The sequence below is a fragment of the Curtobacterium sp. MCSS17_011 genome (assembly GCF_003224275.1).
GTDB lineage: Bacteria > Actinomycetota > Actinomycetes > Actinomycetales > Microbacteriaceae > Curtobacterium.
In genome coordinates, this window is record NZ_QKLE01000017.1 from 1 (window position 1) to 54,908 (window position 54,908).

Genomic DNA, 54,908 nt, shown 5'->3' on the forward strand with positions numbered 1-54,908 from the left:
CGACGCGGTACCACCCACACGAACCATCCCCGGATCTTGAACCGACTAATCAGTCCAAGAACCGGGGACCAGTCCACAGCTGGCACCGGGCCTCCAGTCCGTCAGGTGGAGACGCGACGAGCGTCAGGTCGCCTCGGCGTCGAAGGGTGCCGGTTCACCGGCGGCCAGGGGCACGACGGGAGCCGTCGCGCGCACCTTGGACGCGGTGACCTGGGCCGTTTGCACCGCGGCGGCGCTGGAGCCGGAGTCGAGCAGGGCGTCGCGGATGATGCGGCGGGGGTCGTACTGGCGCGGGTCGAGCTTCTGCCACTCGATGTCGTCGAACTCTGGGCCCATCTCGTCGCGCATCCGCTCCTTCGCGGTGTCGGCGAACCGACGGACGGCCTTGACGAACTCGGCCAGCTTCTGGGCGTACATCGGCAGGCGCTGCGGCCCGAGCAAGAGGACGCCGATGACCCCGATGATCAGGATCTTGTCGAGCGGGATGTCCACGCGAGCGAGCCTAACGCGTGCTGCTGCGTTGCACCTCTAGAGTTGTCTCCCGAACGGAGTGTGCGTGTCAGAGAAAGAGTCGAACTGGAAGTTCGCCGAGGACATCGTCTCGGAGACCGAGGCGATCGCCCGTGCTCGTGAGCACTCCCTGGAACTCGGGGTCGAAGCGATCTCACCCGCGATCGGTGCACAGATCGGGGTCATCGCCGCGGCCTCGCGAGCCACGAGCATCATCGAGATCGGCACCGGCCTGGGGGTCTCCGGCCTCTACTTGCTCGCCGGCGCCCCGAACGCGACCCTGACCACGATCGACGTCGAGGTCGACCACCAGCAGTTCGCCCGCGACGCCTACATCAGCGCCGGCACCGCTCCCGCTCGGATCCGGCTCATCCCCGGTCGGGCGAACCAGGTGCTCCCCCGCATGAACGAGGCCTCGTACGACGTCGTGCTCGTGGACGCCGACCCGGAGCACGTCATCGAGTACGTCGAGCACGGGCTGCGGCTCGCCCGTCTGGGTGGCACCGTCCTGGTGCCGCACGCCCTCTGGCGCGGACGCGTGGCCGACCCGGTGAAGCGTGATCGCGCCACCACGGACTTCCGGCTGCTCCTGACCGAGGTGTCGACCTCGGGTGCGGTGCGCAGCGCGCTGTCGCCGGCCGGTGACGGACTGCTGCAGCTGACGAAGGTCACCAATTAGCGCTCGACCCGCCGGCGCTCACGCGGGTCAGTCCAGGTGCCGCAGGTACCGCTCCGGCGACTCGAGGAACGCCCGCTCGTTCCGCACCAGGTCGAGGTCGCGCCACTCGGTGCGCCGCAGACCCCACTCGCCCACCTCGTGGATCTCGGCCCCGGGGAACGCCGCGAGCACGGGTGAGTGGGTCGAGAGCACGACCTGACCAACGCCCGTCTCGACGATGGCCTGCAGGAGCCCGATGAGCGCCAGGCACCCCGAGAACGACAGGGCCGACTCCGGCTCGTCGAGGATCCAGAGCCCGGGCCACTGCGACCGGTGGATCACGAAGTCGAGGAACGACTCACCGTGGCTCCGCTCGTGGAACAGCGGCTCGGCTCCCCCGGGGTGCTGTTCGAGGTAGGTGAACACCCCGTGCATGGTCTCCGCGCGCAGGAAGAAGCCGGACCGCACCGCGCCGGGCTCCCGGTGCAGGGCGATGTGCTCCCAGAGCTGCGATTCGCTCGGGCGGGTGCTGTGCCCGGACTTCGTCGAGCCGCCCTCGGGCCCCATGCCGGAGGCGAGCGCCATCGCCTCGACCAGGGTGGACTTGCCAGCACCGTTCTCGCCGACCAGCACCGTCACCGGAGCGAGGTCGAGCCCGTCGTCGAGCAGCTGCCGCACGGGCGCGAGCGTCGCCGGCCAGACGTCGCGCGGCATCGGGTCGGGGGCGTACTCCTCGACCCGGCGGATCGGCAGTCTCGTCCTCGGCACGGCCCCATCCTGCCGGAGTCGACCGACAGCGCCGCGGATGCTCCGGCCGCAGGATCGTCGGCGGACAGTCGGAAGGCCCGGAGCGTACACGCTCCGGGCCTTCCGTTCTGGTGCTTCGACGTACTAGGCCGAGACGACCTCAGCGAGTGCGTCGTGGAGTTCCTTGGCCTCGGCATCGTTGACCGAGACGACCAGGCGGCCTCCACCTTCGAGCGGAACCCGCACGATGATGAGTCGACCCTCCTTAACAGCCTCCATCGGCCCGTCACCGGTCCTCGGCTTCATGGCTGCCATCAGATGTCCCCTTTCGTGCAGTAAATGCAGCCCCATTATCCCGTATGGAGGGGGCAACTGCGAAACCGCCCAGGTTGGGGGTGTCGGATGTGCCGCCCGGATGCTCCGCAGAACGCGGATCCACGGGCCTCCGGCGCCCCGCATCGATCACGGCGGGGTCCAGTCGTAGCCGTCGATCCACCACGTGAAGTACAGCCAGACCCACTGCAGCCCGACGAACGCGACGACGACCGCCACGCGGTACACCCGTGACCGCGGCAGCGCGACGATACCGAGCAGCGGCGCGATCGGCACGAGGATGCGCCACGTGCTCGACTGCGGGAAGAACACCGCGAGCAGGTACACGAGGTACGCCACGCCCCAGAGCCGCAGCTCGATGCCGATCCGGCGCGCGGCGGGCATGCACACGAACGCCACGAACCCGACGAGCACGACGACGAGCAGCACCGTGCCCGCCGGCTGCCCGAACCACCACCCGAACCCCTGCACCCACGGTGCGAACGGCACGAGTTCCTTCCACCCGATGTACGACGACCGCCAGGCGAGCTCGGTGTCTGTGTAGGCCTTCGGTACCCCGGTGACCGCCCACGCGATCGCCGGCCAGGCCAGACCGACCAGACCCGACACCGTGGCGACCACCGTGGGTGGCACGAGCCGGCGGAGGGTCAGCGGCTCCGACGAGCGCACCCACGCCGGGCGGATCGCCCACGCGACCACGAAGAGCACCACCAGGAACGCGAAGGCGAGCCCCGTCGGCCGGGTCATGCCGAGCAGGAGCACGACGGGCAGCATCGCCCACCATCGCCGGTCGACCATGAGCAGCAGCGCGACGAGCAGCAGGAACAGGCCCATCGACTCCGCGTAGGCCACCTGGAACATCGCCGACACCGGCGCGACGCAGAACAGCACCGTGGCGAACGTCGCCCGTGCGGGGTCGAGGAACCGGCCCATGAGCCGGCGGAACACCAGCGCGGCGCCGAGGCCGGCGAGCAACGACACCGAGACCGCGACGAACTCGAACGACGCTCCGGTGAGCAGCATGAGCGCTCGCACCAGGAACGGGTACGCGGGCATGAACGCCCACGCGTTCTCGGTCACGTGCCCCGCGGCGTCGACCGGCAGCGTCGACGGGTAGCCCCCGGTCGCGATCACGCGGTACCAGGCGCCGTCCCAGATCGACGCGAACGACAGGTACCCCGGGCTCTGCACGGTGAACGAGTTCGCCGCTTGCACACCCGCGAACGCGAGCATCATGGCACCGGTGACGAGCCGCGCCAGCACGTAGACGACCGTGATGCGCACCCACCACGGGACGACCCGGTACCGGGCCCGCCAGCGGTTCCGAGCAGGGGTCCTCCGGGTGGCCCCCGCCGTCGTCAGGCCGTCAGCCACCGACGCAGCCCGGCCTCGACCGCGGTGATCTGCGCGACCGGGACCTGCTCGTCGTCGTGGTGGGCGAAGACCGGCTCGCCGGGGCCGTAGTTGACCGCGGGGACCCCGAGCGCCGAGAAGCGTGCGACGTCAGTCCACCCGTACTTCGGACGGGGCTCCGGTCCGCCGACGGCCGCGACGAAGTCCTGCGCGAGCGGGGCGTTGAGCCCGGGGCGGGCACCGGCGGCGAGGTCGACGATCGTGACCTCGTACCCGTCGAACAACTCGCGGATGTGGGCGACCGCCTCATCGGCCGAACGGGACGGTGCGAACCGGTAGTTCACGTGCACCATCGCCTCGTCCGGGATGATGTTGCCGGCGATGCCACCGCTGATGCCGACCGCGTTCAGACCCTCGCGGTACTCGAGCCCGTCCACCGTGACGGTGCGGGGCTCGTACGCGGCCAGGGTGGCCAGGATCGGGGCGGTCTTGTGGATGGCGTTGTCGCCGATCCAGCTCCGGGCGCTGTGCGAGCGCTTGCCGAACGTGCGGATCTCGGCGCGGAGGTTGCCGTTGCACCCGCCCTCGATCTGCGCCCCGGACGGCTCACCCAGGATCGCGAAGTCGGCGGCGAGCAGCTCGGGCCGGGTCCGGGCCAGCCGACCGAGGCCGTTCAGGGCGTCGCTGACCTCTTCGTGGTCGTACCAGACCCACGTGACGTCGACCGAGGGGTCGACCAGGTCGTACGCGAGCTTGAGCTGCACCGCGCAGCCGGCCTTCATGTCGACGGTGCCACGGCCCCAGAGGATCTCGGTGCCGTCCTCGGCGGTCCGGAACTCGGTCGGCAGGTTGTCGTTGAGCGGGACGGTGTCGATGTGCCCGGCGATGACGACCCGGCGGTCGCGGCCCAGGTTCGTCCGCGCCACGATCGCATCACCGTCGCGGGTCACCTCGAGGTGCGGCAGCGGTGCGAGCACGGCCTCGATCGCGTCGGCGAGGGCCTGCTCGTTGCCGGACACCGACTCGATGTCGCAGATGGCACGGGTGATGTCGATGGACGAGGCGGTGAGGTCGAGGTGCTCCGGCATGCGGGCAGCCTACCGGCCGCCCCTCGCACCGCCCCGGCAGTCCGGACGGACGGTGCCCGCCGACCGGCGCTCGGTACCCTGGAGCCGTGACCGACACGACTGCCACCGACCGCCCGACCCACGCCTGGGGCCACGGCCTCGCGACGATCGCCGCCGACGGCACGACGCTCGACACCTGGTACCCGGAGACGCACCTCGGCGCGCTGCCCGCTGACGCCGTGTTCCCTGCCGAGCTGCAGGCGCACGTCGGTGACGACCCCCGCCGCGAGGTCCGGATCGAGGCCGTCACCACCGAGATCGCGATCGACGCGAGCCCGACGAGCACCCCGGACGCGTACCTCCGCCTGCACCTGCTGAGCCACCTGCACGTCCGCCCGAACGAGGTGTCCCTGGACGGCGTCTTCGGCCACCTGCCGATCGTCGCGTGGACGAACGCCGGCCCGGTGCACCCCGAGGCCCTGACGCGCCTGCGCCCGTCGCTGCAGCGCGCGGGCATCGCCGTGCACGCGATCGACAAGTTCCCACGCCTGCTCGACTACGTCGTGCCGGACCGCGTGCGGATCGGCGACGCGAACCGCGTCCGCCTCGGCGCACACCTGGCGCCGGGCACGACCGTCATGCACGAGGGCTTCGTGAACTTCAACGCCGGCACCCTCGGCGACGCCATGATCGAGGGCCGCGTCTCGCAGGGTGTCGTCGTCGGCCACGGCACCGACATCGGCGGCGGCGCCTCGATCATGGGCACCCTGTCCGGCGGTGGCACGCACCGTGTCTCGCTCGGCGAACGCGCGCTGCTCGGCGCGAACGCGGGCCTCGGCATCTCGCTCGGCGACGACTCAGTCATCGAGGCCGGTCTGTACGTCACCGCCGGCACGAAGGTGGTGCTGGTCGGCGCGGCCCCGAATCCCGACGGCACCCCGAAGACCGTCAAGGCCGCCGAGCTCTCCGGCACCCCGAACATCCTGTTCCGCCGCAACAGCGTCAGCGGCGCCGTCGAGGCACTGCAGCGCAAGGGCGAGGGCATCCAGCTGAACACCGCGCTGCACGCGTAGCACACCGCGGCCGACGCACCCGCCCGGAGGCCCGGTGCCGGTCCACGAGACCACCGGGCCTCCAGGCCGTTGCGTCCAGTGCCACGCCCCGCGAGCGGTCACGACACGCCGCCCGCGGGCGGCGAGAGCGCACGAACCGTCGGTTCGACACCCGCCGGAGGACAGTTCGCGACCACCCGGCGGAGGCGAGCGGCGCGTCCCGCCGCCTCACGCAGACCGACGCACGCATGGGAGGCCCGGCGCCGGTCCACGAGGTTGCCACCGGGCCTCCAGGCCGTTGCGTCCAGAGCCACGCCCCGCGAGCGGTCACGACACGCCGCCCGCGGGCGCCGAGGGCGCACGAACCGTCGGTTCGACACCCGCCGGACGACAGTTCGCAACCACCCGGCGGAGGCGAGCGGCGCGCCCCGCCTCCCCGCAATCGGGCGGAACACCAACCGGCGCACACGCACGAGCGCCCCGCGCCACGAACCGTGGGGCGGGGCGCTCGGAGTCGATCAGCGCTCAGGGACGTCGCGCTCGGGCGCACCCACGTAGAGCTGCTGCGGGCGACCGATCTTGTTGAGCGGGTCGTTGTTCAGCTCGCGCCACTGGGCGATCCAGCCCGGCAGGCGACCGATGGCGAACAGGACGGTGAACATCCGCGGCGGGAAGCCCATCGCCTTGTAGATGATGCCGGTGTAGAAGTCGACGTTCGGGTAGAGCTTGCGGCTGACGAAGTACTCGTCCTCGAGCGCGATCTGCTCGAGCTCCATCGCGATGTCGAGCAGGTCGTCCTGCACGCCGAGGGACTCGAGGACCTCGTGCGCGGACTCCTTGACGAGCTTGGCGCGCGGGTCGTAGTTCTTGTAGACGCGGTGCCCGAAGCCCATGAGCTTGACGCCCTGCTCCTTGTTCTTCACCCGCTCGACGAAGCGCGTGACGGGCTCGCCCGAGTCCTTGATCTGCTGGAGCATCTCGAGCACGGCCTCGTTCGCGCCGCCGTGCAGCGGGCCGTACAGGGCGTTGATGCCGGCCGAGATCGAGGCGAACATGTTCGCCTTCGTCGAACCGACCATGCGCACCGTCGAGGTGGAGGCGTTCTGCTCGTGGTCCTCGTGCAGGATGAGGAGCCGCTCGAGCGCCTTCGAGAGCACCGGGTTGGGTTGGTAGGTCTCGGCCATGGTGCCGAAGTTCAGCCGCAGGAAGTTGTCGACGAACGACAGCGAGTTGTCCGGGTACAGGAACGCCTGCCCGATGGCCTTCTTGTGGGCGTACGCAGCGATGACCGGGAGCTTGGCGAGGAGCCGGACGGTCTGCAGCTCGACCTTCTCGGGGTCGTCGACGTCCATGTCGTCCTCGTAGTACGTGGACAGGGCGCTCACGGCGCTCGAGAGCACGGACATCGGGTGCGCCGAGTGCGGCAGGGCGTCGAACAGGCGGCGGAGGTCTTCGTGCAGCAGGGTGTGCCGGCGGATGCGGGCGTCGAACTGCTCGAGCTCGGTGGGGGTCGGCAGCTCGCCGTAGATTAGGAGCCACGCGACCTCGAGGAAGGTGCAGTTCGCGGCGATCTGGTCGATCGGGTAGCCGCGGTATCGCAGGATCCCCTGGTCGCCGTCGATGTAGGTGATCGCGCTCTTCGTCGCGCCGGTGTTCACGAACCCGTAGTCGAGTGTGTTCATCCCGGTCTGCTTCTTGAAGGTCGAGATGTCGATCGCGGACGCGCCGTCGACGCTCTGCAGGATCGGGAACTCCGCCGTGCCACCCGGGAACGTCAACGTCGCGGTCGCGCCCTGCTGTTCGGCGGCGGGACTCACGGGGACGGGCGTGGTGGGCGGTGTGGCCGTCTTCTGAGCGTCATTGGCAGTGTCAGTCACGAGGACAGCCTAATCGCGGCACCTGTCGGTCGTGCACACATCCCAGGTGACGATTTGGTGGTTCCCACGGATTGCGGGTCCCACCGGAACCACTCGTGTCCGTGCTACGCGGTGCCGAGGCGACGGCTGCTCGCCAGTCGCTGCGACGCTGCGGCGATGCGTTCGTCGGTCGCTGTCAGGGCCACGCGGACGTGTTCGCCGCCGGCCGCGCCGTAGAACGTGCCCGGCGCGACGAGGATCCCGCGGTCGGCGAGCCAGGCCACGGTGTCGAGTGCTGGTTCGCCGCGGGTCGCCCAGAGGTAGAGCCCGGCTTCGCTGTGGTCGATCCGGAACCCGGCACCCTCGAGTGCCTGCCGGAGCATGTTCCGTCGCGCTCGGTACAGCGCTTTCTGCTGCTGCACGTGGACCTCGTCCTGCAGCGCCACGATCATCGCCTGCTGCACGGGCAGCGGCGGCATGAGCCCGGCGTGCTTCCGGACGGCCAGGACGTCGGCCAGGATCGCGGCGTCACCGGCGACGAAGGCCGCACGGTAGCCGGCGAGGTTCGACTGCTTCGACAGCGAGTACACGCTCAGCACGCCATCGAGCGAGTCACCGACCACCCGGGGGTCCAGGATCGTGGGCGTCGGGGTGGCGGCGTACTCCGGGTCCCAACCGAGCTCGGCGTAGCACTCGTCGCCGACGATGACGGCTCCGAGCTCGCGGGCGCGCACCACGGCGGCACGGAGTTCGTCGAGGGTCAGCACGCGGCCGTCCGGGTTGCCCGGGGAGTTCAGCCACACGAGCTTCGTGGTGGAGGGCCACGCCGCGGGGTCGTCCGAGGCGAGGGCATCCGCCCGGACCAGGGCAGCGCCGAGCTCGTACGTCGGGTACGCGGCGGCGGGGAACACCACGGTGTCACCGGGCCCGATGCCGAGCCAGAGCGCCAGACCCGCGATGAACTCCTTCGAGCCGATCGTCGGCAGCGCGTTCGCCTCGGTCAGGGTGATGCCGTGCCGGCGGCCGTACCAGTCGGCGATGGCCTGCCGCAGCGCCGGGGTGCCGGCGACCTGCGGGTAGGCGTGGGCGTCGGTCGCGGTGGCCAGGGCGGTGCGGACGACCTCGGGCGTGGGGTCGACGGGCGAGCCGACGCTGAGGTCGACGATCCCGCCCTCGTACCCCGCGGCACGCTGCTTGAACGGGACGAGCTGGTCCCAGGGGAAGTCGGGGAGGTCGAGCGCCACGAGGGGTCCGGTCAGCCGCGGACGGGCTCGGCCGCGACGACGGGGTGGTCCTTGTGGATCACGCCGACCTTCGCGGCGCCGCCGGGCGACCCGACCTCGTCGAAGAACTCGACGTTGGCCTTGTAGTAGTCGGCCCACTGGTCGGGCAGGTCGTCCTCGTAGTAGATGGCCTCGACGGGGCAGACCGGCTCACACGCACCGCAGTCGACGCACTCGTCGGGGTGGATGTAGAGCGAGCGGTCACCCTCGTAGATGCAGTCGACCGGGCATTCGTCGATGCAGGCGCGGTCCTTGACGTCGACACAGGGCTGGGCGATCACGTAGGTCACGGTTCGGGTGCTCCCTTCGACGAGCGGGTTCGATTCTACTCGCGGCCCGGGGCCGTCCGGGACCGCAGCCCCGACAGGTCCGGCCACGCGAGGACCAGGGCGGCGATCACCGCGGGGGCGAAGGTCCACACGTACCCGGCCGCGTTGGCGAGGACGAGCGGCGAGCTCTCCCCGCCGACCGACACGAGCACCTGCGTCGCGACGAGGATCCCGATGCCGACCGCGGCGACCATCGCCCGCGAGCGGTAGACGAGCCGCACGCCCACGGTCAGGCCGAGCACGATGAGGGTGGTGACGACGAGTCCGACCGGGAACGCGCCGATCGTCTGCTGGTGCGTGACCGTCCCGAGGCCTCCGGCGAGCAGCCCGAGCAGCAGCGAGACCACGACCGCCGCGGCCTTGCCCTGGCCGGACATCTCGGCGTAGGTCTGGGGCGCCGTCGGCTGCGGGGCCGCGTCGTGCCGGAACGCCTCGACCGCCGGGGCGTGCTGCCGGACGCCGTGCGGCATCACCCACGACAGAGCGCTCGGGTCGGCGGGGTCCACGGGGTCGACGGCGACCTGGGAGCGGTACTGCTCGACGGCCGCACGCACCTTGGCCCGCACCGGCAGGACGTCGACCGTGACGTCGGCCTGGCCGCTGGCGGGGTCGACGATCATCGAGAACGGGACCTCTTCGGCACGGGCCGCGTACTGCGCCGCGTGGTGCATCCGCACGTGGTCGGGGTGCCCGTAGCCGCCGTCGTCGGCGTAGCTGATCACGGCGTCGGCACCGGTGGAGCGGATCGCGGCTCGGACGTCGTCCACGACCTCGCCCAGGTCGGCCGCCGTCAGCGAGTCGGTCGGGGCGTCGTCGGCGGCGGTGGCACGGCCGTCCGGGCCCCACTGCATGCCGGAGTCGACGTAGCGACGCTCCGGCAGGTCGGTCGGCCGCGCACCGCGGCCGCCGAGCCACAGGTGCTGCGGCCCGCCCAGGGCGGCGAGGGCCGCGGCGATCTCGGTCTCCCGGTGCCGTGCCACCCGCGCGGGGTCGCCCGCCAGCGGCGCCAGTTGCTCCGTGAGCATCTCCCCGCGCTCACCCCGCGTCGCGGTGAGCACGGTCACCTCGGCACCGCGCTCGAGCAGGGTCGCGATGGTCCCACCCGACGAGAGCGTCTCGTCGTCGGGGTGGGCGTGCACGATCAGGACGCGCTCGGGGCGCGTGGCGGGGGCCTTCGACATCGTCCCCAAGGGTACGGGACTAGCGGGGCGTGACGATGTAGGTGGCCGTGACCCCGTCACCGCTGCCCCCGGCGTCCGAGAACGTCAGGACCACGCGGTACCCGTCGCTCCGGAACATGCCGAACGCGCTCGACGAGTCGGCACGCTTGGCCGACTCGGTGTACCCGGCGTCGGTGAGCTGCTGCACGGCGGCCTGGAAGTCGTCGACCGAGGCCGCCCGGACCTGCGCGACCCACCCGGAGCCGTTCGGTCCGGCTCCCCCGCCGAGCACGGTGCCGTCGACGAGCGGGACGTCGGCGGAGGGGAACCCGTCCGGCACCTTGCCGTCGGAGGTCACGTCCGCGCCCTTGAGCGCGGTGTCGAGCGCGCCGTCGATGCCGCCGGCGACCGAGGACATGCCGTCCTGGATCGCCTTGCCGTCGATGCCCGCGACCCCGTCGGCCACGTCCGACGCGACGGAGGACCCGAGGTCGGTGGCCTGCTGCACGGCCTGGGTCGAGCAACCGGTGAGTCCGGCCAGGGCGATGCCGGCAGCGACCGCGGCGATCAGCGGGGTACGGAGGGAGCGCATGGCGCGACCGTAACGGACGAGCCGGGAGGCCCGGCGCGAGTTGGCTGTGAACGTGCCGTCCCCGGGGCGGTCACGTGCGCGGCGGGGCCGCCCCGGGCCTGGTTCCCGACGAACGGGTCAGGCGACGTAGGCGCGCGTCGCCGCGACCAGGGCGTCGACGCCGACCGGGATCGCGGTCTCGGCCTGCGGCGCGTAGAACGGCGAGTGGTTGCTCGGGATCTCCTCGCCGCGGCGGAAGCGCTCCGGGTCGGTGATGCCCGTGAACCAGTACACGAGCGGCGCTCCGGCGGCGGTGGCGAGCTGGCCGACGTCCTCCGACGCCATGGCGAGCCCGATCTCCAGGTCGCGGGCTCCCGGCACCTCGGCGCGGATGGCCTCGAGCACGGTGGCGGCGGCCTCGGCGTCGTTCACGGTGACCTCGGCGCCCGGTGCACGCACGATCGTCGGCTCGGACAGGCCACCGGCCGTGCTCTCGGCCCGGACGATGCGCTCGATCGACGCGATGATGCGCTGGCGGGTCTCCTCGTTGCGGGCCCGGGTCGAGATCTCGATCACGGCTTCGTCGGGGATGATGTTCGCCCGTGTGCCGGCGTGGAAGCTGCCGACGGTGACGACCCCCGCGTCGCTCGGGGAGACCTCACGGGCGACGACGGTCTGCAGCCGCACGACGGCCGAGGCCGCGGTGACGACCGGGTCGAGCGAGGCCTGCGGTGCCGAACCGTGCGCCCCACGACCGTTGAAGGTCACCGTCAGCCGGTCGCTCGACGCCATCACGGGGCCGGTGCCGACGGCGACGATGCCGACCGGTGCGGGCGCGGAGTGCTGCCCGAGCACGACGTCCGGCTTCGGGAACCGCTCGACGAGGCCGTCCTCGACCATCGCGCGGGCACCGGAGATGACTTCTTCCGCAGGCTGGAAGACGGCGACGACCGTGCCGCGCCAGTCCCCCGTGCTCGCGACGAGGCGCTCGAGCGTGCCGAGCAGCCACGTGACGTGGATGTCGTGACCGCAGGCGTGCATGGTGGGGACGTCGCGGCCCTCGTCGTCGGTGCCGACGTGCTCGCTGGCGTAGGACAGGCCGGTCCGCTCCTGCACGGGCAGGCCGTCCATGTCGGCGCGGAGCCAGACCACGGGGCCCTCGCCGTTCGACACGACACCGACGACACCGGTGCCGCCGACGCCCGTCGTCACCTCGATCCCACCGATCTCGGCGAGCTTCGCATTGATGACACCGGCGGTGCGGTGCTCCTGGAAGCCGAGCTCCGGGTGGGCGTGCAGGTCCTGGTAGATCGAGAGCAGGTCGAGAGTCACGCTGACCACGGTACAACCGCGAACGGCCCGGCCACCTGCTGCAGGTGACCGGGCCGTCGGACGGAGGACGGGCCTCCGTGGGTGTCGCGTGTGCTGGCGCCTACGCGTCCTGGCGCTTCAGGCGGGCGTACGAGCGCTGGCGGGCCTGCGCGTCGAGCTCGACCTTGCGGATGCGGACGGCGTCGGGGGTGACCTCGACGCACTCGTCCTCGCGCGCGAACTCCAGGCACTCCTCGAGGGAGAGCTGGCGCGACGGCGTCATCGACTCGAAGGAGTCGGCGTTCGCCGAACGCATGTTCGTGAGCTTCTTCTCCTTCGTGATGTTGACGTCCATGTCGTCGGCGCGCGAGTTCTCGCCGATGACCATGCCCTCGTAGACCTCTTCGGTGGGGTTGACGAAGAACGTCATCCGCTCCTGCAGGTTCGTGATGGCGAACGGCGTGACGACACCCGAGCGGTCGGACACGATCGAGCCGTTGATGCGGGTCTGGATCGGGCCGGCCCACTCGTCGTAGCCGTGCGAGATCGCGTTGGCGATGCCGGTTCCGCGGGTCTCGGTCAGGAACGACGTGCGGAAGCCGATCAGGCCGCGCGACGGGACGATGAACTCCATGCGCACCCAGCCGGTGCCGTGGTTCGTCATGTTCTCCATACGGCCCTTGCGAGCGGCCATGAGCTGCGTGATCGCGCCGAGGTACTCCTCCGGCGTGTCGATCGTCATGTGCTCGTACGGTTCCAGCAGCTTGCCGTTGTCGTCACGCTTCGTGACCACCTGGGGCTTGCCGACGGTGAGCTCGAAGCCCTCACGACGCATCTGCTCGACGAGGATGGCCAGTGCGAGCTCGCCGCGACCCTGGACCTCCCACGCGTCCGGACGACCGATGTCGAGGACCTTGAGCGAGACGTTGCCGATGAGCTCGCGGTCGAGGCGTTCCTTGACCATGCGGGCGGTCAGCTTGTGGCCCTTGACCTTGCCGACGAGCGGGCTGGTGTTCGTGCCGATCGTCATCGAGATCGCCGGGTCGTCGACCGTGATGGTCGGCAGCGGACGGACGTCCTCGGGGTCGGACAGGGTCTCACCGATGGTGATCGTGTCGAAACCGGCGACGGCGACGATGTCACCGGGGCCGGCCGACTCGGCCGGGTAGCGCTCGAGCGCCTTGGTGATGAGGAGCTCGGTGATGCGGGCGTTGACGACGGTGCCGTCGTGCTTGACCCACGCGACCGTCTGGCCCTTCTTCATCGTGCCGTGGAAGATGCGCAGCAGCGCGAGGCGGCCGAGGAACGGCGACGCGTCGAGGTTGGTGACGTGGGCCTGCAGCGGGTGCTGGTCGTCGTACTTCGGCGCCGGCACGTGCTGCAGGATGGCCTCGAACAGGGGCTCGAGGTCGTCGTTGTCGGGCAGCGAGCCGTCGGCGGGCTTGTTGCGCGACGCGGCACCGGCACGGCCCGAGGCGTAGACCACGGGGACGTCGAGGATCGCGTCGAGGTCGAGGTCGTCGACCTCGTCCGACAGGTCGGAGGCCAGGCCGAGGAGCAGGTCCTGCGACTCGGAGACGACCTCGTCGATGCGGGAGTCGGGGCGGTCCGTCTTGTTGACGAGCAGGATCACCGGGAGCTTCGCGGCGAGCGCCTTGCGGAGCACGAAACGGGTCTGGGGCAGCGGGCCCTCGGACGCGTCGACGAGCAGGACGACACCGTCGACCATGGACAGGCCGCGCTCGACCTCGCCACCGAAGTCGGCGTGGCCGGGGGTGTCGATCACGTTGATGGTGATGGGACCGCCCGCGCCGAACTCACTGGCGTGCTTGCCGTTGTAGAGCACCGACGTGTTCTTCGCGAGGATCGTGATGCCCTTCTCGCGCTCGAGGTCGTTCGAGTCCATCATCCGGTCTTCGCCCTCGAAGTGGGCGTCGAACGAGTTGGTCTGCGTGAGCATCGCGTCGACGAGGGTGGTCTTGCCGTGGTCGACGTGTGCCACGATGGCGACGTTGCGCAGGTCGGACCGGGTGGCGAGCGCCATACAGGACATCCTTCAATTTCTGGGAGAGTGTCGGGCCAGTGTTTTCACAGCACCGCACCCGTGGGCAGAACGCCCGACACGCCAGTCTACCGGTAGTTCGCAAGCAACAGGAGTACAGCGCATGAGCCGTCGGCGAACGTGGGTCGAGATCACCATCGTGCTGCTGCTCTCGCTCGGCGCCAGCGCCCTCTACTCGATCCTGCAGATCATCGACGACCTGTCGCAGACGACCCCGCTCGGCGAGCAGTCGACGGCACTCAACACCTCGTCGACCACGGTGCAGTACGTCGACCTCGCCCGGCAGCTGCTGGGGATCGCGGTGGACCTGGCGCCGGTCGCGCTCGTCTGCTACCTCCTGTGGAGCACGTCGCGGCCGCACCTCGGCCGGCTCGGGATCGACCGCTTCCGGGCGAAGCCCGACCTGGGCGGCCCGGCGCTCATCGCGCTGTGCATCGGGATCCCGGGGCTCGCGCTGTACTTCGGTGGACGGGCGCTCGGCATCACGGTGGCCGTCGACCCCGCCGCGCTGAACTCGTACTGGTGGACGGTCCCGGTCCTGCTGCTGTCCGCGATCCGCTCCGGCCTGCAGGAAGAGGTGATCGTGATCGGGTACCTCTACGCCCGACTCGGTGACCTCGGCTGGGGCCGCTGGCAGATGATCCTGTCCACCGCCCTGCTGCGCGGCAGCTACCACCTGTACCAGGGGTTCGGGGCGTTCATCGGGAACGCGGTGATGGGCATCGTCTTCGGCTGGATCTACACCAGGTGGGGTCGGCTCCTGCCGCTCGTCATCACGCACGCGCTGCTCGACGCGGTGGTCTTCGTCGGGTACCCCTGGGTGGCGCAAGCGTTCCCGCAGTTGTTCTCCTGAGCCACGGAGCGCATCCACAGCCCCCGCACAGCGCGCCGAGGGGCATCCACCGCCGTGCCGCCCTACCGTGAGACCCATGAGCATCCCCGCGATCGGCGAGTCCGCCCCGTCGTTCACCCTGCCGGGGATGGTCGTGCGGGGCGGCGTCCGCACCGACGACGAGTACGACCTGTCCGCCGAGATCGGCCGGACCGTGGTGCTGGCCTTCTACCCGGGCGACGCGACGGCGGTCTGCACGGCCCAGCTCTGCAGCTACCAGGCCGAACTCGACGAGTTCACCGACCTCGGTGCGACGGTGTGGGGCATCAGTCCGCAGGCCCTGGACTCGCACGAGGGGTTCGCCCGCGGTTCCTCGCTCGCGTTCCCGCTGCTCAGCGACACCGCGGGCTCGGCGATCCGCGCCTACGGGGTGCAGGCACCGGGCATCGGCCTGCGGCGATCCGTGTTCGTGATCGGTCCCGACGGCGTGGTCCGGTGGCGGCACATCGGCCTGGTCGGCCTACGGTTCCCGAAGGCCGAGACCATCCGCGAACAGATCGAACTGCTCGTTTCGTAGTCCCCGGCGTGGGAGTCCGCTGAACGCGTCGAGATGGGGTATTGACACCCCAACTGGGGGCGACGACCATTGACGGCACGAGGGTCCGTCCAGGATCTGCCTCCCCGGGGAATCGGGTCGCCCTGAGATACGCGACGGTGTGTCACACCCGCTCTCCGGGCGTCTCCGGGGAGGCATCTCGTACCCTCGTCCGGTGCACACCACCATCGTCGCCCCCGGCCTGCGGGTCCTCGCCCTCGTCCTCTGGGTCGTGGCCGTCGTGCTCGTCCCGCTGGCCCTGCTCGGCGGCGGCACCCCCTGGCTCGTACCGATCCCGAGCATCGCCGTTGCGTTCGTCGCGTGGGCGGTGCTGTGGCGTCCCCGGATCGAGCTGACGCCGGAGCACCTGCGCATCGTGGACGTCCGGCGGACCAGCACCTACACCTGGTCCCGCATCAGCGAGGTGCGGACGAAGTACGGCATCGAGGTGGTCACCAGCGAGGGCGTCCGCCGCGTCTGGATCGCGACCCGCCCGACGGCGCGTCTCGTCGCGCACACCGGTGACCAGCCGGGAGGCCCGGATCGCCTGGACGTCGACGCTGCGGCCGCGCGGATGCTGGCCCACGTGCCCGCCCCGGCCGAGCAGGACGGCCCGCCCCCGTCCAGTGTGACGGCTGCGCCGATCACCCACCGCACGCACGGCTGGACGATCCTGGCGATGGTCGTCCTCGGGGTCGCGGCGTCGATCGCGGCGGCACGGTTCTAGCTGCCGGCAGTCCGGGCAGCGCCCGCGGACTTCGCCCCGGCGCAGAAGGACACCCCCGACGTCGTGCGACGTCGGGGGTGTCCTTCGTGTGCGGTGTCGTTGGTGGACGGGGTGGCGACTACTTCGTGTAGCCGACGTCCTGCCACTTGACCGAGTACTGCTGGAACTGCGCCGGACCGTAGTTCACCAGGTCCTTGCGCACGCCCCAGGCGTACGGCTCGGCGAACAGCGGGATGGTGCCGGCGACCGCGACGATCTTCTTGTCGATCGCCTGGGCGTCCTTGATGCGGGCATCCGGGTCGAGTTCGGCGTTCGCCTTGTCCCATGCGGCACCGAGGGAGTCGTCCGTCACGCCGGTGTAGTTCTGGCCGGCGTCGGCGGGGTAGTAGATCGACTTCAGCGACGAGATCGGGAACGGTGTGCCCTGCCATGCGAAGTACGTGGCGTCGAAGTCACGCGTCGTCGTGGTGATGTACTTCGTGAAGAAGTCATCGGTGGGCACGGTGTCGATGGTCACCTTGAAGCCGGCGAGCTTGGTCTGCTGCTGCACGAGCTGCGCGATGTTCGCCGAGTTCGGGTTGTCCGACGGGATCACGAAGCGGACGTCGAGTTCCTTGCCACCCTTGGTCGCGTAGCCGTCCGAGCCGATCTTCCAGCCAGCGTCCTCGAGCTTCGACTTCGCCTTGTCGGTGCTGTAGCCGTAGACGCTCGACACGTCGTCCTGGTAGCCCTGCTGACCGGGCAGGTACGTCAGGTTGTTGAGCACGTCACCCGGGCTCTTGACCGGCGACAGGATCGCCTGGGCGAGCACCTTGCGGTTGATCGCCTGCGCGAACGCCTGGCGCACGTCCTGGTCCTTGAAGACGTCCGAGGTGCCGTTCAGCGTGATCTGGCGCTGCGTGGTACCGAGCGAACGCTCGATCTTCGAGTCGGACCGCGAGTTCGCCGTCTTGAGGTTGTCGGCGCTGCCGTTCAGGTTGAAGGCGTCGAGCTCCTTGTTGCCGTACGCCTGGGCGACACCGTCACGGGACACCGTCTTGAAGACGATCGTGTCGAGCTTGCCCTCGTCGCCCCACCACTTCGGGTTCTTCGCGAACGTCAGCACGCCGCCGTTGGCGTCGAAGGACTTCACGATGTACGGGCCACCGGAGACGTAGGTCGTGCCGTCGGCGGCGTACGGACCCTTGGCCCAGGCCTTGTTGAAGTGCTCGGGGGTGTCGACAGCCCAGTACGGGTAGATGGAGCCCAAGACGCTCGCCCAGTCGGCGTTGGTCTTCGAGAACGTCATGATGACGTCACGCTCGTCGGAGCCCTGCTTGACCGAGTCCACGTCCTCCCACACGTTGGTGGCGAGGGGCGCGAAGGCCTTGTTCGTGCCGTTCAGCGCCTTCCAGTTCGCGATGACGTCCTTGGCGCTGATCGGGGTGCCGTCCGACCACACGGCCTTCGGGTTGATCTTGATCTCGACGGTCTGGGGCGAGTCCTTGGTCAGCTCGACGGACGTCGCGTAGTCCTTGTTCGCCTCCCACTCGCCGTTCTCCTTGAACTGGATGAAGCCCGGCAGGTAGGCACCCGAGATCGTCTGGTCGTCGACGGTTCCGGAGTCGAGGTTGTTGATCTGGAAGTTCGCCGGTGCGCTGTCGATCGGCAGGGTGATCGACCCGCCGTCCTTGACGTCGGCGCGGTCCGCGACGGTCCAACCGGTCGACTTCAGCGACGACTCGGCGACCGCGGAGCTGCTGTTGCCAGCCTGTCCGCCGCCGGAGCAGCCCGCCAGCACGACGGCAGCTGCCGCAGCGGTGGCGAGGACGGCGATGCCCTTGATCCTCTTTCGCATGGCGAGGATTCCCTTTCGTTGTGGTTCGCGCAGATCGCGCTGGACCGCGTACGGCCCCCGCCGTCGCGTCTGTTGGTTGAGAACCCTAGCCACATCCGAAGGCGGCACAAGGGTCTGTGCGATGAATCGAAACACGCTCGTAACGAATGTTGCATAGCGTCACTTCCGTTGTCCCACCCGGTCGCCCGAACGGCTAGCCTGTCGCCACCGACAACGCCGTCCGGTCGGACGGCCGCACCCAGAGGTCACGAACCACATGCTCGCCTTCATCGCAAAGCGGATCGTCAACTACATCGTCCTGACGATCGTGGCGACCACGCTCGGGTACATCCTCGCCAGCACGACGCTCAACCCGGCCGCCCGGTTCCTGGGGCGCAACCCGGCCGTGCCGCAGGGCACCATCGAGGCGTCGCTCCGCAAGCTCGGCGCCGATCCGGACACCCCGCTCCTGGTCCGCACCTGGGACTGGTGGGTCGGTCTGGTCACGCACGGCTCGCTCGGCATGAGCACCCGCGGCACCGAGGTGACGGCCGACATCATCGCCCGCTCCGGGACGAGCCTGCGGCTGCTCGTGATCGGCACACTGCTCGGCGCGATCCTCGGGGTGCTGCTCGGCGTCTGGAACGCGGTCCGGCAGTACCGCACCTCCGACCAGGTCTCGACGTACCTGTCGTTCGCGGTGCTCGCCACCCCGACCTTCGTCATCGCGGTCGTGCTGATGATCCTCGCGACCACGCTCAACCAGGGCGTCGGGACGCAGGTGATCCGGTTCACCGGCGAGTACACGCCGGGGGTGACCGGGTTCTTCCCGGTGCTCGGTGACCGGCTCGTGCACCTGTTGTTACCGACGATCTCGCTGACGATCGGCGCCGTCGCCACCTACTCGCGCTACCAGCGCTCAGCGATGCTCGACGTACTGTCGAACGACTTCATCCGCACCGCACGGTCGAAGGGCCGCACTCGCGGGTCGGCGATCATGCGCCACGGCGTGCGGGTCGCCCTCATCCCGATGTCGACCTTCTTCGCGTACTCGTTCGGACTCATCCTGACCGGCGCGAGCATCACCGAGCTGGTCTTCAGCTGGCACGGCATGGGCGAGTACTTCGTCCAGAGCATCAGCAACAACGACATCAACGCGGCGTCGGGCACGATCCTCTTCACGGCGATCCTCGTGCTCATCGCAGGGACCCTCGCGGACCTGCTGTACGCCGCGCTCGACCCGCGAGTGAGGGTGTGACCCGTGTCTGTTCTCGACCCCACGACCACGACCACCGCCGGTGACCCCGGCGACGGCGACGCAGCCACGCCGGCGCACGTCATCGAGGTGAAGGGTGGCCGCACCCCGCTCTGGCGCAAGGTGTTCGGCACCTGGCGCGCGCGCATCGGCGGCAGCGCCCTGCTCCTCATCATCCTCTGGGCGTTCCTCGGCCCGTACCTGTACCACTGGAACGCCGTCGACTCCGACGGGCTGGCGTTCGGCATGCCGCCGACTGCGGCGCACTGGTTCGGCACGAACGACATCGGCCAGGACATCTACGCGCAGACCCTGGTCGGCCTGCAGAAGTCGCTGCTCATCGGCCTGATCGCCGGCCCGGCAGCGACCCTGATCGCCGGCATCGTCGGCGCGATCGCCGGGTACTTCGGCGGCGTCACCGACCGGCTGCTCGTGTGGGTCATCGACCTGCTGCTCGTGATCCCGTCGTTCTACGCGCTCGTGCTGCTCAGCCCGGTGTTCAAGAACCTGACGTGGGTGGCGCTCATCGTCGGGCTCGCGGTGTTCAGCTGGATGGTGATGGCCCGGGTGATCCGCGGGCAGACGATGTCGCTGCGCGAACGCGACTACGTCAAGGCCGCCCGGTTCATGGGTGTCCCGGCGTTCACGATCATCCGGCGGCACATCCTGCCGAACGTGGCGTCGCTGCTCATCATCGACGCCACGCTCGGCGTCGGCGCCGCGATCCTGGCGGAGAGCTCGCTGAGCTTCTTCGGCTTCGGCATCCAGATCCCCGACGTCTCGCTCGGCACCCTGCTCGCCGCCGGCAGCCAGTCCGCCGTCACCCGCCCGTGGCTCTTCGTCCTGCCCGCCGCGACGCTCGTCGCGACCGTGCTCTCGACCAGCCTGCTCGGCGACGCCCTGCGCGATGCCATCGACCCCACCTCCGGAGCCAACCGTGACTGAGCCGCTGCTCACCGTGTCCGACCTGTCGGTCACGTTCAACCCGAAGACCAAGCCCGTCTACGCGGTCCGGGGCGTCGACTACTCGGTGGCTCCCGGCGAGTTCCTCGGCATCGTGGGCGAGTCGGGTTCCGGCAAGTCGGTGTCCTCGATGGCCGTGATGGGTCTGCTGCCGTCGTCCGCCCAGGTGCAGGGCAGCATCCGGTTCGACGGGCAGGAGCTCGTCGGCAGGAACGACCGCGAGATGTCGGCGCTGCGCGGCCGGGACATCGCGATGGTGTTCCAGGACCCGCTGTCGGCCCTGACGCCGGTGTACACGATCGGCCAGCAGATCATCGAGGGCCTGCGCCTGCACGACCGCTCCCTCAGCCAGCACGCCGCACGCACCCGCGCCGAGGAACTCCTGCGCATCGTCGGCATCCCGAACCCGGCGCGACGACTCGACGCGTTCCCGCACGAGTTCTCCGGCGGCATGCGCCAGCGCGCGATGATCGCCATCGCCATCGCGAACGACCCGAAGCTGATCATCGCGGACGAGCCCACCACCGCGCTCGACGTGACGATCCAGGCACAGATCCTCGACGTGCTGCAGACCGCCAAGGACATGACCGGTGCGGCCGTGGTGCTCATCACGCACGACCTCGGCGTCGTCGCCGGCAACGCCGACCGCGTCGCCGTGATGTACGCCGGCCGGATCGTCGAGACGGCACCGGTGCTCCCCCTGTTCCGCGAGCCGGTGATGCCGTACACGATCGGGCTGCTCCGCTCGATGCCGAACATGACGTCCGCCCGCGCTGAGCGGCTCGTCCCGCTCGACGGCCGCCCGCCCCTGCTCACGCAGAAGCCGACCGGCTGCCCGTTCGCCGACCGCTGCCCGGCCGTCATCGACGCCTGCCGCGACGGCGAACCCGCCCTCGTCGCTCCGTCGGTGCCGCAGAGCGCCGACAACCCGGTCATGACCGGCGCCGTCACCACGATCGGCAACGGCACCCTGCTCGACGACCACACCGCCGCGTGCATCCGTCGCGACGAGATCGCCGCGGGCACCCTCGAGCGCTCGGAGATCTTCCCCCGCCCCGAGGACGTCCCCGAGGCAGCGGTCGACCACGGCGACGACGTCGTGCTCGAGCTGCAGGACGTGGTCAAGACGTTCCCGCTCACCAAGGGTGCGCTGTTCCGTCGGCAGATCGGCGAGGTGCACGCGGTGGACGGCATCTCCCTGACGCTCAAGCGCGGGCAGGTGCTCGGTCTGGTCGGCGAGTCCGGCTGCGGCAAGACGACCACCATCATGGAGATCCTCGAGCTCGCCGGCGCCCAGCACGGCACCATCCGGGTGAACGGCGTCGACACCGCCTCGCTGTCCAAGAAGGACCGACTGGCACTGCGCCGCGACATCCAGGTCGTGTTCCAGGACCCGATGGCGTCGATCGACCCGCGCCTGGACATCGGCTCGGTGATCGGCGAACCGCTCACCGTGCACGGCGTCGCGAAGGACGAGATCCGCCGACGGGTGCGCGAGGTCCTCGAGCTGGTCGGGCTCGAGCCGAGCTACATCGACCGGTACCCGCACGAGTTCTCCGGCGGCCAGCGGCAGCGCATCGGCATCGCCCGAGCGCTCATCGTGGAGCCCAAGATCCTGGTGCTCGACGAGCCGGTCTCCGCGCTCGACGTCTCCGTGCAGGCCGGTGTGATCAACCTGCTCGAGGACCTCAAGCACCGCCTCGGGCTGTCCTACCTGTTCGTGGCGCACGACCTGTCCGTCGTCCGGCACATCGCTGACGACGTCGCGGTCATGTACCTCGGCCGCATCGTCGAGTACGGCGACGGGGACGCGGTCTTCTCGGACCCGCAGCACCCGTACACCCGGGCCCTGCTGTCGGCCGTGCCGGTGCCGGACCCCATGGCCGAGGCGGCCCGCGGGCGCATCCTGCTCGACGGCGACCTGCCCTCCCCCACGGAGCGCATCGACGGCTGCCGGTTCCGCACGCGCTGCCCGCTCTACCAGCTCCTCGACGAGGGCCGGCAGGAGCAGTGCCGGACGATCGACCCGGGTCTCGAACCCGTGCACGGCCGCGGTGTCGCCTGCATTCAGACCGACCAGGAGCACCTGCTCACCGAGCGGGTCGGCGCGGTCGTCTGACGGCGCTGGTCACGTTCACCGCTCCAGATCGTGAGCAGGAATGGTCGGGTCCCGTCCGCGGACCCGACCATTTCTGCTCACCAAGCGCGGCAGTGCACGTGACCAGCAGACGGACGGGAGGCCCGCTACCAGCTGGTACCGGGCCTCCCGTCCGTCGTGTGGTCGCGATCGCGAGCCGCGTCAGGCTCCCAGCCACAGGCTGAGCAGCGAGGCGGCGAGCAGCGCCAGCGCCGCTGCGCCGACCGCCAGGGCCGGCACGTCCCAGCCGCGCACGGCGTCGCCGGCGCCGGCGCCGTCGCGGTGTTCGGACCAGCGGTCGAGCAGCACCGTCATCTCGTCGGGCTGTCGCAGGACCGCCCGCTCACCGCGCCGGGCCGGCTTCGGCCGCGGCAGCGACGGCCCGCCCCAGCACTGGACCTTCCGGCCGGCGACCGTCTCGATCACGATCTGCCAGCGGAGCCGGACGTCGGCGACGGCCTGCCACGGCACCACGGTGCGGCGCAGTGGGTTGACCACGGTGACGGCACGCTCGTCGATGACGATGCACGGGCGGTAGGTCAGGACCCAGAGCGCCCAGACGAGCACGGCGATCGGGCCGGCGGCGCGGAGGACGACGTCCCAGCTCCCCCGGAATGCCGCATCGCCGAGCAGGAACAGGCCCAGGACGGCGACGAGGCCGGACGCCACCGCGCCCCCGCGACCAGCGCGGAGGACGACGGGGCGTCCGGCCTCGTTCGTGTCCAGGTGGATCAGCGTCCGAACTCGAACCCGGCACCGGGGATGGCGGCCAGGAGGTCCTTCGTGTACTGCTCCTTCGGGGCGGCGAAGACCTCGTCGGTCGTCGCCTTCTCGACGATCTGCCCACGGCGCATGACGCACACGTTGTCCGCGACGAGGCGGACGACCGCGAGGTCGTGCGTGATGAACAGGTACGTCAGGCCGAGCTCGGTCTGCAGCTCGGTGAGCAGGTCGAGGATCTGGCCCTGCACGAGCACGTCGAGCGCGGAGACGGCCTCGTCGAGGACGATGACCTCCGGCTTGAGCGCCAGCGCGCGGGCGACGGCGATGCGCTGTCGCTGGCCACCCGAGAGCTCGTTCGGGTAGCGGTTGACCATCGACTTCGGCAGCGCGACCTGGTCGAGCAGCTCGAGCACGCGGGCCCGACGCGATGCCTTGTCGCCCACCTTGTGCGTGGCGAGCGGCTCGGCGATCGTGTTCCCGACGTTGTACATCGGGTCCAGGGAGCCGTACGGATCCTGGAACACCGGCTGCACGCGGCGGCGGAAGTCGAAGAGGTCCTTGCCCTTCAGCGCGCCGATGTCGATGCCGTCGAACTGCACGGTGCCGCTCGTGATGCTCTCGAGCTGCAGGACGAGCTTCGCGACGGTCGACTTGCCCGAACCGGACTCGCCCACGAGCGCCGTGGTGGTGCCCTTCTGGATCGAGAACGACACGTCGTCGACGGCCTTGAGCTCGCGCGTTGCGAGGCTCTTGCCGCGCAGCTTGTAGACCTTCTCGAGGTTCTTCACCACGATGAGGTCCTCGGCCGGACGGTGCTCGCGCTCCTGGGCCCGGGCGATCAGCTCGGCGTCGTCGTTGCCGGCGTCGGCGATGTCGACCCGCTCGTGCTGCACCTTCGACTGGATGCGACGGCTGGCCAGCGACGGTGCCGCCGCGACGAGGCGCTGCGTGTACGGGTGCTGCGGGTTGGCCAGGATCTCCTTCGAGGGACCGGCCTCGACGACCTGGCCCTTGTACATCACGACGAGCTTCTCGGCACGCTCGGCGGCGAGCCCGAGGTCGTGCGTGATGAACAGCACCGAGGTGCCGAAGTCGCGGGTCAGGGTCTCGAGGTGGTCGAGGATGACGCGCTGGACGGTCACGTCGAGCGCGCTCGTCGGCTCGTCGGCGATGAGCAGCTGCGGGCGGCTCGACAGACCGATGCCGATGAGCACGCGCTGGCGCATGCCGCCGGAGAACTCGTGCGGGTACTGCTTCAGGCGGGTCGAGGCGTCCCCGAGACCGGCTTCCTGCAGGACCTCGACCGCACGGGCGCGGACGGCCGCCTTGCCGGTCGCCATGCCGTTCGCACGGATGGCCTCTTCGACCTGGAAGCCGATCGACCACAGCGGGTTGAGGTTCGACATCGGGTCCTGGGGGACGTAGCCGATCTCCTTCCCGCGGATCTCCGACATCTCCTTGTCGCTCAGCCCGACGAGCTCGCGCCCGTTGAACTTGATCGAGCCCCCGGTGACCTCACCGGTGCCGGGCAGCAGCTTGATGATCGCCTGGGCGCTCGTCGACTTGCCCGATCCGGACTCGCCGACGATCGCCAGACGCTCGCCCTGCTCGAGGGTGAGGTTGACGCCGCGGACGGCCTGCACGAGGCCGCTCTGGGTCTTGAAGCCGACCTGCAGGTCGGTGATCTCGAGCAGCGGTGCGCCGGAACCGCCGGCGCGGCTGCTGCTCGTCTGGGTCAGTGTCTCGCTCATCGGCGGGCCCTCGCCTTCGGGTCGAGCGCGTCGCGCACCACGTCACCGAGGAGCAGGAACGCGAGCACGGTGATGGACAGGGCTGCCGACGGCCAGAAGATCGTCGACGGGTTGGTGCGGATCGACGTCTGGGCGGTACCGATGTCGAGGCCCCAGCTCAGGGCCGACGGGGGCAGCCCGATACCGAGGAACGACAGCGTCGCCTCGGCGACGATGAACGTGCCGAGCGACACGGTCGCGACCACGATGACCGGAGCCAGCGAGTTCGGGATGACGTGGCGCACGAGCGTCCGGAACCGGCTGACGCCCAGGGCCGCCGACGCCATGACGTAGTCGGCCTGCTTGGCGCTCAGCACGGCGCCACGCATGATGCGGGCGATCTGCGGCCACGCGAAGGCCGCGAGCACGAGCGCGACGGTGATCGCGTTCCGCGCCGGGATGACCGACATGATCACGATCGCACCGAGGACGGTGGGGATCGAGAAGAAGATGTCTCCGATACGGGACACGATCGTGTCGAGCCAGCCGCCGTAGAAACCGGCCAGCGACCCGATCACGATGCCGACGATCGACACCAGGATCGTCGCGACGATGCCGACGATGAGCGAGTTCTGGGCCCCCCAGATCACGCGGGCGTAGACGTCGGAGCCCTGACGGGTGAATCCGAGGATGTGCCCGGCCTCGGGTCCGCCGTCGCTGTTGTCCAGGTTCGACGCCCGCGGGTCCACGTGGGCGAAGAGCCCCGGGAAGACCGCGACGACGATGATCAGCAGGATCAGGATGGAGGAGACCCAGAACGTCGGGCGGGTCCGCATGGACTCCCAGGCGTCGGTCCACAGGGAACGGGTCTTCTCGTCCTCGTTGACCTGGTCGACCGCCTGCAGCGGGGTCTCCTCGAGCGGGGCGACGTAGTGCGTCGCCGAACGGGGTGCGGCGTTACTTGGCATAGCGGATCCTCGGGTCCAGGACGGCGTAGAGCAGGTCGACCAGGAGGTTGGCGAGCATGAAGATGATGACCATCACGGCGACGAAGGAGACCACGGTCGGACCCTCGCCGAGCTTGACGGCGCGGAACACCGTGCCGCCGACACCGTTGATGTTGAAGATGCCCTCGGTGACGATCGCGCCGACCATCAGGTTGCCGATGTCGACACCCAGGTAGGTGACCACGGGGATCAGCGAGTTCCGGAAAATGTGCACTCCGACGACACGACGACGGGGCAGGCCCTTGGCCGTGGCGGTGCGCACGAAGTCGGCGCTCATGTTCTCGGCGACGCTGGCTCGGGTCAGACGCACGATGTACGCGAACGACACCGATGCGAGCACGATCGCCGGCAGGACGAGTTCGCTCCACGGTGCCTCGCCGGAGACGGTGACCCGGAACAGCCCGAGCTTGATGCCGAAGACGTACTGCAGCACGAACCCGACGACGAAGGTCGGCACCGAGATGAGCAGGAGCGACACGACGAGCGCGGTGGCGTCGAACAGCTTGCCCTTGCGCAGACCCGCGATGACGCCGACGACGATGCCGGCGACGGCCTCGAACACGAGCGCGAGGATCGCCAGGCGCGCGGTGATCGGGAAGGCCGACGCGAGCTGCTGGCTGACCGGCAGACCGGAGTAGGTGACACCGAGGTCGCCGCGGAACACGCCGCCGATCCAGAGCAGGTACTGCACGATGAACGGCTTGTCGAGGTTGTACTGCTGACGCAGCGTCTCGATGACCTGCGGCGACGGCTGACGGTCGCCGAACAGCGCGGCGATCGGGTCGCCGGGCAGCGAGAAGACCAGGAAGTAGATGAGGAACGTGGCCCCGAAGAACACGGGGATGAGTTGCAGGAGGCGCTTGCCGAGGTACCAGAGCATCAGATCACTGCCCGGTCCGGAGCGATGTCGATCAGGTTCATTGTGGTGAGGGTTGGACGGTCCGAGGGTCGGCACGGAGTCCGGTGCGGGAGGGCGCCCGCGGTGTGGGGGAAGGTACTACCGCCGCGGTACGGGGGTTCGGGGACCGTGTGGTCCCCGAACCCCCGTCCGGTGGTCGCGAGGCAGGATACCTGCTCGCGCTTCGGTCTCTAGGAGACCTGGATCAGTTCTTGACCTCGATGTCGTAGTACAGCGGCACCGAGTTCCAGCCGAACTTGACGTTCGACACGTTGTCCGCGTTCCAGACACCGGTCACGTTGGAGTACCAGAGCGGGATCTCGGGCAGGTCCTCGAACAGGAGTTCCTGAGCCTGGTCGAAGGACTTGTTGCCCTCTTCGACGGTCGCAGCCGAACGGCCCTCGGCGAGCAGCTCGTTGTACTCCTTGGAGTCGTACCGCGAGTAGTTGTTCGACGAGCCCTCACCCATGGTCGGGCCGAGGAAGTTGTACAGCGACGGGTAGTCGGCCTGCCAACCGGTCCGGCTTCCGCCCGTGAGCTTGTCGTTCGTCTGCAGGTCCAGGGCTTCCTGGAACGTCGGGATCGCGTTGCCCTCGGCCTTGATGCCGAGCGTGTTCGAGATCGAGTTCGTGACTGCGGTCACCCACGCCTCGTGGCCACCATCGGCGTTGTAGGTGATGGTGAGGGTGTCGTCGTACTTCGAGATCTTGTCGGCCTCGGCCCAGAGCTTCTTGGCCTCGGACTCGTCGTAGTCGAGGACGTCCGAACCATCGAGGTCGTCGTTCCAACCGGCGATCACCGGGGAGGTGAAGTCCTTGGCCGGGGTGCGGGTGCCGTCGAAGATCTTGTCGGTGATCTGCTTGCGGTTGATCGCCATCGAGACGGCCTCGCGGCGCAGCTTGCCCTCTTCACCCTTCCAGTGGTCGAGGTAGTAGGGCAGGTAGATCGCCTGGAAGATCGCGGCGGGCTGGTTGACGTTCGAGTCCGGGAAGTCGGACTTGTAGGTCTTGAACGCGCTGTCCGGCACGGCGTCGAGGACGTCGAGGTTGCCGCCCTGGGCGTCGGAGTACGCGGTGTCCTGCGAGGCGTAGAACGTGATCGTGAGACCACCGTTCTTCGGCTTGCGCTTGCCCTCGTAGTCCTTGTTGGTGACGAGCTTGATGGACTGGTTGTGGGTCCAGGCCTTCTTGCCGTCGAGCTTGTACGGACCGTTGCCGATCGGGTTCTCACCGAACGCCTTGGTGTCGTCGTAGAACGCCGAGGGCAGCGGCACGAACGCCGAGTAGCCGAGCGACAGCGGGAAGTCGGACTGCGCCGACTTCAGCGTGACGGTGAACTCGTCGTCGTCCACGACCTTGAGGCCGGTGAGCTCGGAGTCCTTGTCGGCGTTGTAGCCCTCGATGTTCTCGAAGAAGTAGCTGGCGCCCTGGGCGTTCGACTTCTGGGCTGCCCAGTTCCACGCCTTGGTGAACGACTCGGCCGTGACCTTCTCGCCGTTCGTGAAGGTGTAGTTCGTGTTCAGCGTGATGTCGAAGGTCTTGGAGTCATCGGTGTCGATGCTCTTCGCGACCTCGTTGACCGGCTTGCCGTCGGCGTCGTACGAGACGAGGCCTTCGAAGAGCGAGTCGATGATCTTGCCGCCACCGGTCTCGGTGGTGTTCGACGGGATCAGCGGGTTCTGCGGCTCGCTGCCGTTCGTGGTGACGATCCCGGACGCGTTCGCCGAGCCCGAGTCACCGCCGTTCGACGAGCTGTTGCTGGAGCAGGCGGTCAGGGCGAGTGCTGTGGCCCCGAGCACGGCGAGGGCTGAGAGCCCGGCGCGCTTCTTGATCAAGGTTCCTCCTGGTGCATGGGACGCGCAAGGGCACAGCGGTGTCACCCGGGCGCGTTTGACCTCTGCACTGTAGGCAAGGTGAACAGCGGCGTCCAAACCCAGGGGCGAACGGTTACACGCCGGTAACCAACTTGCACGATCCTTGCGAGAAGATGCAACATTCGGGCGCGTGCCGGTGAAGGGTGCGTTTTTGTTGCATCTGAATGAAATCTGTTGCACTCCGTCACACTTCTGTGCAAGCCGGGGGACGGACGAGCATCGCTCAGGGGTACGGCTCGGGGGCCGCGTCGAGCGGTCAGGACCTGCCGTGGGTGGCGCGCCGAGTGGTCGCGAACTGTCGGTCGGCGCGGGTTCTGGCGACGGTCCGTGACCACTCGCCGGAACTGAGCGGGGTGTTGTGACCGCCTGGGACCGCTCGGGCTGGCCGAACGCGACCTGCCCCGCCCGGACACGACCGTGCCCCGCCCGGAGAACCGGACGGGGCACGAGGCGCGGGGCACGGTGCGCGGTGCGCGGTGCGCGGTGCGACGATCACCACGGGGGGTCGGCGCCGGTCGGGATCAGGCGAACGCCTCGATCGGCGGGCAGGCGCACACCAGGTTGCGGTCACCGTAGGCCTGGTCGATGCGGCGCACCGGCGGCCAGTACTTCCGGCCGCTGATGCCCGGCAGCGGGTAGACGGCCTGCTCGCGGGTGTAGGCGTGCGCCCACTCCCCCGAGATCACCGACGAGGCGGTGTGCGGCGCGTGCACGAGCGGGTTGTCGTCCGCCGGCCACTCCCCGCGCTCCACCGCTGCGGCCTCGGCACGGATGGCGAGCATGGCGTCGACGAAGCGGTCGAGTTCGGCCAGGTCCTCGCTCTCGGTCGGTTCGACCATGAGCGTGCCCGCGACCGGGAACGACATCGTCGGCGCGTGGAACCCGTAGTCCACCAGGCGCTTCGCGACGTCGTCGACCGTGATGCCGGTGGTGTCCCGCAGCGGGCGGAGGTCGAGGATGCACTCGTGCGCCACGAGTCCGTCGTCGCCCGTGTACAGCACCGGGAACGCGTCGCGCAGACGAGCCGCGATGTAGTTCGCCCCGAGCACGGCGGCCTCGGTCGCACGGGTCAGCCCCTCGAGCCCCATCATCCGGACGTAGGTCCACGTGATCGGCAGGATGCTCGGGCTGCCGTACGGCGCCGCACTGACCGGACCACCGGCGTGGGCAAGGCGGTCGTCCGCCTCGGCGACGGTGGCACCGGAGCGCCGGTCCGCCTGCTGCGCGAACGGGTGGCCGGGCAGGAACGGCGCCAGGTGCGCCTTCGCGGCGACGGGTCCCACGCCGGGGCCGCCACCGCCGTGCGGGATGCAGAAGGTCTTGTGCAGGTTGAGGTGCGACACGTCGCCGCCGAAGTCACCGAAGCGGGCGTGGCCGAGCAGCGCGTTGAGGTTCGCACCGTCGACGTAGACCTGGCCGCCGACGTCGTGCACGGCGTCGCAGATCTCGCGGATGTCGTGCTCGTAGACGCCGTGGGTGGACGGGTACGTGATCATCAGGGCCGCGAGGGTGTCGGCGTTGGCGGCGACGCGCGCCCGGAGGTCCTCGAGGTCGACGTTGCCGTTCTCGTCGCAGGCCACGACGACGACCCTCATGCCGGCGAGCACCGCGGACGCCGCGTTCGTGCCGTGGGCGCTCGACGGGATCAGGCAGACCGTGCGCTCGCTGTCGCCGTTGGCCTGGTGGTAGCCGCGGATGGCCAGCAGGCCGGCGAGTTCACCCTGGCTGCCGGCGTTCGGCTGCAGGGACACCGTGTCGTACCCGGTGACCTCGGCGAGCCACGACTCGAGGTCACCGATCATGTCGAGGTACCCATCGACGTCCTCGCGCGGCGCGAACGGGTGGACGTTCGCGAACTCCGGCCAGGTCACGGCGGCCATCTCGGTCGCTGCGTTGAGCTTCATCGTGCAGCTGCCGAGCGGGATCATGCCGCGGTCGAGCGCGTAGTCCTTGTCGGACAGGTGCTTGAGGTACCGCATCATGCGGGTCTCGCTGCGGTGAGCGCTGAACACGGGGTGCGTCAGGTAGTCGCTCTCGCGCTGCAGGGCGGCCGGGAGGCCCGTGGCCGCGTCGCGCACGGCGGTCTCGGTCGCGGGTACGGTCACGTCCACCGCCCCGAGCACGCCCGCGAGCGCCACGACGTCGTCTGGCGTGGTCGTCTCGTCGACGGACAGCTGGAACGTGTCGGCGTCCACGACGTGCAGCAGGTAGCCGGCGTCCTGCGCTGCCGCCACGATCGCCTCGGCGCGACCGACGGATCGCAGGGTGAGCGTGTCGAAGAAGGCGTCGTGCACGAGCTCGACCCCGGCGTCACGCGCCACGGCGGCGAGCGCACCCGTGGTCCGTGCGACCCGTCCGGCGATGAACCGCAGACCCTCGGGCCCGTGGTAGACCGCGTACATCGAGGCCATCACGGCCAGCAGGACCTGCGCGGTGCAGATGTTGCTCGTCGCCTTCTCGCGGCGGATGTGCTGCTCGCGGGTCTGCAGGCTGAGGCGGTAGGCCATCGCTCCGTCGGCGTCGAAGGACACCCCGACCAGGCGACCGGGCAACTGGCGCTCGAGGCCGGCGCGCACGGCGAGGTAGCCGGCGTGCGGGCCACCGAAGCCGAGCGGGACGCCGAAGCGCTGGCTCGTGCCGACGGCCACGTCGGCACCGAGGTCGCCGGGGCTGGCGAGCAGGGTCATCGCGAGCAGGTCGGCTGCGACGACGGCGATGCCGCCACCGGCGTGGACCCGCTCGATCACGGACGACGGGTCGACGATGCGGCCCGAGGCGCCCGGGTACTGCACGATGACGCCGAACGCACCGTCGAGCTGGTCGTCGCTCGGGCCGTCGACAGCATCGAACGCGCGCAGCGTGATGCCCACGGCGTCGGCACGGTGGTCGAGCAGCGCACGGGTCTGCGGCAGCAGGTCGGCGTCGACGAGGAACGCGTCACCCTTGACCTTGGACGCGCGGCGGGCGAGGAGCATGCCCTCGACCACGGCGGTGCCCTCGTCGAGCATCGAGGCGCCGGCGGTGGCCATGCCGGTCAGGTCGGACACCATCGTCTGGAAGTTGATGAGCGCTTCGAGGCGGCCCTGCGAGATCTCCGGCTGGTAGGGCGTGTACGCCGTGTACCAGCTCGGGTTCTCGAGCACGTTCCGCTGGATCACCGCGGGCGTGTGGGTGCCGTGGTAGCCGAGTCCGATCATGGCGCGGCGGACGGTGTTGCGGCCGGCCTTCGCGCGGAGTTCGGCGAGCGCCTCGGTCTCGCCGACGGCGGCCGGGATCACCGAGTCCGCGACGGGACCCACGTGGATGGACTCCGGGATCGCCGCACGGACCAGGGCGTCGAGCGACGGCTGCCCGACGACGTCGAGCATGGCCTGCTGGTCGGCCGGGGTGGTGCCGATGTGGCGGTCGGCGAAGGTCGTCTGGAGGTTCTCGAACGCGGTCATGCGATGGAGGCCCGGTACGCGTCGTGGTCCATGAGGTCCTCGGGGAACGAGGTGCCGTCGACCTTGATCTTCACGAGCCAGCCGGCACCGAAGGGGTCCTGGTTGACGGTGTCGGGGGTGTCGACGACGGCGTCGTTGACCTCGACGACCTCGCCCTCGATCGGGGCGAAGAGCTCGCCGACGCTCTTGGTCGACTCGATCTCGCCGATCTGCTCACCGGCGGTGGTGGCGGTGCCGACGGCGGGGAGCTCGACGTAGACGACGTCCCCGAGCTGCTCGGCGGCGTGGTCGGTGATGCCGACGGTGACGGTGTCGCCCTCGACGAGCAGCCACTCGTGGTCGGCCGTGTACTGGAGTGCGGTCTGGTCGGTCATGGGGTCAGCCTTTCGAGGCGCGGCGGTAGAAGGGGAACGCGGAGACCGTGCTGGGGACGGCAGAGCCGCGGACGTCGATGTGGAGGACCTGTGCCCCGTCCGACACGGCGGCGAGCGCGGCCGGGTCGACGAAGGCCATCGCGACGGGGTGTCCGAGCGTCGGCGAGAGCGCACCCGAGGTCACGGTGCCGACGATCGTGCCGTCGAGCACGACGTCGTAGCCGGCCCGGGGCGCACGACGCCCCTCGGTCACCAGGCCGACGAGCACGCGGGCGCCCTCGGACGGGGTGACCCCCGCCGCACCGACGAAGTCGCCGTCCTTCGCGACGACGCGGCCGAGCCCGGCCTGGGCCGGACGGACGTCGGTGCCGAGCTCGTGCCCGTACAGGGGCATCCCGGCCTCGAGCCGCAGGGTGTCCCGTGCGGCCAGCCCGGCGGGGACGACCCCGCGGTCGGCTCCGGCCTCGAGCAGGGCGTCCCAGAGCACCGGGGCGGTGTCGGGGTCGCTGTAGACCTCGAAGCCGTCCTCGCCCGTGTACCCGGTCCGCGCGACGAGCACGTCGGCACCGTCGAACAGCGCGTGCAGCACGCGGTAGTAACCGAGTTCGTCGAGCGGGGTCTCGGGCTGCAGGCGGTCGGCGACGACGAGCGCGTCGAGCGTGCCGGCAGCCGCGGGGCCCTGGATCGCGACGAGGGCCGTGGTGTCGGAGTCGTCGGAGACCTCGACGGCGAAGCCGTCGGCCCGGACGGTGAGCGCGCTGACGGCGACGTCGCGGTTCGCGGCGTTCGCGACGACGAGGAACACGTCGCCCTCGGTCCGGTACACGACGAGGTCGTCGAGGATCCCGCCGTCCTCGGCGAGGAGCAGCGAGTACTTGGCGCGGCCGACCGGCATCGCCCCGAACGACCCGGCGAGCGCGTGGTCGAGGAAGGCGACGGCGCCGGGGCCGGTCACGCCGATCTCGGCCATGTGCGACAGGTCGAAGACCCCGGCGGCCTGGCGCACGGCGTGGTGCTCGGCGAGGTCCGACGAGTAGCGCACGGGCATCCGGTACCCGGCGAAGTCGGTGAAGGTCGCACCGGCGGCCTCGTGGACGGCTTCGAGCGGCGACGAACGCTGACCCGGCGTGGGCAGTGGGGACGGACTCATGGCGGAGTTCTCCTGGCATCGGCAGGGCCCGGCGACGATCGCCGGGTGGAACTCCCCCTCTGTCATGGGCCTGAGAGTTTCACCGCGGCCCGTGAGGTCCGGCGGCTTTCACCGTGGGCGAGACGACCGAGCGTCTGCTTTTCAGAGTGGCCTGTCCGCTGCGGTGTGGGACCTGAGAGATTGACGGGGGGATTGCTCCTTCGGTGCCGTGCGTGCGCCCGAGGGCACGACGTACCCGGAGGTACGTGCACGGCGTCTCCCGCGACGGATGAGCGGCCGGTGTTCAGTTGTCCGCGACGAGCATACCGAGACCGCGTTACGAGCGTGTGTCGTGGTCCGGCCTTCGACATCTCGTAGAATGCCGGGATGGCCGGACAACGATCGCGCCCCCGCGGGCAGCTGGAGCAGGCGGTGCTCGACGCACTCCGCTCCGCCGACTCCGGGCTCACCGCACGCCAGGTGCTCGACGCGTTCCCGGAGCCCCGCCCCGCACTGACCACCGTGCTCACCGTGCTCGACCGGCTCGGCCGCAAGGGTCAGGTCGAACGCGAGCAGCACGACGACGCTCCCCTGACGTTCCGTGCCGTGCACAGCCGTGACGAGCAGACCGCGTCCCTGATGTCGAGTGCGCTGGCCGCCTCGGCCGACCGCGAGGCCGCACTGCTGCAGTTCACCGGGTCGCTCGCCTCGGACGACCTCGAGGCCCTGCGGCGCGCCCTCGACGCCCGCGCCCGCTCCTGACCGGCTGCGCACCGTGGTCGTCGCCGGCATCGCGCTCATCGTCCTCGCACTCGCGGTGGTGGTGTTCGCGCCCCGGGTGCTGACCCGTTCCGCCTGGACGATCGACCTGCCCCGCACCGCGCTGGTCTGCTGGTCGGTCGCGGTGCTGCTCGGCGCCGTCGACTTCGTGGCGGGCATCACCCTCGTCGTGCTCGCCGACCGCCCGGTCACCGAACTGTTCGGCGGCGACAGCTCCCCCACGCACGGCTTCAACGTCGGCGTCGCGCTGCTCGCGGTCGTGGCGTTCGTCGTCGCGGTGCGGGTGCGTCCCGGCCCGGAGCACGAGGCCGTCCGCCAGGCGATGCGCGCAGGCGTCGCCCCGCCCCGCGAGATCGACGGCACCCCGGTCGCTGTCGTCGAGGCCGACCACGCGCTGGCGTGTGCGGTCCCGGGTCGGAGCGGCGGCGTGCTCGTCAGTACCGGCTTGGCAGACCGGTTGCGCACCGACGAACTGGAGGCAGTGGTCGCCCACGAACGCGCCCACCTGACCCAGCACCACGCGGCTGCGGTCGCGGTCGCCGAATCGATCGAGCGTGCGGTCCCGTGGGTGCCCGGCGCACGCGCCATGGCGCGGTCGACGCGCGTGCTCGTGGAGTTCGCCGCGGACGACGCGGCGGCCCGTCGGGTCGGACGCGACGCCCTGCGCCGGGCGGTGCTGGTGGCGGACGGGAGCAGTCCGCTCGGCGCGATCCGGGCCTCCAGGCTGTCGTGAGCGGACACGTGTCGGGGGCGAGGCATATGGTGATCGCACCGTGAAGCCACTGACCGAAGCCGACATCCGAACCTCGTTCGTCAACGCCACCCCCGACGAGCTCGAGCAGCTACCGATCCCGGGCCTGCACGAAACCCTGTGGGACGAACGTGAGTTCCTGGGGTGGCGCGACCCGCAGGCCGCCCGCCGCGGGTACATCGTGTCCTGGATCGACGAGCGCCCGGTGGGCATCGTCGTCCGGTCCGCTGGTGGGTCACTGCGCCCGGGCATCGCCGCGATGTGCTCGTTCTGCCACTCACCACAGCCCGCCACCCAGGTGCGGCTGTTCTCCGCACCCCGCGCCGGTGAGGCCGGGCGCAACGGCAACACCATCGGCACCTACATCTGCGAAGACCTCGGGTGCCCGATGCTCATCCGCACTGCGCCGCCGCACCTGAACCCGCCGGCGACGATCGCGATGCGCGGTGCCGCACTGCTGCAGCGGGTGCAGAACTTCACCGCGGACATCATGAAGTCGGCGTGAGCCGGTTCGGCACCGCCCGGTGGGCCGTGGTCGAGGAACTCGGCGACGGCCGGTGGCGACTGACCCTGCGGGACGACGCCGACGACGAGCTCGGCGCGTTCGGCCTGGGCGTCGAGGGGCCGTGGGACCCGGACGTCGAACCGCACGTCGGGTTCGTGCTCGTGCAGCTCGGGCTGACGTTGCGCGGGGCTCGGCCGTGGCGCATCGACGAACTCGGTGACCACCGGGCGCCCGTCCTGTCGCTCGGCTGAGCGAGGACGCCCGACCGCTCTCCGTTCTCGCAGGCACTCGGCTCGGTCAGTCGGCGGCGACGAAGTTGCGCAGGATCTCGCGGTCATCGTCGGCGCGCATGGCCCACGCGAGCTCGCTGCGGTGGTCGCTGCCTTCGAGCGGCAGGAGCGCCACCGTGTCGGGAGCGGCGAGCGCGGCGCTCTCCGGCACCACCGTGACACCGAGGCCCACCCCGACCAGGTGCAGCACGGTCGCCCAGGTCGTGGCCTCCTGCACGATGACGGGCTGGCGACCACCTGCGGTGACCGGCGCGAGGTTGCGCTCGGTCGCCAGGGCTCCCGCGACCGCCGGGAAGAACACGAACGGCTCGTCGACCAGCTCGGTGCCGCGGATGCGATCGCGGTCCGCCAGGCGGTGGCCGCGCGGGACGGCGGCGACGAAGGCCTCGGACCGGAACGGCAGCAGCCGCACGGCGGGGTCCGGGTCTGCGTCACGGACGACGGCGAGGTCGAGCTCGCCGCGGACGATCCGGGCGAGCAGGGTCGACGAGTACCCCTCGGTCAGTTCGACCCGGACCAGGGGGTAGCGCTCGCGGAACGCCTGCACGCGTTCGATCGGACCGAGGGGCAGCGCGGAGACGACGAACCCGACGTCGAGCCGACCGACCTCGCCCCGCCCGACCCGCACCGTCTCGTCGAGGTCCCGTCGCACCTGCCCGAGCAGCGACCGCGCACGGCCCTGCAGCACCCGGCCGGCTGCGGTCAGGGCCACACTGCGGCTGGTCCGGACGAACAGGTCGACCCCGAGCGCGCGTTCGGTCCGCCGGATCTGCTGGGACAGCGCTGGCTGGGCGATCCGCAGCTGCTCGGCCGCCCGGCCGAAGTGCAGCTCGTCGGCGACGGCCAGGAACGCCCGCAGCTGCCGGAGGTCGACGTCGGGTTCTCGATCCATGCACCCAGCGTATCGATCAGCGCGAACGAGTATTGGACGTGACTGCATCGTCCATCGAGGATGGTTGCATGCCCGAAGCGACCTCCACCGTCACCATCGCCGACCTCGCCACCCCCGCGGACGCCGAAGCGTTCCGCACGCTCAACGAGGCCTGGATCACCCGGTACTTCACCCTCGAGGACGAGGACCGCGTGTTCCTCTCCGATCCCGTCGGCCGGGTCGTGGAGCGGGGCGGGGCCGTCCTGGTCGCCCGGCTCGACGAACAGGTCATCGGGTGCATCGGGGTCGTGCCCACCACCCCCGGCGTGTTCGAGCTCGTGAAGATGGCCGTCTCCCCCGACCACCAGGGGCACGGCACCGGGCGGAAGCTCATCACCGCGGCACTCGACCGGGCACGCGAACTCGGCGCACGCCGCCTCGACCTGGAGAGCAACGCGCAGCTCACCAGCGCCGTGCACCTGTACGAGGCGTTCGGCTTCCGGCACCTGCGCGAGGACGAGATCGCCCCGAGCCCGTACGTGCGGGCCGACGTGCACATGACGCTCGAGCTGCGCTGACGTTCGACCGGCACTGACGTTCGGCCTGCACTGACGTTCGGCCTGCACTGACGGCGGCCCGGTCCCGGTACGCTCGCGGCATGGCGACGTACGAGGTGCAGGCGGTCCGCGAGGCCGGCGCGTGGCAGGTCTTCATCGACGGCTTCATGGTGACCGAGGTGTCCCGGTGGCCGTCCGTCGGGTTCGTGGCCCGCGAGCTCCTCGCGATGGACCGCGACGACGACCTGCGCATCCGCGTCGTCGGCCGCAACCAGTACGTGGCCTGACCGCAGCGCAGCGCGATGTCCCGGGCCGTCAGCGAGCCGCGGCGACCAGTTGTTGGGCTCGCTGGTGCGAGACGTGGAGCAGCGGTCCGATCTCACGCACCGTGAGCCCGGACTCGTGCAGGACCAGCGCCGCGGCGGCCGTCTCCTTCGCTGCCTCGACGCGTGCGCGCTCGGCCTGCTCGCGGAGCGCGACCGCACGGTCCAGGTGCGCTTGCGCCGCTTCGGGCATCGCCACCTCGACGACGAGTTCGAAGGAATCCGGATCGCGGTCGTCGTTCATCAGCGAGAGCCAGTCGCGGGCCATCAGCTCGATCTCTCGTTCGCGCTTCGCCTGCGTCCGGATCACGCCGTCGATCCAGATCACCCAGTACTTCTTGCCGCGCTCCGCGCGCACCGTGTGTCGGCTCATCGTCGTCCATCTCCTCGTCGGTCGCAGTCACGGAGGATGCCGCGCGCCGTCATCTCCTCCACCTCTCGATGTCTCGGAACGACGATCGTGTTCCGACCGAAGCGGAACAGGTCATGGCTGCCGCCCTGTCGGTGGAACACGAACTCGACGTCGTTCTCGTCAGCCTTCCGAGCGAGCCGGCGGAGCAGCTCCGTGCGCTTCACCCTAGTTGGCAAACCCCTGCTAGGCAAGCTTGCCTATCTCGGTTGGACAAGGGCCATTCGTGTCGCTCCATGAACCGACCGTGGCGGCCCACGAGCGCCGTTCGGGAGCGTCCCCGTGATCGGTGGACTGATTTCAGTCAGGCCGAGTTGGGGAGGACGAGCCTCCCGGCCGCGTCACCGGCATGCGCCGGTCAGGAGCAGGTCACGCGACGTGCCAGACCAGCCCCTCCTGCGCGCTCGACGGGTACGCCGAAGCGATCCGGAACACGGCCTCGCGCAGGGTCTCCGGCGAGCACGCCAGGTTGAGCCGGACGAACCCGCGCCCCTCGGACCCGAACCCGAGCCCGGAGTTCAGCGCGACGTACGCGTTCTCGCGCAGCGGCATGGCCGGGTCGTCGCCGAGACCGATGCCCCGGAAGTCGAGCCAGGCCAGGTACCCGGCGCGAGGCCGGGTGTAGACGACCCCGGGCAAGTGCTCGGCGAGGAGCTTGGCGAGCAGCCGGTCGTTCGCCACGATGCGCGCCACGACGTCGTCGAGCCAGTCCGTCGCCAGGGTGAACGCCGCCAGGTTCGCGTGCAGCCCGAGGATGCTCGTGCGGCAGGCGACCTCCTCCCACAGGGTGTCGAGGAGCGCGGCGGTGCGGGGATCGCCGGCGACGATGACCGAACACTTCACACCGGCGAGGTTCCACCCCTTGCTCGCGCTCGTCACGCAGACGCTCCGGGCCCCGAGTGGTTCGGCGACGGCGGCGAACGGGGTGAACTGCACGCCGGGGTGGGTCAGGGGCGCGTGGATCTCGTCGCTGATGACGAGGACGTCGTACTTCGCGGCCAGTTCGGCGATCGCGACGAGGTCGGCCCGGTCGTGCACGAGTCCGACGGGGTTGTGCGGGTTGCAGAGCAGGAAGACGCCGACCCCGTCGGCGAACGCCCGCTCGAGGCCCTCGAGGTCGAGCCGGTACTGCCCCCACTGCTCGAGCAGTGGGACCTCTTCGACCTGACATCGAGCCTCTTCGACGAGCTCGAAGAACGGCGGGTACACCGGAGGCGTGATCGCGACGCGGCCGCCGTCGGGCAGCGCCAGCCGGAGCGACTCGACGATCCCGACGCTGACGTCGGTGGCCAGGTGGATCCGCGACGGGTCGATCTCCCAGCCCCAGCGGTCCAGCGCGAACTGCGCGAAGGCGGGAGCGAGCGGCCCGGGGCCGTCGAGGTACCCGAGGTCGGACTGCGAGACCCGCTCGATCAGGGCCTGCCGGATCGCCGGCGCGACGTCGTGGTCCATCTCGGCGACGAACAGGGGCAGCACGTCGGGCGCGTACCGCGTCCACTTGATGCTCGTCCGGACCCCACGGAGCGTGCCGACCGGGTCCTGCTCGTCGCTCGCCATGCGTCCCAGCATGCCCCTGCCCGGAGGCCCGGCGCGACTCCCGACGTCATCCCACGTCGTCTTCGGGTCGGCTCGCGGCCGGGGGCCGCCCCGTCGGCCTACGCTCGCCCCATGAGCACGAGCACCGCCGACAAGGCCGTCACCCTCAAGCAGCTGCACGAAGCCCCCGAGATCCTGCGCGTCGTGAACGTGTGGGACGCGATCACCGCCAAGGTCGTCAGCGACCTGCCCGGCACGAAGGCGATCGCCACCGCCGGGCACTCGATCGCCGCGTCGTACGGGTACGAGGACGGCGGCATGCCCCTCGACCTCGCGCTGTCCGGGGCGGCGATCGTCGCCGCCGCCACGGACCTGCCGGTCACCGCCGACCTGGACGACGGCTACGAGGATCCCGCCGAGACGATCCGCCGCGCCATCGGCTCGGGCATCGTGGGCGCCAACGTCGAGGACCGTTTGCGGCCCTTCGACGAGGCGGTCGCCCGCGTCGCCGCGATCACCGCTGCGGCACAGGCCGAGGGCGTCGACTTCCAGCTGAACGCCCGCACCGACGCGATCGTGCGCGGCGGCGAGCGCCCGATCGACGAGAGCATCGAGGACGCGATCGCCCGCGGCAAGGCGTTCCTGGACAACGGCGCCGCCCTGGTCTTCGTGCCCGGGGCGATCGAGCGTTCCGTGGTCGAGCGACTCGTCGCCGGTCTGGGCCGCGGCAAGCTCTCGGTCATCGGCCTGCCCGGCGCACTGGCCGCCGCGGAGTACGAGGCACTCGGCGTCGCCCGCATCTCGTACGGTCCGCTCACGCAGCGGGTCGCGCTGCGCGCGCTCCGTGACCTGGCGACCGACCTGTACGCCGACGGCGTCGTACCGGAGGACACCCCGGTCCTGAACTGACGGAGCGGACGGACGGGAGGCCCGGTGCCAGCTGGCACCGGGCCTCCCGCGCGTCACGTGGTCGCGATCGCGACCCGCTCAGCTCAACCGAGCGCCGGGTACAGCGCGGGCGCGGTGCGCGCGTGCGTCTCCTGCTCGAAGGCGTAGCCGAGGCCGATGACCGTGCTCTCGTCGAACGAGCGGCCGAGGAACTCCAGGTTCACGCCGGCGCCGGTGATCGTGTTGTCGGCAGCGGTCGCCTGGCCCATCGGGACGGTGATCGCCGGCATGCCGGTGTTCGGGCTGAGGCGCATGTTCGTCGACTGCGTGCTGTACGGCGTTCCCGACGGGTAGACGAGTGCGTCGAGGTCCTGGTCGTCGAGCATCTGCGTCACGAGCTGCTTGCCGGTGGCGAGCTGCGTCGTGTGCGACCCCGTCGGGCCGGCCCACGCCTGGTACTGCGCGTCGGTGATCAGGTCACGCGACTGGTAGGTGCTCTTGCGGCTCGGCACGTACTCGCCCGAGGCCAGGATGCCCTGCAGCGAGCGTGCGGCGACGTCGGGGTCGAGGTGCTTCGCGACGTACTCGTCCAGGTCGTGCTTGAACTCGTTCGTGCTGCCGCTGCCCTCGGACAGGACCCGGTTGAAGGCCGTCGTCGCGGTGATCGGGACGACGGTGGCACCGGCGGCCTGGAGCTTCGCGACGGAGGCGTCGAACAGGCGCTTCGTCGTGGCGTTCGTGCCGACCATGCTCGTCACGTAGCCGATGCGGGCGCCCTGCAGGGAGTCGGCGTCGAGCGACGATGTGTACGACGTCGGCACCTTGCCGGCCTGCGCACTCGTCGCCGGGTCCGCCGCGTCCACGCCGGTCACGGCGTCGAGCGCGACCGCCGCGTCCGTCACCGAGCGCGCGATCGGGCCGCCGGTGTCCTGGGACAGTGCGAGCGGGATGATCCCGTCGCGGCTGGTCAGACCGACCGTCGGTCGGATGCCGACGAGTTGGTTGTACGTCGACGGCACGCGGATCGAGCCGCCGGTGTCGGTACCGAAGCCGATGCCCGCGAGGTTCGCGGAGATCGCAGCACCGGTGCCGCCACTCGAGCCACCGGCCGTCTGCGCCGTGTTGTACGGGCTGGCGACCAGGAGCGACGAGCCGGCGGGCTGGTTCGACGAGAACTCCGAGACGAAGCCGAAGGCGAACTCGTCGAGGCTGGCCTTCGCCAGGATCACGGCGCCGGCGTCGCGCAGGCCGGTGACCATGGCGGCGTCGGTGTCGGTCTGGTTGTCGTCCCAGCAGCCGCAGCCGCCCGTGGTCGGCATGTCCTTCGTGTCGTAGTTGTCCTTCACCGCGATCGGCACGCCGAGCAGCATGCTCGTCATCCCGTGCTCCGCGCGCTCGGCGTCCGCGGTCTTCGCGGCGGCCAGGGCGTCGGCGTTGGTGGTGACGATCGAGTTGAGCGCACGCCCGGTCGACGCGGTGTCGACCTTCGTGCGGTCGTACGCGGCGATGCGGTCGAGGTAGTCCTGCGTGATCGCGACCGACGTGGTGACGCCTGCGTTCATCGCGGCCTGCATGTCGATGGTCGACGCCTCGACGAGCTGGAACGGGCCGTCGTCGTAGATCATCCGCTGGGACAACCCGGCCAGGTCGGCGACGGTGATGGTGCCGTCGGCGTCGGTGTCCGCGGCGCTGACCGTCGCCCAGTCGGTGCTCGCGGTGGTCGCACCGAGGTGGTCGGTGAGCACGGCGAGGTCGGCCCGGGTGACCTGGTCGTCGCCGGTCAGGTCGAGGTCCGTGTAGTACGGCGCAAGCATGGCGGCGGGGCTGGCGTCGACTGCCGCGGGTGCTGCGGCGGCCGTGATCGCGGGGGTCGCGGCGAGGACGGTGCCGACGAGGGCGATGAGCGAGGCGCTGGCGACGGCGGTGCGCTTCTTGCTGGAGGCCTGCTTGCGGGAGGCCTGCTTCGTGGCGGCCTGCTTCGTGGCGGTCATGCGGAGGCTCCGGTGCGGTCGCGGCGGGCACGACGGGCCCGCAGGGTGATCAGGGTGCCGCCGGCTGCGAGCAGTGCGATGGACGCGGCGATCCACGGGGCGACGTCGGCACCGGTCCAGGCGAGGTCGCCGCCGGTCGGGCGGTCGTCCCCGCCGGTGGCGGCCACGGCGGTGGCGCCGCTGGTCGGGTCGGTGGGGTCGCTCGGGTCGCCGGTGCCGCCGCCCGTGCCGGTGCCGGGCTGCGTGGTCGCTCCCGGGGTCGGCGTGGCGCTCGGGGCGGGCGTCGGAGTGGCCGTCGCTGCCGCGGCGATCGCGATCGTGGTGCTCGCCGGGTCGTCGAGGGTCGTCGACGTACCGTCGGTGCCGACGAGGGTGATGCTCGTGACGTCGAGGTCGACGCTGCCGACGGCCGTCGGGGTCAGCGAGATCGAGGTGGCCAGGTCGCCTTCGAGTGCCGGCGAGGTGCCGAGGCGGGTGTGCACGATCGTCAGGGCGTCGCCGTCCTGCTCGACGCTGTCGAAGCCGCCGTCCGGGCCGGTGACGCTGTCGTCCCGGTACTCCACCGAGTCGGCCTCGAGCGTGATCTCGTACGCGTAGACGTCGGCGGTGTCCGGGATCGTCAGGTCGACGTCGAACGCCGTGCCGACGGTCACGGTGGCCGGGGCGTCGATGGTGGCGGTGGTCGCGGTGGGCGCTGCCTGGGCCGGAGCGGCCGTCAGGACGGCGAGGCCGAACGCCCCGGCGGCGACGAGCGTCGAGGAGACGATCGTCGCGCGGGGGCGCAGCCGTGGTCGGTGCTGCATGGGCGCAGTTCCTTCGGGTGGGGTGGAGGGGTGCTGAGCGGGTACTCAGTGATCCGAAAGCTAACGCGGCGCTGTTTCCGGTTCTGGCCCGGCACGTTTCCGCCCCGTTACGGCTCGTTCCTGCCGCTACTGTCGTGCCATGTCGCTCGACGTCGAAGCCCTGCTCACCCCGCCCTCCCCCGTCGCTGCGCGCGCACTGGACGTCGTGCGGGCATGGTCCGAACCCGCCCTCGTGCACCACTGCCTGCGCTCGTGGGCCTGGGCCGTCCTGCTCGCCCCGACGGTCGACCTCGAACCGGACCCCGAGCTGCTCTTCGTCGCGACGATGCTGCACGACCTCGGCGTCACCCCGTCGTTCGACGCCCACCGGGTGCCCTTCGAGGACGCCGGCGGCGCCGTGGGTTCGGTCTTCGCGCTCGGTGCCGGGTGGGACGCCGTGCGAGCCCGTCGGGTCGGTGAGATCATCGAGCGGCACATGTGGCGGTCCGTCGACCCGGAGCTCGACGCCGAAGGACACCTGCTCGAGGTGGCGACCTCGCTCGACGTCTCCGGTGTCGGCTTCGACACGTGGTCGTCGGACGACCTGCGGGACGTCACGGCGGCGCTGCCCCGCCTGGACTTCTCGGCGTCGTTCGACGGGCTGATCCACGAACAGGCTTCGCGCAAGCCTTCCTCGGCCGCAGCCCGCCTCGACGGCTCGGGGAACGTTGCCCTCGGCGGGGACCGCTGGGCGGCCTTCCTGGCGTCCTGACGCTCGTTCCGGTCGCTCGCTGGACTTCTCGGCGGGGTGGGCGTATAGTGTCAGGTTGGTGCACTGCAGCGAACCCATCTGACTCGCGCACACCGATCTCTCGACACCGACTCACCCGAGTCGCATTCCACTCGAGACACCGCTCGATCCGAACGGACGAGCTGCACGTTGAAACTCGACGTGCGCGCCCCGCACTCGATGCGTCGCGCTGGACTGAAACGTCCGCCGACACCGAGTCGCCCTGGCGCCGAATGACCAGGAAGTACAGCACCATGACCAGCAACGAACGAATCACCGTGTTCGGGACCGCACTCGCGGCCCCGACGATCACCCCCGACCGCATCGCCGAGTTCCCGGTGCGCGACGACCGCTCGCAGCGCGAGTACCTCGTCCGCATCGCGGCCGACGACCTGGGGACCTTCGTCACCCGGGGCACCCGGCTCGACGCCGTCGGCGAGGCCGGCTGGACCGTGCCCGGCCGCTCCTGGGCGGGCGAGGCCAGCCGCACCCTGCTGCAGGCACAGTCCGTGCAGGCGGGCGGGATGGCCCTCGCGGCCTAGGTCCCACCAGCACCACCACGAAGCGCCGCCGAGTTCGCTCGGCGGCGCTTCGTCGTTCCTCGGGCAGCCCTGGTGTGACCAGTCAGTACTCGCCCTTGATCACGAAGAACGAGCCGCGGATCGTGCCCGCGAGCTTCGACCGCTGCCGGGCGAACTTGAACTTGTCGGCGAGCTCCCCCGGCACTTCCATGCCGTCGGAGAGCTTGAACCCGACCGCTCGCTTGCCGCCCGGTTCGAGTGTGTAGAGCACGTTGATCGCCAGGCCGGACTCGTAGAAGACGTAGGTCCAGCGGACGCCGTCGACCACTGTTTCGGTGGCCTCGAGCGGCGGGGACGCGATCACGAGCCCCCGCTCCTCCACGAGTACGCGGGCGACGTACTCGACCAACTCGCAAGCCTCGGCGGCAGGACGTGTGGTGAGTTCGTGGTCGTACTTGTTCTTGAAGTACCGGGCCTCGTTCGCACGGAGGCCGGCGAGCGCATCCGCCACCGGCGATGTCTCGAGCCCCACCGTGGAGACGTTCACGAAATCGACGACGTACGACATGGGGCTCCTCGGGCACTCGGACGACCCGAATCTAGTCCCACTACGCCACTTCACCAGCAAGGGCGACTCCTCTATAGTCGAGAGCTATAGGGAAGGTCGCCATGCGGATCGAACGTGCTGCGGAGTTGATCCGCGCCGCCCGCGAAGACCTCGGTCTCTCGCAGACCGGTCTCGCTGCCGCCGCCGGCATGCAGCAGCCCACCATCTCGGCGTACGAGAGCGGACGGAAGCGGCCGCGCCCGGAGTCGCTCCGGCGGATCCTCGAAGCGGCCCACACCCGCCCGAGCATCCCGCTCGCCATCTACGCCGACGCGATCCTCGACGAGGCGAAGCGCTTCCACCTCGACGACGTCCGCGTCTTCGGCTCCGCGGTCCGCGGGCAGGACACCGAACGCAGTGACATCGACCTGCTGGTCCACCTGACCCCCGCGGCATCGCTGTTCGATCTCGGTGGATTCGCGCACGAGGTCGAGCGCATCACCGGTTTCGAGGTCGACGTCCTCACCGACGACCTCGAGGACGACGAGCACTTCGCCCACGTCCTCGACGAAGCCGTGCCGCTGTGATGCCGACTCCCCGGTTCACTCCTCGGCCCCGCAACGACCGTGACCCTGCTGCCCTCGAAGAGCGGTGGCCGTCGCTGCAGGCCAGCTTCCTCGACCTGCTCGCCGAGTGCTCCAAGATCGTCGAGCACGGGCGGAGCGAGTTCGACGCGACCCGCAGCCTCACCTACCGAGCAGCCGAAGCGGTCATCATCCACTTCGATGACCTGCTCGGTCGCATCCCCCAGGACCGGGAGGCACGACTTCCGTCCGACCTGTCACTCGCGGCGGTCCGGAAGACCCGCAACATCCTGTCCCACGACTACCGGAAGGCACGGAAGGAGATCGTCTGGGACGCGATCGAGCACCGCATCCCCGCGGTCATCCTGGCGCTCGTCGACTGAGGGCAGTGACCCGTTCAGTTGGATAACGAGCGATCGAGCGCGCGCGCAATGGCATCGAAGAGACCCAGGGGCTCGTAAGTCGACTCGGTTCCGCCCGCCGTCATCCACTCTCTGCGGTGCTCCGGGTCATCCGAGCTCGAGTACAGAACGACGGGAAGCGACTTCGTCCGCTGGCGGATCACCTTCAGGAGGTCGTAGCCAGCACGCAGCTCGTCTCGTCGCCGCATATCGGTTACGACCAGGTCAAACCTGTTCTCAGCGTCGAGCAGGTCGACAGCTTCCTGAGTGCTTCGAACAAGGACCGATCGATTCCCGACCCCGTCGAGGACCTGCCGTTCGTTGCGCACCCAATCGGGATTGTCGTCGACCCAGAGGACCAGACCTGGTCGGACGCTTCGCAGCTCGCTCAGGATCTCGCCAGCATGAGCGGACTGCGATGCGCTGAGTCGTTCTCCGGTCTTGCTCTCCTGAGCGTCGTTGAGAGCCTGCGCGACATCCGCCAGCCGACGTTCGAGTCGGCGGTGCCTCGTCCGCTGGATCTGCGCCTCGGTGGCGCTCGCTTGCCTTTGCAGAACGTAGATGCCGACAGCGAGTGCCACCCCGAAGGCGGTGACCACGAAGCCAAGGACCCCGAACGGAGTGACGCCCGCGTCTGCCCAGAGCCTGACCCAGAACGACGCCAGGAATGCAGCCATCGCAGCGACGCCGACTGTCCACAGAGCGACGGTAATGCGGCGCCGCACTCTCGCCTCAGCTCCCGAAACACGGTCATCGATTCTCATGAGATCCCCCTACTCACGATGGATCAGTTGTTGAAGCGGAACTCCACCACGTCGCCGTCCTGCATGACGTAGTCCTTGCCCTCGATGCGGGCTTTGCCGGCAGCGCGGGCCTCGGCGATCGAGCCGGCTTCCATCAGGTCGTCGAACGAGATGACCTCGGCCTTGATGAAGCCCTTCTCGAAGTCGGTGTGGATGACGCCGGCAGCCTGGGGAGCTTTCCACCCCTTGCCGATCGTCCACGCACGGGCTTCCTTCGGACCGGCCGTCAGGTAGGTCTGCAGCCCGAGGGTGTCGAACCCGATCCGTGCGAGCTGGTCGAGGCCCGACTCGGTCTGACCGGTCGACTCGAGCAGCTCGGCGGCGTCGGCCGGGTCGAGGTCGATGAGCTCCGACTCGACCTGGGCGTCGAGGAACACGGCCTGCGCCGGGGCGACGAGCGCGGCCAGTTCGGCCTTGCGGGACTCGTCGGTCAGGATCGCCTCGTCGACGTTGAAGACGAAGATGAAGGGCTTGGCGCTGAGCAGGCCGAGTTCGGCGATCGGCGACAGGTCGATCTTGGTGGCGGACAGCAGCGTGCCCTGCTCGAGCGCGGCACGGGCCTCGCGAGCGGTCTCGAGCACGATCGGCTCGGTCTGCTTGAGCTTCACGGTCTTCTCGTACCGCGGGAGCGCTTTGTCGATGGTCTCCATGTCGGCGAGGATCAGCTCGGTGTTGATGACCTCGAGGTCGTCCTTCGGGGAGACCTTGTTCGCCACGTGCACGACGTCGTCGTCGGTGAAGCCGCGGACGACCTGCGCGATGGCGTCGGCCTCGCGGATGTTGGCGAGGAACTTGTTGCCCAGGCCTTCGCCCTCGCTCGCGCCCTTCACGATGCCCGCGATGTCGACGAACGACACCGGCGCCGGCACGGTCTTCTCCGAGTGGAAGAGCTCAGCGAGCTGGTCGAGCCGCGAGTCCGGCAGGTTCACCACCCCGACGTTCGGCTCGATCGTCGCGAACGGGTAGTTCGCGGCGAGGACCTGGTTCTTGGTCAGGGCGTTGAACAGGGTCGACTTGCCGACGTTCGGGAGACCGACGATTCCGATGGTGAGAGCCACGGAAGAAGAGCCTACCGGCGGCGGCCTGTCGGAGCCGACCCGGGCCTCCAGTCCGTCCGTCATCACAGCGGACGCGACCCGCCCATCTGGGGCCGCAGGGCGCTGACGCGCCGCTCGACGACGTCGAAGACGTCGGCCTGCAGCCGCTGCGAGCGCCGCCAGTCGCCGGCCACCTGCAGCGAGTGGTCGGCACGGTCGACGGTCTGGAGGCGCGCAGCAGTCCCCGAGACCCGCTCGGGCCGCCACATGGTGTCGTCTCCACCCCCGATCGCGACGTGCACCTCGGTCGCGGCGGCGAGTGCTGCCGCGACGTCATCGTGGGTGAGGACAGGCGTCAGCCAGACGCCGGGCACCTCGTGACGGACCGCCCACGGCAGGGCGAAGCAGCCGAACGACTTCGCGACGACGAGGTCGGGCAGCCGGTCCCCCAGGGCGGCGGCGACAGCGGTCTCGACGAACCCGACCGGATCGGCACCGGCAGCGTCGTCGACCTGCCAGCGTGGCGCGACGACCTCGCACCCCGAGGCGAGAGCGATCTCGCTCGTCCACCAGAGCAGCGGCGCCTGCTGCCCGTAGCCGGCACCGGCGAGCACCAGGACGAGCGGACGTCGGTCGGCCTCGTTCCCCATGTGGCGAGGGTAGCCACACGCAACGCCGACGGGAACGGAGGGCTATGTCGGCACCCCGTGCGACGATCGGGACCGTGCCGTTGAACTTCACCGCGATCGACTTCGAGACCGCCAACAGCTCGCCCGCCAGCGCCTGCTCCGTGGGCCTCGTGAAGGTCCGTGCCGGCCGTGTCGTCGATCGAGCGTCGTGGTTCATCCGCCCGCCGTTCGGGCACGATGCCTTCCTGGAGTGGAACACGCGCATCCACGGCATCGTGGCCGAGGACGTCACGCACGCCAAGACGTGGGAGCAGCAGTACCCCGACCTGGTGGCCTTCGCCGAGGGCGACGTCCTGGTGGCCCACAACGCCCGCTTCGACATGGGCGTCATCGCCGGTGGGTGCTCAGCGACGGGCATCGACCTGGCCGAGCACCACTCGCTGTGCTCCCTGGCGGTCGCCCGCAAGACCTACACGCTCGACTCGTACCGACTGCCCGTCGCCGCGATGGCCGCCGGGTTCGAGGGGTTCCAGCACCACGACGCCGCCGCCGACGCCGAGGCCTGCGCCGCGATCGTCGTGCACGCCGCCGGGCACCACGGGGTCGAGACGGTCGAAGCGCTCGGGGCGGTGACCCGGGTGACGATCGCCCCGGTCCGCGCGCGTGCCGAGAAGCCGAAGGGTTCGAACCAGCCGCGGCTGTCGAACCGGCCGATGGTCTTCGCCGACTGACGGTCGTCGCTGGCTGCCGCTCTGCGCTGGCTGGCGCAACGCCCGCGGCTCGACTGGGGTGCCACATCCCCGGTGGTATTGTCACGACAATGCCGTCGGCACCGACGCCGGCATCTCCGCACGTGTGAAGGACCGCGATGACCAACGAAGGCCAGCTGCCGTCCGACCTGTTCATGGACCTGGACCGGTCGGGTCCCATGCCCCTCTACTTCCAGGTCGCCTCGCGCATCGAGGAGTCGATCCGGTCCGGCGCGATGCCCCCCGGCGCGCGGCTCGAGAACGAGATCGCCCTCGGTGAGCGCCTCGGCCTGTCACGACCGACGATCCGTCGCGCGATCCAGGACCTCGTCGACAAGGGCCTGCTGGTGCGCCGTCGCGGCATCGGCACCCAGGTCGTGCACGGGCCGGTGACGCGCAAGGTCGAGTTGACCAGCCTGTACGACGACCTGGCGCAGGGTGCGCAGGCGCCGGCGACGAAGCTCCTGCAGCGCAACGACGTCCCTGCCCCCGACGACGTCGCGGCCGCACTGAGCGTCGAGCCCGGCACGACCGTGGCCCACATCCGTCGGGTGCGGTTCGCCGAGGACGTCCCGATGGCGATCCTCGAGAACTACCTGCCACCGGAGTTCCTCGACCTGACCGACGAGGACCTGCAGGCGCACGGGCTGTACCAGCTGCTCCGCGGCCGGGGCGTCACGATGCGGGTGGCGAAGCAGCGGATCGGGGCCCGTGCGGTCACCGACGAAGAGGCCGGCCTGCTCGAGATCGAGGACGGCGACCCGGTGCTCACGATGAGCCGCACCGCGTACGACGCCTCGGGCCGTGCGGTCGAGTACGGGGTGCACTGCTACCGGCCCGACCGGTACTCGTTCGAGGTCACGCTCGTCGACAAGTAGGCCGACCGGTCACGTTCCGTCGCCCGCGGCTGCTCGGCGAGGGGTCACGACACGCTGTCGGCGATGTGCCGAGTGGTCACGAACTGTCTCCCGGACGCCCGGCAACCGACAGTTCACGACCGCTGGGCGGAACTGAGCGGGGTGTCGTGACCACCCCGCACCCGCCCGCACCGCGCCCGCGCCCGCACCACCTCACCTGAGCGCGGGCACCCCGAGCTCGCCCGTGACGTACTGGGCACGCCCGAAGCCGAACGACCAGTCCTGCGGGCCGTTCTCGACGTAGCCGATGAAGACGTCCTCGGACGCGACACCGATCGCTGAGAGGGCGTCGTGGATCGCCCGGTACAGCGCCGCCTTCGCCTCGTCGGTCCGCCCGCGCTGCGTGAACACCTGGATGACGATGACACCCTCGGTGCGCTCGAACCCCAGGCCGGCGTCCTCGGCGATGATCTGCTGCGCGGGGTGCTCGGTGATCACGTGGAACCGGTCACGTACCGGGATCCCGTACACGTCGACGATGGCCTGGTGGATGGCGTCGGCGATGCCACGGACGGCCTCCGGCGTGCGGCCGGTGGCGAGGTCGATACGGACGAGCGGCATGGTGCCTCCTGGTTGCTCGGACTTTGTCCTTACATACTAACAAGCAAAGAGGGCTTGGCGTCTAGAACCTCGGCGTCGGTGCCCCGTACGTCAGCGGCCCGTCGACACGAGCGACGTCGTGCCACGCGCCGTCGACCAGCGAGGCCTCTGCTGCCTCGACGATCGACGCCGCGGCGAGCCCGTCGGCGACCGAGGGTGCGAGCTGCTCCCCGCGCTGCACGCTCGCGATGAACTGCGCCGCCTCGATCGTCTTCAGGTCGTCGTAGCCCATCGCGGTGCCGGCGCCCGGCTGGAACCGCCCGAACTCGCCGTCCCCGGGGGCGACGTAGTGCGTGGCGTACCCGTCGACCTCTTGCCCGTCCAGGTACACCTCGAGCTCGTTGAGCCGCTGGAAGTCCCACCGGACCGAACCCCGGGTGCCGTAGATCTCGAGCGTGTACTCGGCGTGCGGACCGCGCATGACCCGACTCGAGTCCATCGTGCCGACCGCACCGTCCTCGAACCGGAACAGCAGCGCGGCGTAGTCCTCGTTCTCGACGGCACCCAGCTCGCCGGTCGCCGCCGCACTGCGGTCGACGATGCCGGCACCCGGGCGGGGACGCGACTCGATGAACGTGTCGGCGAGGGCACTGACCGAGGCGATCCGACCGACCACGTACTGCGCCAGGTCGAGTCCGTGCGACAGCAGGTCGCCGAGCACACCCGATCCGGCACGCTCGCGCTCGAAGCGCCAGGTCAGCGGGGCCGCCGGGTCGGACGAGTAGTCAGCGAGCAACGACCCGCGGACGTTCGTGATCCGGCCGAGCCGCCCGCTCCTGACGAGTTCACGAGCACGCTCGATCGCCGGGGCGTGCCGGTAGTTGAAGCCGACGCTCGTGATGACGCCGGCGCGCTGCACCGCCTGGTGGATGGACCGGGAGTCACTGGCGTACCGTCCCATCGGCTTCTCGATCCAGAACGGCTTGCCCGCCTCGGCCGCGGCGACGGCCATCTCGCGGTGCAGGAAGTTCGGTGAGCAGATCGACACGACGTCGACCGCCGGGTCGGCGAGGACCTGGTGGTAGTCGGCGACGGCTCGCTCGTACCCGAGCCGCATCACCGCCTGGTCGCGCGCCGCTTCGATCGGGTCGGCCGCGATGACGAGCCGCGGCTGGACGCCGAGCTCCGGGAAGTGGTCCGGCAGGGCCCGGTAGGCACGCGAGTGCAATCGTCCCATCCAGCCGACCGAGATCAGCCCGACGCCGATGCTGTCCATGGAGAACTCCTTCGTTCACGTGACGCGCGTTGGAGCGCGACAACGAGCTTATTCGATGCGGCTTGCTTTGTCAGCACATGGGGCACCGTCGGGAGGCCCGGTGCCGGTCTCGGGGACCGGCACCGGGCCTCCAGGCTGGTGCGTCAGCGCGCGGGGCGCGACCCGTGGTTCGATCCGCGGCTCAGATCGCGGGGACGATGATGTCGCGGACCAGTGCGTCGAGCTTCGCGTCGGCGTCGAGGAACTGCCGGAGCGTCGTCACGGTCGCACCGAAGCGGTCGAACTCGTCGATCGTCATGCCGTCCACGTCGTAACCGCGGGCGAACTCCGGCGTCGCGGCCCGGAGCGCCTCGATGACGTGCACGGGGACCTCGTCGTCGATGGCGTGCGGACGGAACGGGAACGCGTTGTCGTTGATGTCCTTCGTCCACTGGAACGGCGGCGACACCACCAGGTCCCCGCCCTGGAACTCCGACCACTGCAGTGCGTTGCGGAACGCGGCGACCAGCACGCGCGAGCGGAAGCCACGCTCCTGGAAGACGCGGTAGGCGTTCTTCACCGCGGCGACACCGGCCCACTCGAGGATGCCCGGGTCCACCATCACGTGGTCGCGCTTGACGACGGTCTTCAGCCAGTCGTCGAAGCGGCCGGCCATCAGGGTGACGACGTGGCCGAACTCCTGCTCCGCCAGGCCCTCGGCAGCACGGCGGTCGAGGGCGCGCTCGATGGCCTCGCCCACGGCGACGACCTGCGGCACGGTGAAGGACACCGTGGCGTTGATCGAGACCCCGCGGGAGGCGGCTTCCTCGATCGCGGCGATGCCGACCTTGGTGGCGGGGATCTTCACGATGATGTTCGGCGCGAGCTGCGAGAACCGGACGGCCTGCTCGACGAGCGCGTCGGCATCGCGGTGGAACCGGGGGTCGGTCTGCATGGACAGTCGACCGTTCCGGCCGCCGGACGCCTCGAACGCGGGCAGCAGCTGCGCCGCGGCGGCGATGGAGAGCTCCTCGACGGCCTTCCAGCCGATCCAGGACTCCCCCGCCGTCGGGTGCTCCTCGGCGATCTCGCGGATGCGCGGGACCCAGGTCTCCGGGTCCTGCTGGATGCAGGTGTACGCGATCACCGGGTTGCAGGTCGCGCCGACGGCACCGTACTCGTGGATGGCGGTCGACAGTTCGCGCGGGTCGGCGGAGTCGTTCCACAGGGCGGTCGGGGTCTGTTCCGCGGCCTGCAGGGTGACGGGTCGGGAGTCGGCGTCGGTGGACGCCTGCGTCTCGAGTGTGGTGGTCATCGGTGGAGTCCCTTCGTGATCGTGTCGAGCTGGAACCGCGACACCGCGTCGGCGTTCTCGTCCTCGGCGAAGACGCTCGAGACCGCGACGGAGTCCTCGCGCGCCGAGAAACCGACCCGGTCGAGCGCCGCCCAGAAGGCGTCGAAGTCGACGTCCGCCTGGCCGACCGGCAGGTGCTGGTGCACCCGGACCGGGTTGCCGGGCGGGTTCGTGATGTAGCGCAGGCCGTGCGAGCGGCGGTGGTCGTACGCATCGGCGACGTGGACCAGCTGCAGCGAGTCACCGGCGGCGTCGATGATCTCGTCCATGTTGCCGCCGTAGTGGAACGTGTGGCAGGCGACGTAGACGAAGCCGACGTGCTTCGAGTTCAGGCCGCGGATCACCCGGAGCGCCTCGAGCCCGTCCTCGACGAAGTCGTCGGGGTGCGGATCGATGAGCACACGGATGCCGGCGTCCTCGATGATCGGCAGGAGTTCCTCCATCGACCGGTAGAACTGGTCCTCGGACTCCTCGGCGCGCTCGGGGCGGCCGGAGAACTCCGTGTTGATGGTGTCCACGCCGAGGCGCTTCGTGATCTCGATGACCCGCTTCCACTTCCGCACCGCAGCCTGTCGGGCGTCCTCGTCCGGACCCGACCAGCGCAGCACCGGCAGCACGCTCGCCACCTGGACCCCGGCGTCACGGCAGGCCGCGGCGAACGCGTCGACCAGGTCGTCGTCGGCCTTGGGGTGCCGGTAGAAGGGAATGAAGTCCTTGTGCGGGGTGAGCTGCAGGTACTCGTAGCCGAGCTCCGCGACCTTGCGCGGGAACTCGAGCAGCGACAGGTCGTGGTGGAACGGGGTCGGGTCGAGCGCGATCTTCGGCATCGATCAGGCCCCGGCGAGCGCGGCGGTCGCGTCGCTCGTCGCGTCGCTCGTCTCGTCGTAGAACGCCGGCTTCGTGACCGCGTACTCGACCACTTCGTGCGCGCCGGACTGCTGGGCCCGGACCGCGACCTCGGCGACGACGGAGGCGGTGTAGCCGTCCCAGGCACTCGGCCCGTCGATGCCACCGGTCCGGGCCGCGTCGACCCAGCGCTGGACCTCTTCGTCGTAGGCGGCACCGAAGCGCTCCTTGAAGGACGGCGTGACGCCCTGCGAGGTCGCTCCGGCTGCGACGAGCGAGAGTGACGTGTCGCGGCCGATGTAGGCGACGCCGGACTCGAACACGGCGTCGGTGGTGACCTGGTAGCCGAACTGGGCGTTGACGTTGATCTCGACGATCGCCATCGTGCCGGACTCGGTGGTGAACAGGACGAACTGCGGCTCGGGCAGATCGGCCGGCGCGAGGGAGTTCTTGCGCGG

57 protein-coding genes and 1 riboswitch (1 of these 58 running past the window's edge) are annotated in these 54,908 nt (G+C 70.1%); of the genes, 21 read left to right on the forward strand and 36 right to left on the reverse strand.

The window, feature by feature from the left end; translation table 11 throughout:
• Positions 1-123: 123 nt before the first annotated feature.
• Complete coding sequence (locus DEJ17_RS11945; RefSeq protein WP_110894138.1) at positions 124-492, reverse strand: twin-arginine translocase TatA/TatE family subunit; 369 nt, start codon at positions 490-492, stop codon at positions 124-126.
• Positions 493-556: 64 nt separating this feature from the next.
• Here DEJ17_RS11945 and DEJ17_RS11950 point away from each other — a divergent pair, with 64 nt between their 5' ends.
• A complete protein-coding gene (locus DEJ17_RS11950; protein WP_017887052.1) occupies positions 557-1,189 on the forward strand; it encodes an O-methyltransferase in 633 nt (210 codons plus the stop codon).
• Positions 1,190-1,216: 27 nt separating this feature from the next.
• On the opposite strand, the gene DEJ17_RS11955 is transcribed toward DEJ17_RS11950, so the two are convergent.
• From DEJ17_RS11955 to dapE, 4 genes are all read right to left on the reverse strand, one after another.
• Complete coding sequence (locus DEJ17_RS11955; RefSeq protein ID WP_110894140.1) at positions 1,217-1,936, reverse strand: AAA family ATPase; 720 nt, start codon at positions 1,934-1,936, stop codon at positions 1,217-1,219.
• A 123-nt stretch (positions 1,937-2,059) separates the two neighbouring features.
• Positions 2,060-2,230: a DUF3117 domain-containing protein gene (locus DEJ17_RS11960; RefSeq protein ID WP_017887054.1), complete on the reverse strand. Its 171-nt coding sequence runs from the start codon at positions 2,228-2,230 to the stop codon at positions 2,060-2,062.
• 147 nt (positions 2,231-2,377) lie between these two features.
• Entirely contained in the window at positions 2,378-3,622 is a 1,245-nt protein-coding gene (locus DEJ17_RS11965) for a hypothetical protein (RefSeq protein WP_110894142.1), read from the reverse strand.
• A complete protein-coding gene (gene dapE / locus DEJ17_RS11970) occupies positions 3,607-4,689 on the reverse strand; it encodes a succinyl-diaminopimelate desuccinylase (RefSeq protein WP_110894144.1) in 1,083 nt (360 codons plus the stop codon). The genes DEJ17_RS11965 and dapE overlap by 16 nt, the downstream gene beginning before the upstream one ends.
• Before the next feature lie 86 nt (positions 4,690-4,775).
• On the opposite strand from dapE, the gene dapD reads away from it, so the two are divergent.
• Positions 4,776-5,741: a 2,3,4,5-tetrahydropyridine-2,6-dicarboxylate N-succinyltransferase gene (dapD, locus tag DEJ17_RS11975; RefSeq protein WP_110894146.1), complete on the forward strand. Its 966-nt coding sequence runs from the start codon at positions 4,776-4,778 to the stop codon at positions 5,739-5,741.
• A gap of 497 nt (positions 5,742-6,238) precedes the next feature.
• On the opposite strand, the gene DEJ17_RS11980 is transcribed toward dapD, so the two are convergent.
• The 7 genes from DEJ17_RS11980 to typA all read right to left on the reverse strand — a co-directional run bounded on the left by DEJ17_RS11980 (position 6,239) and on the right by typA (position 14,274).
• Entirely contained in the window at positions 6,239-7,537 is a 1,299-nt protein-coding gene (locus DEJ17_RS11980) for a citrate synthase (protein ID WP_110894147.1), read from the reverse strand.
• A gap of 164 nt (positions 7,538-7,701) precedes the next feature.
• Positions 7,702-8,820 (reverse strand): succinyldiaminopimelate transaminase, encoded by a 1,119-nt coding sequence (gene dapC, locus DEJ17_RS11985; protein ID WP_181421153.1) that lies wholly within the window; start codon positions 8,818-8,820, stop codon positions 7,702-7,704.
• Positions 8,821-8,831: 11 nt separating this feature from the next.
• Complete coding sequence (fdxA, locus tag DEJ17_RS11990) at positions 8,832-9,149, reverse strand: ferredoxin (RefSeq protein ID WP_017887060.1); 318 nt, start codon at positions 9,147-9,149, stop codon at positions 8,832-8,834.
• 35 nt (positions 9,150-9,184) lie between these two features.
• Positions 9,185-10,369 (reverse strand): PIG-L family deacetylase, encoded by a 1,185-nt coding sequence (locus DEJ17_RS11995; protein WP_110894149.1) that lies wholly within the window; start codon positions 10,367-10,369, stop codon positions 9,185-9,187.
• 19 nt (positions 10,370-10,388) lie between these two features.
• Positions 10,389-10,940, reverse strand: a complete 552-nt coding sequence (locus DEJ17_RS12000; protein WP_110894151.1) for a hypothetical protein — start codon at positions 10,938-10,940, stop codon at positions 10,389-10,391.
• Positions 10,941-11,057: 117 nt separating this feature from the next.
• Positions 11,058-12,251 carry an amidohydrolase gene (locus DEJ17_RS12005; RefSeq protein WP_220033647.1) on the reverse strand — a complete coding sequence of 398 codons (1,194 nt, stop codon included), beginning with the start codon at positions 12,249-12,251 and terminating at the stop codon, positions 11,058-11,060.
• Between the two features lie 100 nt (positions 12,252-12,351).
• Complete coding sequence (gene typA, locus DEJ17_RS12010) at positions 12,352-14,274, reverse strand: translational GTPase TypA (RefSeq protein ID WP_110894155.1); 1,923 nt, start codon at positions 14,272-14,274, stop codon at positions 12,352-12,354.
• Positions 14,275-14,395: 121 nt separating this feature from the next.
• On the opposite strand from typA, the gene DEJ17_RS12015 reads away from it, so the two are divergent.
• From DEJ17_RS12015 to DEJ17_RS12025, 3 genes are all read left to right on the forward strand, one after another.
• The gene (locus DEJ17_RS12015; RefSeq protein WP_110894157.1) at positions 14,396-15,145 is read left to right on the forward strand and encodes a CPBP family intramembrane glutamic endopeptidase; all 750 of its coding nucleotides are present in this window, start codon (positions 14,396-14,398) and stop codon (positions 15,143-15,145) included.
• A gap of 76 nt (positions 15,146-15,221) precedes the next feature.
• Positions 15,222-15,701, forward strand: coding sequence for a peroxiredoxin (locus tag DEJ17_RS12020; RefSeq protein WP_110860560.1), 480 nt, complete (start codon positions 15,222-15,224; stop codon positions 15,699-15,701).
• A gap of 193 nt (positions 15,702-15,894) precedes the next feature.
• Positions 15,895-16,446, forward strand: a complete 552-nt coding sequence (locus DEJ17_RS12025; RefSeq protein ID WP_181421154.1) for a PH domain-containing protein — start codon at positions 15,895-15,897, stop codon at positions 16,444-16,446.
• Between the two features lie 118 nt (positions 16,447-16,564).
• On the opposite strand, the gene DEJ17_RS12030 is transcribed toward DEJ17_RS12025, so the two are convergent.
• Complete coding sequence (locus tag DEJ17_RS12030; protein ID WP_110894162.1) at positions 16,565-18,283, reverse strand: ABC transporter family substrate-binding protein; 1,719 nt, start codon at positions 18,281-18,283, stop codon at positions 16,565-16,567.
• Between the two features lie 256 nt (positions 18,284-18,539).
• Between DEJ17_RS12030 and DEJ17_RS12035 the strand changes: the two genes are divergently transcribed.
• Genes DEJ17_RS12035 through DEJ17_RS12045 form a run of 3 tightly spaced genes read left to right on the forward strand, consistent with a single transcriptional unit; the run spans position 18,540 to position 22,599 of the window.
• Positions 18,540-19,520 carry an ABC transporter permease gene (locus DEJ17_RS12035; RefSeq protein ID WP_110894164.1) on the forward strand — a complete coding sequence of 327 codons (981 nt, stop codon included), beginning with the start codon at positions 18,540-18,542 and terminating at the stop codon, positions 19,518-19,520.
• Between the two features lie 3 nt (positions 19,521-19,523).
• A complete protein-coding gene (locus tag DEJ17_RS12040; RefSeq protein ID WP_110894236.1) occupies positions 19,524-20,462 on the forward strand; it encodes an ABC transporter permease in 939 nt (312 codons plus the stop codon).
• Entirely contained in the window at positions 20,425-22,599 is a 2,175-nt protein-coding gene (locus DEJ17_RS12045) for a dipeptide ABC transporter ATP-binding protein (RefSeq protein WP_110894166.1), read from the forward strand. Before DEJ17_RS12040 ends, DEJ17_RS12045 begins: the two co-directional genes overlap by 38 nt.
• Before the next feature lie 180 nt (positions 22,600-22,779).
• Here DEJ17_RS12045 and DEJ17_RS12050 read toward each other — a convergent pair whose 3' ends face one another.
• The 8 genes from DEJ17_RS12050 to gcvT all read right to left on the reverse strand — a co-directional run bounded on the left by DEJ17_RS12050 (position 22,780) and on the right by gcvT (position 33,815).
• Complete coding sequence (locus DEJ17_RS12050) at positions 22,780-23,286, reverse strand: PH domain-containing protein (protein WP_110894168.1); 507 nt, start codon at positions 23,284-23,286, stop codon at positions 22,780-22,782.
• A 62-nt stretch (positions 23,287-23,348) separates the two neighbouring features.
• On the reverse strand, positions 23,349-25,091 hold the full coding sequence (locus DEJ17_RS12055) for an ABC transporter ATP-binding protein (RefSeq protein ID WP_110894170.1): 1,743 nt from the start codon (positions 25,089-25,091) through the stop codon (positions 23,349-23,351).
• Positions 25,088-26,038, reverse strand: coding sequence for an ABC transporter permease (locus DEJ17_RS12060; RefSeq protein ID WP_110894172.1), 951 nt, complete (start codon positions 26,036-26,038; stop codon positions 25,088-25,090). Before DEJ17_RS12060 ends, DEJ17_RS12055 begins: the two co-directional genes overlap by 4 nt.
• On the reverse strand, positions 26,028-26,957 hold the full coding sequence (locus tag DEJ17_RS12065) for an ABC transporter permease (RefSeq protein WP_027464553.1): 930 nt from the start codon (positions 26,955-26,957) through the stop codon (positions 26,028-26,030). The genes DEJ17_RS12060 and DEJ17_RS12065 overlap by 11 nt, the downstream gene beginning before the upstream one ends.
• A 223-nt stretch (positions 26,958-27,180) precedes the next feature.
• Positions 27,181-28,809 carry an ABC transporter substrate-binding protein gene (locus tag DEJ17_RS12070; RefSeq protein WP_110894174.1) on the reverse strand — a complete coding sequence of 543 codons (1,629 nt, stop codon included), beginning with the start codon at positions 28,807-28,809 and terminating at the stop codon, positions 27,181-27,183.
• Between the two features lie 560 nt (positions 28,810-29,369).
• On the reverse strand, positions 29,370-32,291 hold the full coding sequence (gene gcvP / locus DEJ17_RS12075; protein ID WP_110894176.1) for an aminomethyl-transferring glycine dehydrogenase: 2,922 nt from the start codon (positions 32,289-32,291) through the stop codon (positions 29,370-29,372).
• The gene (gene gcvH, locus DEJ17_RS12080; RefSeq protein ID WP_110860585.1) at positions 32,288-32,665 is read right to left on the reverse strand and encodes a glycine cleavage system protein GcvH; all 378 of its coding nucleotides are present in this window, start codon (positions 32,663-32,665) and stop codon (positions 32,288-32,290) included. Before gcvH ends, gcvP begins: the two co-directional genes overlap by 4 nt.
• 4 nt (positions 32,666-32,669) lie before the next feature.
• Positions 32,670-33,815, reverse strand: a complete 1,146-nt coding sequence (gcvT, locus tag DEJ17_RS12085) for a glycine cleavage system aminomethyltransferase GcvT (protein ID WP_110894178.1) — start codon at positions 33,813-33,815, stop codon at positions 32,670-32,672.
• A 151-nt stretch (positions 33,816-33,966) separates the two neighbouring features.
• Positions 33,967-34,087, reverse strand: a riboswitch (glycine riboswitch).
• 94 nt (positions 34,088-34,181) lie between these two features.
• Between gcvT and DEJ17_RS12090 the strand changes: the two genes are divergently transcribed.
• The 4 genes from DEJ17_RS12090 to DEJ17_RS12105 are packed head-to-tail and all read left to right on the forward strand — an operon-like array spanning position 34,182 to position 36,081.
• Positions 34,182-34,556, forward strand: a complete 375-nt coding sequence (locus DEJ17_RS12090) for a BlaI/MecI/CopY family transcriptional regulator (RefSeq protein WP_110894180.1) — start codon at positions 34,182-34,184, stop codon at positions 34,554-34,556.
• Positions 34,557-34,569: 13 nt separating this feature from the next.
• Positions 34,570-35,307 carry a M48 family metalloprotease gene (locus tag DEJ17_RS12095; protein WP_110894182.1) on the forward strand — a complete coding sequence of 246 codons (738 nt, stop codon included), beginning with the start codon at positions 34,570-34,572 and terminating at the stop codon, positions 35,305-35,307.
• 40 nt (positions 35,308-35,347) lie between these two features.
• Positions 35,348-35,830, forward strand: a complete 483-nt coding sequence (locus tag DEJ17_RS12100) for an FBP domain-containing protein (RefSeq protein ID WP_110894185.1) — start codon at positions 35,348-35,350, stop codon at positions 35,828-35,830.
• Positions 35,827-36,081 carry a hypothetical protein gene (locus DEJ17_RS12105; protein WP_110894187.1) on the forward strand — a complete coding sequence of 85 codons (255 nt, stop codon included), beginning with the start codon at positions 35,827-35,829 and terminating at the stop codon, positions 36,079-36,081. Before DEJ17_RS12100 ends, DEJ17_RS12105 begins: the two co-directional genes overlap by 4 nt.
• A 46-nt stretch (positions 36,082-36,127) precedes the next feature.
• On the opposite strand, the gene DEJ17_RS12110 is transcribed toward DEJ17_RS12105, so the two are convergent.
• On the reverse strand, positions 36,128-37,012 hold the full coding sequence (locus DEJ17_RS12110; RefSeq protein ID WP_110894189.1) for a LysR substrate-binding domain-containing protein: 885 nt from the start codon (positions 37,010-37,012) through the stop codon (positions 36,128-36,130).
• Between the two features lie 68 nt (positions 37,013-37,080).
• Here DEJ17_RS12110 and DEJ17_RS12115 point away from each other — a divergent pair, with 68 nt between their 5' ends.
• Both DEJ17_RS12115 and DEJ17_RS12120 read left to right on the forward strand, forming a co-directional pair.
• Entirely contained in the window at positions 37,081-37,569 is a 489-nt protein-coding gene (locus DEJ17_RS12115; RefSeq protein ID WP_110894191.1) for a GNAT family N-acetyltransferase, read from the forward strand.
• A gap of 80 nt (positions 37,570-37,649) precedes the next feature.
• Complete coding sequence (locus tag DEJ17_RS12120) at positions 37,650-37,835, forward strand: hypothetical protein (protein WP_017887087.1); 186 nt, start codon at positions 37,650-37,652, stop codon at positions 37,833-37,835.
• Between the two features lie 28 nt (positions 37,836-37,863).
• On the opposite strand, the gene DEJ17_RS12125 is transcribed toward DEJ17_RS12120, so the two are convergent.
• From DEJ17_RS12125 to DEJ17_RS12135, 3 genes are all read right to left on the reverse strand, one after another.
• Positions 37,864-38,244 carry a hypothetical protein gene (locus DEJ17_RS12125; RefSeq protein WP_110894193.1) on the reverse strand — a complete coding sequence of 127 codons (381 nt, stop codon included), beginning with the start codon at positions 38,242-38,244 and terminating at the stop codon, positions 37,864-37,866.
• Entirely contained in the window at positions 38,241-38,447 is a 207-nt protein-coding gene (locus tag DEJ17_RS18200; protein WP_110894195.1) for a type II toxin-antitoxin system HicA family toxin, read from the reverse strand. Before DEJ17_RS18200 ends, DEJ17_RS12125 begins: the two co-directional genes overlap by 4 nt.
• A gap of 202 nt (positions 38,448-38,649) precedes the next feature.
• Positions 38,650-39,837 (reverse strand): MalY/PatB family protein, encoded by a 1,188-nt coding sequence (locus DEJ17_RS12135; protein WP_258366791.1) that lies wholly within the window; start codon positions 39,835-39,837, stop codon positions 38,650-38,652.
• Between the two features lie 111 nt (positions 39,838-39,948).
• Between DEJ17_RS12135 and DEJ17_RS12140 the strand changes: the two genes are divergently transcribed.
• Positions 39,949-40,725, forward strand: a complete 777-nt coding sequence (locus tag DEJ17_RS12140; protein WP_110860601.1) for an isocitrate lyase/phosphoenolpyruvate mutase family protein — start codon at positions 39,949-39,951, stop codon at positions 40,723-40,725.
• Positions 40,726-40,808: 83 nt separating this feature from the next.
• On the opposite strand, the gene DEJ17_RS12145 is transcribed toward DEJ17_RS12140, so the two are convergent.
• Together DEJ17_RS12145 and DEJ17_RS12150 are read right to left on the reverse strand one after the other, a co-directional pair.
• Positions 40,809-42,695 (reverse strand): amidase family protein, encoded by a 1,887-nt coding sequence (locus DEJ17_RS12145; RefSeq protein ID WP_110894199.1) that lies wholly within the window; start codon positions 42,693-42,695, stop codon positions 40,809-40,811.
• On the reverse strand, positions 42,692-43,498 hold the full coding sequence (locus DEJ17_RS12150; protein WP_110894201.1) for a hypothetical protein: 807 nt from the start codon (positions 43,496-43,498) through the stop codon (positions 42,692-42,694). Before DEJ17_RS12150 ends, DEJ17_RS12145 begins: the two co-directional genes overlap by 4 nt.
• Before the next feature lie 139 nt (positions 43,499-43,637).
• Between DEJ17_RS12150 and DEJ17_RS12155 the strand changes: the two genes are divergently transcribed.
• Together DEJ17_RS12155 and DEJ17_RS12160 are read left to right on the forward strand one after the other, a co-directional pair.
• Positions 43,638-44,249, forward strand: a complete 612-nt coding sequence (locus DEJ17_RS12155; protein WP_110894202.1) for an HD domain-containing protein — start codon at positions 43,638-43,640, stop codon at positions 44,247-44,249.
• Positions 44,250-44,521: 272 nt separating this feature from the next.
• Positions 44,522-44,809 (forward strand): hypothetical protein, encoded by a 288-nt coding sequence (locus DEJ17_RS12160; protein ID WP_146239709.1) that lies wholly within the window; start codon positions 44,522-44,524, stop codon positions 44,807-44,809.
• Between the two features lie 82 nt (positions 44,810-44,891).
• On the opposite strand, the gene DEJ17_RS12165 is transcribed toward DEJ17_RS12160, so the two are convergent.
• A complete protein-coding gene (locus DEJ17_RS12165) occupies positions 44,892-45,356 on the reverse strand; it encodes a phage tail protein (protein ID WP_110894206.1) in 465 nt (154 codons plus the stop codon).
• 101 nt (positions 45,357-45,457) lie between these two features.
• On the opposite strand from DEJ17_RS12165, the gene DEJ17_RS12170 reads away from it, so the two are divergent.
• Together DEJ17_RS12170 and DEJ17_RS12175 are read left to right on the forward strand one after the other, a co-directional pair.
• Positions 45,458-45,922: a helix-turn-helix domain-containing protein gene (locus DEJ17_RS12170; protein WP_110894208.1), complete on the forward strand. Its 465-nt coding sequence runs from the start codon at positions 45,458-45,460 to the stop codon at positions 45,920-45,922.
• Entirely contained in the window at positions 45,922-46,302 is a 381-nt protein-coding gene (locus DEJ17_RS12175) for a HepT-like ribonuclease domain-containing protein (RefSeq protein ID WP_110894210.1), read from the forward strand. Before DEJ17_RS12170 ends, DEJ17_RS12175 begins: the two co-directional genes overlap by 1 nt.
• Positions 46,303-46,316: 14 nt before the next feature.
• On the opposite strand, the gene DEJ17_RS12180 is transcribed toward DEJ17_RS12175, so the two are convergent.
• From DEJ17_RS12180 to DEJ17_RS12190, 3 genes are all read right to left on the reverse strand, one after another.
• Entirely contained in the window at positions 46,317-47,084 is a 768-nt protein-coding gene (locus tag DEJ17_RS12180) for a response regulator (protein ID WP_146239710.1), read from the reverse strand.
• 23 nt (positions 47,085-47,107) lie between these two features.
• Positions 47,108-48,181 carry a redox-regulated ATPase YchF gene (gene ychF, locus DEJ17_RS12185; protein ID WP_027464533.1) on the reverse strand — a complete coding sequence of 358 codons (1,074 nt, stop codon included), beginning with the start codon at positions 48,179-48,181 and terminating at the stop codon, positions 47,108-47,110.
• A gap of 62 nt (positions 48,182-48,243) precedes the next feature.
• Complete coding sequence (locus DEJ17_RS12190) at positions 48,244-48,810, reverse strand: hypothetical protein (protein ID WP_110894214.1); 567 nt, start codon at positions 48,808-48,810, stop codon at positions 48,244-48,246.
• Positions 48,811-48,854: 44 nt separating this feature from the next.
• Between DEJ17_RS12190 and DEJ17_RS12195 the strand changes: the two genes are divergently transcribed.
• Positions 48,855-49,520, forward strand: coding sequence for an exonuclease domain-containing protein (locus tag DEJ17_RS12195; protein WP_181421155.1), 666 nt, complete (start codon positions 48,855-48,857; stop codon positions 49,518-49,520).
• A gap of 137 nt (positions 49,521-49,657) precedes the next feature.
• A complete protein-coding gene (locus DEJ17_RS12200; protein WP_110894216.1) occupies positions 49,658-50,416 on the forward strand; it encodes a GntR family transcriptional regulator in 759 nt (252 codons plus the stop codon).
• Between the two features lie 192 nt (positions 50,417-50,608).
• Here the strand turns inward: DEJ17_RS12200 and DEJ17_RS12205 are convergent, their stop codons facing one another.
• From DEJ17_RS12205 to DEJ17_RS12225, 5 genes are all read right to left on the reverse strand, one after another.
• Positions 50,609-51,016, reverse strand: a complete 408-nt coding sequence (locus DEJ17_RS12205) for a tautomerase family protein (protein ID WP_110894218.1) — start codon at positions 51,014-51,016, stop codon at positions 50,609-50,611.
• A gap of 61 nt (positions 51,017-51,077) precedes the next feature.
• Positions 51,078-52,271, reverse strand: a complete 1,194-nt coding sequence (locus tag DEJ17_RS12210) for a Gfo/Idh/MocA family protein (RefSeq protein WP_110894220.1) — start codon at positions 52,269-52,271, stop codon at positions 51,078-51,080.
• A gap of 181 nt (positions 52,272-52,452) precedes the next feature.
• Complete coding sequence (locus DEJ17_RS12215) at positions 52,453-53,565, reverse strand: transaldolase family protein (RefSeq protein WP_110894222.1); 1,113 nt, start codon at positions 53,563-53,565, stop codon at positions 52,453-52,455.
• A complete protein-coding gene (locus tag DEJ17_RS12220; protein WP_110894224.1) occupies positions 53,562-54,431 on the reverse strand; it encodes a sugar phosphate isomerase/epimerase family protein in 870 nt (289 codons plus the stop codon). The genes DEJ17_RS12215 and DEJ17_RS12220 overlap by 4 nt, the downstream gene beginning before the upstream one ends.
• Positions 54,432-54,434: 3 nt before the next feature.
• Positions 54,435-54,908: the 3' end of a Gfo/Idh/MocA family protein gene (locus DEJ17_RS12225; RefSeq protein ID WP_017887102.1), read on the reverse strand. The gene runs 600 nt beyond the window's last position; the window shows 474 of its 1,074 coding nt (coding positions 601-1,074); its start codon lies off the right edge, out of view; it ends in the stop codon at positions 54,435-54,437.

What these genes read in the sequence shown, in the direction of transcription:
- DEJ17_RS12175 (WP_110894210.1), top strand. Translation starts at nt 45,922, where the DNA reads ATGCCGACTCCCCGGTTCACTCCTCGGCCCCGCAACGACCGTGACCCT.
- DEJ17_RS12170 (WP_110894208.1), top strand. Translation starts at nt 45,458, where the DNA reads ATGCGGATCGAACGTGCTGCGGAGTTGATCCGCGCCGCCCGCGAAGAC.
- DEJ17_RS12210 (WP_110894220.1), bottom strand. Translation starts at nt 52,271, where the DNA reads ATGGACAGCATCGGCGTCGGGCTGATCTCGGTCGGCTGGATGGGACGA.
- DEJ17_RS12000 (WP_110894151.1), bottom strand. Translation starts at nt 10,940, where the DNA reads ATGCGCTCCCTCCGTACCCCGCTGATCGCCGCGGTCGCTGCCGGCATC.
- DEJ17_RS12140 (WP_110860601.1), top strand. Translation starts at nt 39,949, where the DNA reads ATGAGCACGAGCACCGCCGACAAGGCCGTCACCCTCAAGCAGCTGCAC.
- typA (WP_110894155.1), bottom strand. Translation starts at nt 14,274, where the DNA reads ATGGCGCTCGCCACCCGGTCCGACCTGCGCAACGTCGCCATCGTGGCA.
- DEJ17_RS12205 (WP_110894218.1), bottom strand. Translation starts at nt 51,016, where the DNA reads ATGCCGCTCGTCCGTATCGACCTCGCCACCGGCCGCACGCCGGAGGCC.
- DEJ17_RS12035 (WP_110894164.1), top strand. Translation starts at nt 18,540, where the DNA reads ATGCTCGCCTTCATCGCAAAGCGGATCGTCAACTACATCGTCCTGACG.
- DEJ17_RS12200 (WP_110894216.1), top strand. Translation starts at nt 49,658, where the DNA reads ATGACCAACGAAGGCCAGCTGCCGTCCGACCTGTTCATGGACCTGGAC.
- DEJ17_RS12220 (WP_110894224.1), bottom strand. Translation starts at nt 54,431, where the DNA reads ATGCCGAAGATCGCGCTCGACCCGACCCCGTTCCACCACGACCTGTCG.
- DEJ17_RS12180 (WP_146239710.1), bottom strand. Translation starts at nt 47,084, where the DNA reads ATGAGAATCGATGACCGTGTTTCGGGAGCTGAGGCGAGAGTGCGGCGC.
- DEJ17_RS12215 (WP_110894222.1), bottom strand. Translation starts at nt 53,565, where the DNA reads ATGACCACCACACTCGAGACGCAGGCGTCCACCGACGCCGACTCCCGA.
- DEJ17_RS12065 (WP_027464553.1), bottom strand. Translation starts at nt 26,957, where the DNA reads ATGCTCTGGTACCTCGGCAAGCGCCTCCTGCAACTCATCCCCGTGTTC.
- DEJ17_RS12030 (WP_110894162.1), bottom strand. Translation starts at nt 18,283, where the DNA reads ATGCGAAAGAGGATCAAGGGCATCGCCGTCCTCGCCACCGCTGCGGCA.
- DEJ17_RS12190 (WP_110894214.1), bottom strand. Translation starts at nt 48,810, where the DNA reads ATGGGGAACGAGGCCGACCGACGTCCGCTCGTCCTGGTGCTCGCCGGT.
- DEJ17_RS12020 (WP_110860560.1), top strand. Translation starts at nt 15,222, where the DNA reads ATGAGCATCCCCGCGATCGGCGAGTCCGCCCCGTCGTTCACCCTGCCG.
- DEJ17_RS11995 (WP_110894149.1), bottom strand. Translation starts at nt 10,369, where the DNA reads ATGTCGAAGGCCCCCGCCACGCGCCCCGAGCGCGTCCTGATCGTGCAC.
- gcvT (WP_110894178.1), bottom strand. Translation starts at nt 33,815, where the DNA reads ATGAGTCCGTCCCCACTGCCCACGCCGGGTCAGCGTTCGTCGCCGCTC.
- DEJ17_RS12135 (WP_258366791.1), bottom strand. Translation starts at nt 39,837, where the DNA reads ATGGCGAGCGACGAGCAGGACCCGGTCGGCACGCTCCGTGGGGTCCGG.
- DEJ17_RS12155 (WP_110894202.1), top strand. Translation starts at nt 43,638, where the DNA reads ATGTCGCTCGACGTCGAAGCCCTGCTCACCCCGCCCTCCCCCGTCGCT.
- gcvP (WP_110894176.1), bottom strand. Translation starts at nt 32,291, where the DNA reads ATGACCGCGTTCGAGAACCTCCAGACGACCTTCGCCGACCGCCACATC.
- DEJ17_RS11960 (WP_017887054.1), bottom strand. Translation starts at nt 2,230, where the DNA reads ATGGCAGCCATGAAGCCGAGGACCGGTGACGGGCCGATGGAGGCTGTT.
- DEJ17_RS12160 (WP_146239709.1), top strand. Translation starts at nt 44,522, where the DNA reads ATGACCAGCAACGAACGAATCACCGTGTTCGGGACCGCACTCGCGGCC.
- DEJ17_RS12150 (WP_110894201.1), bottom strand. Translation starts at nt 43,498, where the DNA reads ATGCAGCACCGACCACGGCTGCGCCCCCGCGCGACGATCGTCTCCTCG.
- dapE (WP_110894144.1), bottom strand. Translation starts at nt 4,689, where the DNA reads ATGCCGGAGCACCTCGACCTCACCGCCTCGTCCATCGACATCACCCGT.
- DEJ17_RS12115 (WP_110894191.1), top strand. Translation starts at nt 37,081, where the DNA reads ATGCCCGAAGCGACCTCCACCGTCACCATCGCCGACCTCGCCACCCCC.
- DEJ17_RS12110 (WP_110894189.1), bottom strand. Translation starts at nt 37,012, where the DNA reads ATGGATCGAGAACCCGACGTCGACCTCCGGCAGCTGCGGGCGTTCCTG.
- DEJ17_RS12060 (WP_110894172.1), bottom strand. Translation starts at nt 26,038, where the DNA reads ATGCCAAGTAACGCCGCACCCCGTTCGGCGACGCACTACGTCGCCCCG.
- DEJ17_RS12090 (WP_110894180.1), top strand. Translation starts at nt 34,182, where the DNA reads ATGGCCGGACAACGATCGCGCCCCCGCGGGCAGCTGGAGCAGGCGGTG.
- DEJ17_RS12120 (WP_017887087.1), top strand. Translation starts at nt 37,650, where the DNA reads ATGGCGACGTACGAGGTGCAGGCGGTCCGCGAGGCCGGCGCGTGGCAG.
- gcvH (WP_110860585.1), bottom strand. Translation starts at nt 32,665, where the DNA reads ATGACCGACCAGACCGCACTCCAGTACACGGCCGACCACGAGTGGCTG.
- DEJ17_RS12145 (WP_110894199.1), bottom strand. Translation starts at nt 42,695, where the DNA reads ATGACCGCCACGAAGCAGGCCGCCACGAAGCAGGCCTCCCGCAAGCAG.
- DEJ17_RS12125 (WP_110894193.1), bottom strand. Translation starts at nt 38,244, where the DNA reads ATGAGCCGACACACGGTGCGCGCGGAGCGCGGCAAGAAGTACTGGGTG.
- DEJ17_RS12055 (WP_110894170.1), bottom strand. Translation starts at nt 25,091, where the DNA reads ATGAGCGAGACACTGACCCAGACGAGCAGCAGCCGCGCCGGCGGTTCC.
- DEJ17_RS12195 (WP_181421155.1), top strand. Translation starts at nt 48,855, where the DNA reads ATGTCGGCACCCCGTGCGACGATCGGGACCGTGCCGTTGAACTTCACC.
- DEJ17_RS12015 (WP_110894157.1), top strand. Translation starts at nt 14,396, where the DNA reads ATGAGCCGTCGGCGAACGTGGGTCGAGATCACCATCGTGCTGCTGCTC.
- DEJ17_RS12165 (WP_110894206.1), bottom strand. Translation starts at nt 45,356, where the DNA reads ATGTCGTACGTCGTCGATTTCGTGAACGTCTCCACGGTGGGGCTCGAG.
- DEJ17_RS12045 (WP_110894166.1), top strand. Translation starts at nt 20,425, where the DNA reads ATGCCATCGACCCCACCTCCGGAGCCAACCGTGACTGAGCCGCTGCTC.